The 42,383-nt window shown below is 64.9% G+C and carries 32 protein-coding genes and 1 tRNA gene; 21 read left to right on the forward strand and 12 right to left on the reverse strand.

Annotated elements, in window-relative coordinates:
* Window positions 1-951 precede the first annotated feature (951 nt).
* The 3 genes from RYL44_RS04380 to RYL44_RS04390 form a co-directional block, all read right to left on the reverse strand.
* Complete coding sequence (locus tag RYL44_RS04380) at window positions 952-1,407, reverse strand: GNAT family N-acetyltransferase (RefSeq protein ID WP_314975192.1); 456 nt, start codon at window positions 1,405-1,407, stop codon at window positions 952-954.
* 224 nt (window positions 1,408-1,631) lie between these two features.
* Window positions 1,632-2,795, reverse strand: coding sequence for a class I SAM-dependent methyltransferase (locus RYL44_RS04385; protein ID WP_314975193.1), 1,164 nt, complete (start codon window positions 2,793-2,795; stop codon window positions 1,632-1,634).
* 79 nt (window positions 2,796-2,874) lie between these two features.
* On the reverse strand, window positions 2,875-5,253 hold the full coding sequence (locus RYL44_RS04390) for an alpha-L-fucosidase (protein ID WP_314975194.1): 2,379 nt from the start codon (window positions 5,251-5,253) through the stop codon (window positions 2,875-2,877).
* Window positions 5,254-5,715: 462 nt separating this feature from the next.
* On the opposite strand from RYL44_RS04390, the gene dnaK reads away from it, so the two are divergent.
* From dnaK to RYL44_RS04450, 12 genes are all read left to right on the forward strand, one after another.
* Window positions 5,716-7,551 carry a molecular chaperone DnaK gene (dnaK, locus tag RYL44_RS04395; protein ID WP_314975195.1) on the forward strand — a complete coding sequence of 612 codons (1,836 nt, stop codon included), beginning with the start codon at window positions 5,716-5,718 and terminating at the stop codon, window positions 7,549-7,551.
* A complete protein-coding gene (locus RYL44_RS04400; RefSeq protein ID WP_314975196.1) occupies window positions 7,548-8,204 on the forward strand; it encodes a nucleotide exchange factor GrpE in 657 nt (218 codons plus the stop codon). The genes dnaK and RYL44_RS04400 overlap by 4 nt, the downstream gene beginning before the upstream one ends.
* Window positions 8,205-8,246: 42 nt before the next feature.
* Window positions 8,247-9,293, forward strand: coding sequence for a J domain-containing protein (locus RYL44_RS04405; protein WP_314975197.1), 1,047 nt, complete (start codon window positions 8,247-8,249; stop codon window positions 9,291-9,293).
* A gap of 3 nt (window positions 9,294-9,296) precedes the next feature.
* Window positions 9,297-9,866: a heat shock protein transcriptional repressor HspR gene (locus RYL44_RS04410; protein ID WP_314975198.1), complete on the forward strand. Its 570-nt coding sequence runs from the start codon at window positions 9,297-9,299 to the stop codon at window positions 9,864-9,866.
* A 1,245-nt stretch (window positions 9,867-11,111) separates the two neighbouring features.
* Window positions 11,112-12,422: a Mur ligase family protein gene (locus tag RYL44_RS04415; protein ID WP_200783464.1), complete on the forward strand. Its 1,311-nt coding sequence runs from the start codon at window positions 11,112-11,114 to the stop codon at window positions 12,420-12,422.
* Window positions 12,419-13,159, forward strand: a complete 741-nt coding sequence (locus RYL44_RS04420) for a type 1 glutamine amidotransferase (protein WP_073982918.1) — start codon at window positions 12,419-12,421, stop codon at window positions 13,157-13,159. Before RYL44_RS04415 ends, RYL44_RS04420 begins: the two co-directional genes overlap by 4 nt.
* A 286-nt stretch (window positions 13,160-13,445) precedes the next feature.
* The gene (locus tag RYL44_RS04425) at window positions 13,446-14,171 is read left to right on the forward strand and encodes a hypothetical protein (RefSeq protein WP_314975199.1); all 726 of its coding nucleotides are present in this window, start codon (window positions 13,446-13,448) and stop codon (window positions 14,169-14,171) included.
* A gap of 99 nt (window positions 14,172-14,270) precedes the next feature.
* On the forward strand, window positions 14,271-15,779 hold the full coding sequence (locus RYL44_RS04430) for a DUF418 domain-containing protein (RefSeq protein WP_314975200.1): 1,509 nt from the start codon (window positions 14,271-14,273) through the stop codon (window positions 15,777-15,779).
* Between the two features lie 348 nt (window positions 15,780-16,127).
* Window positions 16,128-16,790, forward strand: a complete 663-nt coding sequence (locus RYL44_RS04435; RefSeq protein ID WP_073982915.1) for a type III secretion system chaperone family protein — start codon at window positions 16,128-16,130, stop codon at window positions 16,788-16,790.
* Window positions 16,791-16,914: 124 nt separating this feature from the next.
* Window positions 16,915-19,527 (forward strand): ATP-dependent chaperone ClpB, encoded by a 2,613-nt coding sequence (gene clpB / locus RYL44_RS04440; RefSeq protein ID WP_073982914.1) that lies wholly within the window; start codon window positions 16,915-16,917, stop codon window positions 19,525-19,527.
* Between the two features lie 75 nt (window positions 19,528-19,602).
* Window positions 19,603-20,385, forward strand: coding sequence for a TetR/AcrR family transcriptional regulator (locus tag RYL44_RS04445; protein WP_073982913.1), 783 nt, complete (start codon window positions 19,603-19,605; stop codon window positions 20,383-20,385).
* Complete coding sequence (locus RYL44_RS04450; RefSeq protein WP_314975201.1) at window positions 20,382-21,185, forward strand: serine hydrolase domain-containing protein; 804 nt, start codon at window positions 20,382-20,384, stop codon at window positions 21,183-21,185. The genes RYL44_RS04445 and RYL44_RS04450 overlap by 4 nt, the downstream gene beginning before the upstream one ends.
* Before the next feature lie 105 nt (window positions 21,186-21,290).
* On the opposite strand, the gene RYL44_RS04455 is transcribed toward RYL44_RS04450, so the two are convergent.
* Complete coding sequence (locus RYL44_RS04455) at window positions 21,291-22,106, reverse strand: exodeoxyribonuclease III (RefSeq protein WP_314975202.1); 816 nt, start codon at window positions 22,104-22,106, stop codon at window positions 21,291-21,293.
* 139 nt (window positions 22,107-22,245) lie between these two features.
* Here RYL44_RS04455 and RYL44_RS04460 point away from each other — a divergent pair, with 139 nt between their 5' ends.
* Together RYL44_RS04460 and RYL44_RS04465 are read left to right on the forward strand one after the other, a co-directional pair.
* Window positions 22,246-25,074 (forward strand): choice-of-anchor M domain-containing protein, encoded by a 2,829-nt coding sequence (locus RYL44_RS04460; protein ID WP_314975203.1) that lies wholly within the window; start codon window positions 22,246-22,248, stop codon window positions 25,072-25,074.
* Between the two features lie 88 nt (window positions 25,075-25,162).
* Window positions 25,163-25,951, forward strand: coding sequence for an SDR family NAD(P)-dependent oxidoreductase (locus RYL44_RS04465; protein WP_314975204.1), 789 nt, complete (start codon window positions 25,163-25,165; stop codon window positions 25,949-25,951).
* Between the two features lie 78 nt (window positions 25,952-26,029).
* On the opposite strand, the gene pyrE is transcribed toward RYL44_RS04465, so the two are convergent.
* On the reverse strand, window positions 26,030-26,599 hold the full coding sequence (pyrE, locus tag RYL44_RS04470; protein ID WP_009648946.1) for an orotate phosphoribosyltransferase: 570 nt from the start codon (window positions 26,597-26,599) through the stop codon (window positions 26,030-26,032).
* A 24-nt stretch (window positions 26,600-26,623) separates the two neighbouring features.
* The gene (locus RYL44_RS04475; RefSeq protein ID WP_390883786.1) at window positions 26,624-27,433 is read right to left on the reverse strand and encodes an HAD-IIA family hydrolase; all 810 of its coding nucleotides are present in this window, start codon (window positions 27,431-27,433) and stop codon (window positions 26,624-26,626) included.
* A 10-nt stretch (window positions 27,434-27,443) separates the two neighbouring features.
* Between RYL44_RS04475 and RYL44_RS04480 the strand changes: the two genes are divergently transcribed.
* Both RYL44_RS04480 and fbaA read left to right on the forward strand, forming a co-directional pair.
* A complete protein-coding gene (locus RYL44_RS04480; protein ID WP_314975206.1) occupies window positions 27,444-28,187 on the forward strand; it encodes a TrmH family RNA methyltransferase in 744 nt (247 codons plus the stop codon).
* Between the two features lie 229 nt (window positions 28,188-28,416).
* Window positions 28,417-29,442 (forward strand): class II fructose-bisphosphate aldolase, encoded by a 1,026-nt coding sequence (gene fbaA / locus RYL44_RS04485; protein ID WP_314975207.1) that lies wholly within the window; start codon window positions 28,417-28,419, stop codon window positions 29,440-29,442.
* Between the two features lie 222 nt (window positions 29,443-29,664).
* Here fbaA and RYL44_RS04490 read toward each other — a convergent pair whose 3' ends face one another.
* The 3 genes from RYL44_RS04490 to RYL44_RS04500 all read right to left on the reverse strand — a co-directional run bounded on the left by RYL44_RS04490 (window position 29,665) and on the right by RYL44_RS04500 (window position 32,152).
* Window positions 29,665-29,850 (reverse strand): hypothetical protein, encoded by a 186-nt coding sequence (locus tag RYL44_RS04490; RefSeq protein ID WP_314975208.1) that lies wholly within the window; start codon window positions 29,848-29,850, stop codon window positions 29,665-29,667.
* 84 nt (window positions 29,851-29,934) lie between these two features.
* Complete coding sequence (locus RYL44_RS04495; RefSeq protein WP_314975209.1) at window positions 29,935-30,084, reverse strand: hypothetical protein; 150 nt, start codon at window positions 30,082-30,084, stop codon at window positions 29,935-29,937.
* Window positions 30,085-30,685: 601 nt separating this feature from the next.
* Window positions 30,686-32,152 (reverse strand): flotillin family protein, encoded by a 1,467-nt coding sequence (locus RYL44_RS04500; RefSeq protein ID WP_314975210.1) that lies wholly within the window; start codon window positions 32,150-32,152, stop codon window positions 30,686-30,688.
* Between the two features lie 254 nt (window positions 32,153-32,406).
* Here RYL44_RS04500 and RYL44_RS04505 point away from each other — a divergent pair, with 254 nt between their 5' ends.
* Both RYL44_RS04505 and RYL44_RS04510 read left to right on the forward strand, forming a co-directional pair.
* Window positions 32,407-33,219, forward strand: a complete 813-nt coding sequence (locus RYL44_RS04505; protein WP_073983008.1) for a hypothetical protein — start codon at window positions 32,407-32,409, stop codon at window positions 33,217-33,219.
* Between the two features lie 103 nt (window positions 33,220-33,322).
* The gene (locus tag RYL44_RS04510; RefSeq protein WP_314975211.1) at window positions 33,323-34,528 is read left to right on the forward strand and encodes a hypothetical protein; all 1,206 of its coding nucleotides are present in this window, start codon (window positions 33,323-33,325) and stop codon (window positions 34,526-34,528) included.
* A gap of 97 nt (window positions 34,529-34,625) precedes the next feature.
* Here the strand turns inward: RYL44_RS04510 and RYL44_RS04515 are convergent, their stop codons facing one another.
* The 3 genes from RYL44_RS04515 to RYL44_RS04525 form a co-directional block, all read right to left on the reverse strand.
* Window positions 34,626-35,369: a glycerophosphoryl diester phosphodiesterase gene (locus tag RYL44_RS04515; protein WP_073982908.1), complete on the reverse strand. Its 744-nt coding sequence runs from the start codon at window positions 35,367-35,369 to the stop codon at window positions 34,626-34,628.
* 40 nt (window positions 35,370-35,409) lie between these two features.
* The gene (locus RYL44_RS04520) at window positions 35,410-36,672 is read right to left on the reverse strand and encodes a DUF4032 domain-containing protein (protein WP_314975212.1); all 1,263 of its coding nucleotides are present in this window, start codon (window positions 36,670-36,672) and stop codon (window positions 35,410-35,412) included.
* 161 nt (window positions 36,673-36,833) lie between these two features.
* Window positions 36,834-37,964, reverse strand: coding sequence for an ABC transporter ATP-binding protein (locus tag RYL44_RS04525; protein ID WP_314803966.1), 1,131 nt, complete (start codon window positions 37,962-37,964; stop codon window positions 36,834-36,836).
* A 271-nt stretch (window positions 37,965-38,235) separates the two neighbouring features.
* Here RYL44_RS04525 and RYL44_RS04530 point away from each other — a divergent pair, with 271 nt between their 5' ends.
* From RYL44_RS04530 to RYL44_RS04540, 3 genes are all read left to right on the forward strand, one after another.
* Window positions 38,236-40,200, forward strand: coding sequence for a serine/threonine-protein kinase (locus RYL44_RS04530; RefSeq protein WP_314975213.1), 1,965 nt, complete (start codon window positions 38,236-38,238; stop codon window positions 40,198-40,200).
* A gap of 60 nt (window positions 40,201-40,260) precedes the next feature.
* Window positions 40,261-41,199, forward strand: coding sequence for a DsbA family protein (locus RYL44_RS04535; protein ID WP_314975214.1), 939 nt, complete (start codon window positions 40,261-40,263; stop codon window positions 41,197-41,199).
* 241 nt (window positions 41,200-41,440) lie between these two features.
* Window positions 41,441-41,516, forward strand: a tRNA-Thr gene (locus RYL44_RS04540).
* The last annotated feature ends 867 nt before the right edge of the window (window positions 41,517-42,383 follow it).

Genomic DNA, 42,383 nt, shown 5'->3' on the forward strand with positions numbered 1-42,383 from the left:
ATGAACTGACGTCGTTGCAATTGCAACGTTTGTGGACGGTCTCCAAAAGTGACCGCAGGAAATTATGTGCGACTTTTGGTCAGTCTTGGCCCTGCTGCCGCCCACCGGCACCGCGGCCAGGACCGTGCCTTGAAGCCCGGCCAGGACCCGTCTCTCCGCATCAATGTCGCACGTAATTCCCTTGCGGTTACTTCAAACCATGAACTGACGTCGTTGCAATTGCAACGTTTGTGGACGGTCTCCAAAAGTGACCGTGTTAAATTACGTGCGAATTTTGGTCAGTCTTGGCCCTGTCGATGCCTGCGGGCGTTGGGAGCGGCTCCTTGGCCCCTGAATTCACGAAAATGCTTGTTGCGGTGTGGCTTGTACCCGACGAGGTTGAACGTTACCGATGGGGTTGATTCCTCCGGCCTCCGGCCCTCCGGCGCCGTCCACGCCGGCGGCGTGGTTGGAATTCGTGATTGAGCTTGTTGCTCGCCGGTCGTGCACTGGTGAGGCAGGCACTGCACTCGTTGAAGAGGCAATGCACCGCTTCGTGGCTCGTGCAATGCTGCGCTCTCTCGTCCATTGCCGTCCGACATAGTCCAGCGGTGTCGATGCGCCCCGCATACGCGGATAGGTTGTTGCTATCTGGATAGGTTATGAGCATCCGGATAGCTTATTAACCTATCCACGTGGCGATAACCTATCCGGATCGCCGTATCCTATCCGGATCGCCGTCACCTATCCGGAACGTCACCAGCCAGGTCAGTGCCGCCCTCGGGTAGGACAGTCCGGCCGCGCACGTGAGGGGGCCTCACCCTACGCGAAGCGCCCGCCCACGCATCATGCGGGGCGGGCGGCGACACGAAGAACGCGTGGAACCCGTGCAGCGCATGCAATCCAAGCAGTGCACGCGCCGAATGCGGTGCCCATGACACGAGGGCCGCAAGCAGCGCACGCGTCGCGCGTTTACTTCTGCTCGAGCGTCACGCGGTACACGTTGGTTTCGCGTAGTTTGAAGCCGGCGCGCTGGTAGAGGCGGTTCGCGGCCTCGCGCGAGGGGCGTGACGTCAGGTCGACGGTGCGCGCGCCGACCTTCTTCGCGTGTTCGATGGCGGCTACCACGAGGGATTGGCCGGCGCCCTGGCCGCGGGCGGCCTCGTCGACGACGACGTCCTCGACCCACGCGCGCACGCCAGTGGGGATCTCGAAGGTGGCCAGCGACAGCATGCCGAGGATCGGGCGGTTGCCCTCCGCGTCAGCGGTGTCGGGGCGGAACACGAAGAGGTGGACGCCGCGCTGGGCGAGGAAGCGCTCAACGTCGGCTTCGCTCATGGGCTTGGCGGAGCGGGACAGCTGGGGGAGGAGGCGCGCCATGGCCTCGTGGAGCTCGGGGGTGGAGGTGGTGATGAGTTCGACGGTCATAATTCTCCTAACGTTAGGTCCAATTGTAACTGTACGGGGCGGTGAGCCCGGGCGCTCGGATGGCTCGTGGAACGGGTGGACGGTGCTCCACGTCGAGGAGTAAAGATGGATCAGACAGGAAGCGCGTGGAGCAACTGCGCCGGGCGCGAGTCGATCCGCTCGCCTGTCGTGAGGTGGCACTCGACGTGGAACGAGGCCGGGGCGGGCCGTCCGATCGGAGCTACCTACGCTGACGCGCGTTCGAGGAGGAGGGCGACCTCGGTGTGGGTCGTGTGGGGGAACATGTCGAAGAGGCGCCCCTCGATGGGGCGCAGCGTGGGCATGGCCGCCAGGTCTGTGGCGAGCGACGCGGGGTTGCACGAGGAGTAGATGACGCGGGGCGCGCCGCACTGGTCCAGGTAGGCGGCCAGGTCGGCTCCGATGCCTCGGCGCGGCGGGTTCACGACGATCACGTCGGGCACGTCCGCCGCGGGCTGGGCGCGCGCCCACGAGGTCGCGTCGTCCGTGATGAAGGACGCAGCCGACCGTGGCAGGCCCGCGTGGCGTGCGGCGCTGATCGCTGAGGAGATCGCCCCGGAGGATACCTCGACGCCGGTGACGCGGGGGAATCCGGCGCGCGCGCAGGCGAGGGCGAAGCCGCCGACGCCGCAGTACAGGTCCCACAGGCTGCTCGGTAGGCGCCCGTCGGCGAAGGGGTGCGACGCCCACAGCGCGGCCTGCTCGTACAGGGCGGAAGCGACGTGCGCGTTCGTCTGCGCGAAGGAACGAGGCCCCAGCTCGAGCCACTCGACGGACAGCGGGAGCGTGCGGGCGCGCGTCAGGATGATCTCGTCGGGCCCCTCCACGATGGCCTCGTGCGTGGGGTGAATGTTCGCGGTGACGACGCGGGCGGCCGGCACGAGGTCGCGCAGCAGCGGCAGCGCGGCGCGGATGTCGGAGACGCGCTCGCGGGTGCGCAGCACGAAGCGGATCATGAGCCGCTCGCCCTCGCCCACGGTGATGAGGATGTTTTTGAGCTCTCCGCGCTTGGTGGGAACGTCGTAGGGGGTGAGGTTCAGGGAGCGGATGAAACGCTTCAGGCCGGGCGTCGCGCGGTTGATCGCCGGGTGCTGGATGGGGCAGCCGGGCAGGTCGACGCCGCGGCGGTTAGGGCCGAGGATCCCCAGGGTTGGGCGGCGACGTGTTCCTCCGACGACGAGTTTGGCGCTCGTGCGGAAGCCCCTTTCGGGGGACGAGGCCGGGGCCAGCCAGGCGATCTCGTCCGCTCCTGAGACGGGGGAGAGGGTGGCTGCGATGGCCTCCGCCTTGCCGGCGAGCTGGCGCGCGTAGGGCTGGGGGAGGAGGGGGCAGGACCGACAGGTACCGGCGTCATAGTGGTCGCAGCGCATCCTTCAAGTGTAAGTGGGGGCGGGGCGTAGCGTCAGCTACGCCCCGCCCCCGTCTGCGGTGGTTCAGCACACGCGGCGGCTATGCCTTGGCTCGGCGCGAGCGTCGAATGAAGGCGGTGCCTGCGCCGGCTGCGACCAGGGCGAACGCCCCGGCGAGCAGCCCGTTAGAACCCGTGCGGGCCAGGCCGCCCTTGCCGCCCTGCTCGGGGGCGGGGGAGGGGGCCGTGGAGGGCTGGGCGCTCGACTCACCGCTCGGGACACCGGATGGCGCTGGCGCGGGGGGCGCGGTGACCGTCAGGGCGGCCGAGGCCTCGGCGAGGGGAGTGGCGGTGGAGGCGACGAGCGTGTGTGCCCCTGCCTCGGTGGTGGCCGGAACGGTCACGGTGGCGGTGAACGCGCCGCTGGCGTCCGCGGTGGCCGCGCCGACCTCGACGGGCTCGGAGTGCAGCGTGAGCGTCACGGTAGTGGAAGGAGCGAAGCCCGTGCCTGTCACGGTGACGGTCTTGCCGGCCTCGACGTTCGACGGCTCGACGGTGACGGTGGGGGTGGAGAGGTGTTCGGCCTTGACGGTGACCGCCTTGACGGTCGTGTCCTTGCCGAAGCCTTTCAGCACGTACGCCGGGTTGTCGTACTCGAGGGTGGCGCGAGCGGTCTGGTTCGGGCCGATCATGAAGGGGCCGACACCCGCCTTCAGGTCAGCGACGGTCAGGCCGCCCTTGACCTGGCCGGCGACGGTGACCTTGTACTTCGCGTAGGAGTCCGTGAAGCCCTCGGTATCGAAGGAGACGGTCACGCCCGAGGCGACCTTGTCGCCCGAGGTGATGGATGCCGTGAAGCTGGTCTCGCCGGTCTTGGGGGTGGGGGCCTTGAACTTTTCGAGGCTGGAGGCGGGGATCGTGGTCGCCTGCTCGCCGATGGTGGTCAGGCCGGTGGGCACGTAGTTGGGCGTGCCGTTCGTGGTGACCGTGACGACGGGGAGGATCTCGTCGGGCTGTGTGGGCAGGGTGATGACGAGGTCGTTGCCTTCGACCTTGTAGGTCAGAGCCGCGTCGGAGCCGTCGAGCTTCACCGAAGAGATGTCGTTGGCGCCGGCGCCGCGCAGCGTCACCGTGCCGTCGGCCGGCCACTTCTCGATGCCCAGGTAGATGTGGGAGTCATCGACCATGGTCTTACCCCAGGTTTCGATGGGGTAGTGGGTCGGGCGCGAGTTGCCCAGGATGCCGGGGTGTGCGCGGTTCCAGTCGCCGACGCCTTTCAGGACCGAGGCGTCCCACGGGTCGTAGGAGCCGTCGAACTTCGGGCCGACGTTGAAGAGGAACTGGCCGCCCAGGGCCACGGTCGAGAACATGTTGCCCACGATCTCGGTGGTTTTCGTCTTGGCTCCGCCCGGGGCCTTGCGCAGTGCAGTCGTGTTGTCGACCTGCTGGATGTGGTCCCATTCTTCCTCGGTGTAGTCCGGGTAGCCGGTGTCCTTGTAGGTGGGGGCTGCGTCGTCCCAGTTGGCGTAGCCCCAGGTCTTGTGGAAGATCGAGACGGCCGACTCCCAGGGCCCCTGGGTTTGCTCGGACTGCATTTCGTTGTCCCAGCCGACCTCGAAGTCCGCGCGGTCGTTACCGACGCGCGAGTTGATCATGATGTTCGGCTGGAGCTCGTGGGCCCATTGACGCAGCTGGTCGGACTGGGCGGGGTTCGGCTTGCCCATGTCGTACCACAGCTCGGCGATTTCGCCATACTTGCCGCCGAGGAGCTCCTTGAGCTGGGCATGGATGTAGTCCATGTAGCCCTCTTCGTCCAGGGTGTTGGCGTTCGACCACGGGTTTTCGGGCTGCTTCTCCCAGTCGATGTTGGAGAAGTAGAGGCCGAACTTGATGCCGACCTTCTGGCAGGCCTGCGACAGCTCGAGGATCGGGTCGCGGTGGGAGGGGGACTGCTTCGTGAAGTTGTAGTCGGTCGTGGCCGTGTCCCACATGGCGAAGCCGTCGTGGTGCTTGGAGGTGATGAGCAGCATCTTCATGCCGCTGTTCTTGGCCTGCTGACACCACGCGGTCGCGTCGAAGTTGGGGGCCTCGAAGGTCTGGGCGGTGGCCAGGTACTCCTCGCGGGGGATGCCCTGCAGCGGGATGCGGGAGTCCCAGGTCTGCTGGTGGCCCCACGCCTTGATCTGCTCGGGGTAGCCCACTTCCTGCTTCTGGCCCTTGTACCAGCCTGCGTAGGAGGAGTAGACGCCCCAGTGGATGAACATGGCGTACTTCATGTCCTGCCACTGCGCGACCTTCGCCTCGCTGGAGGCGGGTACGGCTGCGGGGATCGCGTAGCGTGCGTCGTAGGTTTCCTGGGGGGCAGGGGCGGCGGACTGGGCGCCGCCGGCTTCGGGAGTGTCTGCCAAGGCGGGACCTGCCGTTCCAAGTGCTAGTAGGCCAGCGAGGAGGCTGCCAGCCAGTCGGTTTGTGATGCGCATCAAGTCTCCATTGATTGACGTGGCTCTCGAACGGTGAGAGTGCCTCTAGTCTGCCAGAGTGTCGGTGCGGTGTGCCACCACGAGGCTTTGCATTTTCTAACGTAAAGGTTTCGCTTTACTTACGAAGTGATTTCGTATGATCGTGATGGGTTAGTTAGGGCCGGGCCTGGTCTGGTTTCGGTGCGGATGGAATAAAACCATGAATTGAAAATTGAGTACATAAGACTCAAGTTGTGAGCGGCTCAACCTCTCGAGGGGCTTTGATGGGGAATAAAACCCAAGCCTTCAAAGTTGAGTACATCAGACTCAAGTTAAAGAGCTACGGGTTGCGGAATAAAGACCCCGCTCCTAAAGTTGAGTACATCAGACTCAATGATGTGCCGGAAACCCCGGCACCACACAGACCAACGCGAGCCGCCCACCGAAAACGCGGTCGGCCTCGTGAACGAAAGGACAACAACCATGGCACGTGCAGTCGGCATCGACCTCGGTACCACCAACTCCGCTATCGCCGTCCTCGAAGGCGGCGAACCCACCATCATCCCTAACGCTGAAGGCGCCCGCACGACCCCCTCGGTCGTCGCCTTCTCCAAGACCGGCGAGGTCCTGGTCGGCGAGATCGCCAAGCGTCAGGCCGTCACCAACGTTGACCGCACCATCTCCTCCGTCAAGCGCCACATGGGCACCGACTGGACCACGGAGATCGACGGCAAGAAGTACACCGCGCAGGAAATCTCCGCGCGCATCCTCCAGAAGCTGAAGAGGGACGCCGAGGCCTACCTGGGTGAGCCCGTCACCGAGGCCGTCATTACGGTTCCCGCCTACTTCAACGACGCGCAGCGTCAGGCCACCAAGGACGCCGGACAGATCGCCGGCCTGAAGGTCGAGCGCATCGTCAACGAGCCCACCGCCGCGGCCCTGGCCTACGGCCTCGAAAAGGGCAAGGAAGACGAACTCATCCTGGTCTTCGACCTCGGTGGCGGCACGTTCGACGTGTCCCTCCTCGAAGTGGGCAAGGACGACGACGGCTTCTCCACCATTCAGGTGCGCGCCACCTCCGGCGACAACCACCTGGGCGGCGACGACTGGGATCAGCGCATCGTCAACTGGCTGATCGACCAGGTCAAGGCCAAGACCGGCGCCGACCTGTCCAAGGACGCGGTCGCCCTCCAGCGCCTCAAGGAAGCCGCCGAGCAGGCGAAGAAGGAGCTGTCCTCCGCGACCTCCACGAACATCTCGCTGCAGTACCTGTCCATGACCGCCGACGGCCCCATCCACCTGGATGAGACCCTCACGCGCGCCAAGTTCGAGGAACTGACCGCCGACCTGCTCGAGCGCACCAAGAAGCCCTTCCGTGACGTCATGGCCGAGGCCGGCGTGACCGTCTCCGAGATCGACCACGTCGTTCTCGTCGGTGGTTCCACCCGTATGCCCGCCGTCACCGAGGTCGTCAAGGAGCTCACCGGCGGCCGCGAGCCCAACAAGGGCGTCAACCCCGATGAGGTCGTCGCCGTGGGCGCCGCCCTGCAGGCCGGCGTCATCCAGGGCGACCGCAAGGACGTCCTGCTCATCGACGTGACCCCCCTGTCGCTCGGCATCGAGACCAAGGGCGGCGTCATGACCAAGCTCATCGACCGCAACACCGCGATCCCGACCAAGGCCTCGGAAATCTTCTCCACCGCCGAGGACGGCCAGCCCTCCGTGCTCATCCAGGTCTACCAGGGCGAGCGCGAGTTCGCCCGCGACAACAAGCTGCTCGGCACCTTCGAACTGTCCGGCATCGCCCCCGCCCCGCGTGGCGTGCCGCAGATCGAGGTCACCTTCGACATCGACGCGAACGGCATCGTCCACGTCTCCGCGAAGGACCGCGGCACCGGCAAGGAGCAGTCGGTGACCATCACCGGCGGTTCCTCCCTGCCCAAGGAGGACATCGACCGCATGGTGCGCGAGGCCGAGGAGCACGCCGCCGAGGACAAGAAGCGCCGCGAAGAGGCCGACACCCGCAACCAGGCTGAGCAGGCCGTCTACTCGACGGAGAAGCTGCTCAAGGACGAGGCCGACAAGATCTCCGAGGAGACCCGCGAGGCCGTCCAGAAGGATGTCGACGCCGTCAAGGAAGCCCTCAAGGGTGACGACATCGAGGCCGTGAAGACCGCGATGGCCGCCCTGTCCGAGTCCGGCATGAAGATTGGCCAGGAGATCTACGCCAAGCAGCAGGCCGACGAGGCCGCAGCCCAGTCCGCGCCCGCGCAGGACGACGTCGTGGACGCCGAGATCGTTGACGAGGACAACAAGTGAGCACCGAAGAAACCAACGGTTTCTCGGCGCCCAACGAAGACGCCAACGTCGCCGGGGCCGACTCCACCGAGTCGGCCCCGGCCGGCCAGGTGCCCGAGAACAACGACACCGCGCCCGGCACAGATAACGCAGCCCAGGCCTCGTCCGAGGCTTCGGCCGACGACATGAGTGCCTTCGAGGAACAGGTCGAGGACTCCGACCTCGCCAAGGCCCTCGAGCGCATCGCGGCCGTCGAAGACCAGCTGGCCCGCGCCAACGCGGAGCTGTACAACCAGGGCCAGGAGTACGCCAACTACGTGCGCCGCTCCAAGGAGGCCATCCCCGGCCACAAGACCGCCGGCCAGGACGAGGTCATCGAGTCGCTCATCAGCGTCCTCGACGACATCGCTGCCGCCCGCGCGCACGGCGACCTGCAGGACGGGCCCTTCGCGTCGATCGCCACGAAGCTCGAGGAGACGCTCAAGACGCGCTTCGAGCTGGAGCGCTACGGCGCCGAGGGCGACGACTTCGACCCCACCCTGCACGACGCCCTCATGGCGACAACCAGCTCCGACGTCGACCATCCCGTCGTCGGGCAGGTCCTCACGAGCGGCTACCGCCGCGGAGACCGCGTGGTGCGCGCCGCGAAGGTGCTGGTGAACAACCCTGAATAACAGCAACAACACGCTCGTAACTGAAAGAGAGGTGACACGCGCGTGAGCGAACAAGAGTGGTTCTCCAAGGACTTCTACAAGGTCCTCGGAGTCGACAAGACAGCGGACAAGAAGGCCATCACGAAGGCCTACCGTAAGCTGGCTCGCAAGTGGCACCCGGATCAGAACCCGGGCGACAAGGCGGCCGAAGCCAAGTTCAAGGAAATCGGCGAAGCCTACGCGGTCCTGTCCAATGACGAGGATCGCAAGCGCTACGACGCGATTCGCGCGATGGCTGGCGGGGGCGCACGCTTCGCCGCCGGATCGGGCGGGACGGGTGGCTTCGAAGACCTCTTCGGAGCCTTCGGTGGCGGCGGCGGCTTTGGTGGCGGCGCACGAAACGTGCGCTTCCAAACTTCCGGCATGCCCGGCGGCGGAGCCGGCTTCGAGGACATCCTCTCCGGTCTCTTTAACGGCTCCAGCAGCGCTCACTTCGGTGGTGATGCCTACGCCTCGTCCTTCGGTGGCGGCGGTCAAGCTCCGCGCAGTGCGCCGACGCCTAAGAAGGGCGCCAACGTGCGCGCGAAGCTCGCGATTTCCTTCGTTCAAGCCCTCAACGGTGCGACCCTGACCATTAAGGTTGGCGGCTCTCCCATTAAGGTCCGCATCCCGGCGGGCATTAAGGATGGTCAAAAGGTCCGCGTCAAGGGCCATGGGAAGCCGGGTACGCATGGCGGCCCCACCGGCGACCTCGAGGTCTCAGTCACCGTCAAGCCTCACCCCGTGTACTCGTGGGAAGGCAACGACCTGGTGCTCACCTTACCCGTCACCGTGTCGGAGGCCATCCTCGGATGCGTAGTCGACGTGCCCATGGTAGACGGCAACACGGCCACCGTTAAGGTGCCCGCGGGTTCCTCCTCGGGCGCGGAGATCCGCGTGCGCGGCGGGGGAGTCAAGACCTCGAAGGTGACGGGCGACCTGATTGCTCGCGTGTCCATCCAGGTACCCGACAAGCCGGGCCGCGAGCTGAAGAAGCTCGCGAAGGAGCTGGCGCAGACCGAGGGCGACCTCGACGTGCGCGCCGGCCTGGCTCAGGGCGCCGAGGAGTAAGCCGTGGCAACGACTGGGGACCTGGCGGCCACCTTCGTCATATCGGTTGCGGCCGAGCTGGCGGGGATGCATCCCCAGACCCTGCGTCAATACGACCGCTTGGGCCTGGTCATCCCCGCCCGCACGAAGGGCCGAGGTCGGCGCTACACGAAACGCGACGTCCAACGCCTACGTGACGTCCAACGCATGAGCCAGGAGGAGGGCATCAACCTGGCGGGGATCCGTCGCATTCTTGAACTTGAACGCCGCGTCGAGGCTCTCGAATCCGAGCGGGATACCCTGCGCGAGTCCGTCGCAGCGTCCGAAGCTCGCCGCAACCGCGTGTTCGCAGCCTCTTCTGACGGGCAGGTCATGCCGTTGCGTCGAGGCCAACGCCCGTGGGAACGTCCTGCTTCGTCCTCCGGCGGACCGCTCACCGTGTGGGACCCGATCCGTGCCCGCGCGGCGATGCTCGCGGTCGGGCCATTCGACCGCCCGGAGCTGCCCGGGCCTGCCGGACGATCGAAGCAGCCTGGGCCTGCCGGGCGCGCAAGCGCTCGCGCCGTTATCGAGGGGACGATCATCTCCCGGTGAGAGGCTCGACGCAATGCCGGTGTCCTGAGTGCTGAACCGCCGCCCCGACGCGCCCGCGTCGGGGCGGCGCTGCCGCAGTGGGTGCGGGCGGTGGCGTGCCCACCTCGTCGACAGGGGCGCCCTGGTTGAGAAAATCAAGTCCGATCGGGAGGACTGCACCTCATCGGCCACAAGCGTCGCCTGGGAGCTGGCCGCGCGTGCAGCAGGGTCCTGTCGGCGACGTCCTTCCAGTGTTTATCGGCGCCCCGTCGGGCAGTCCTGCACCAGTGAGGGAGCATGACGCCAGGGGTAGTGGTGGGGGTTTTGCAGCATTAGGAGCCTCCCGTCGGCGTGTCGTCGGCGTGTCGCGCCTCTAATGGTGCAATTCCCCCCGTTTGGTGGCGATGTCATCGGCAGGCAAGTCACGCACGGGTCCTCGTGCAGCGCAATTCCCCCCATTTGATGGTGGTGAGGTCGCGCCTCGGGGCGGCGCCGCCCACGCGCGGATTAGAGGGCCCACGTGCGAGGTGTCGAACCCACGTGCATGTCATCGGACCCACGCGCGGATTGAGTGGGCACGGATGCTGGCGCACGGAGATTGGCGCACCGAGATGGAGGTGGCGTGAGATGGACGCGGGGGAACCCTACGGATATGCTCGCAGTCGCAGTCGCAGTCGCAGTGGAAGCTGTGACGGCGTCTCGACAGTGAGGTAACAAGGAGCTGCGGGACCCATCCACCGGATGAGTCCCGCAGCGTAATTCGATCAGGGATCCGGGGGCACACTGGATCCTTGATCGAAGCCTGGAACAGGCGACAGGCTCTCGCCTGCTACGACAGTTTTACCAGGTCACGGCTGGTTTCGATAGTCGATAATGTGCTCGATTGGGGTGTTGAACGAATGTGCACCCCACCTGAAAATAGTGTGCGTCTCGTTGACGACATTTTTCACGAAATGGCCGCTGACCTGCGGCTTTGGCTAGTAAGTGCATTTTTCCTTGAAAAAACGCAGAATTTGAAGGGAAGCGCTCTCGGGCGTCTGCGGCGCCGGCGTCAGTATTGACCGTTGAGACATATCGATGTCATCACAGTGACATGGCGTGGGTAACGCCAATATGCAATGCAGCACTATTAGTGCAGGTCATCCCGCATTCGGCGTGTCGGGGCGATCATCGCGTCGCCCACTCTCACGTGCGCATCATCTCAGGGCAAGGAGTGGGCACCTTCCGAAGGCGCAGACACGTCCGCGCACGCGCTAACCTTGATGCATGACGACATCATCGCATCACCTCTCGGTGCGCTCCCGTGTGGCCAACGCGGCTGGTGGCGCCGCCCGCTTTGCCTCCCGCGCCCTCGGACGAGGCTCCGGCGGCATGATCGGCGGGGAGGTCGCGCTGCGCATCTCCCCGCGCTTCCTCGCTGAGCTGGCAGCTCCCTTCTCATCCGTTATCGTCACCGGCACGAACGGCAAGTCCACGACGACGCGCATGGTGCGTGCCGCTTTGGAGAGTGCTGGTCCTGTTGCCTCCAATATCAACGGCGACAACATGACATCAGGCGTCATCACTGCGCTCATGCGGGGAAAGGATGCCTCTCGCGCTGCCCTCGAGGTCGACGAAATGCATGTGCCGACGGTCGCCGCTGATGTAAAGCCCGACGTTTTCGTCTACCTGAATCTCTCGCGCGACCAGCTTGATCGCGTCGGTGAGATCGGCTCGGTGGAAAAGCGCCTTCGTGAGGGTTCGTCGGCCCATCCGGACGCCGTCGTCGTCGCTAACTGCGATGACCCGCTCATCGTCTCCGCAGCCGCGGATAACCCCCGCGTCGTGTGGGTCGCCGCCGGCGCGGGGTGGGGTGGTGACTCGGCGGCCTACCCGCGCGGAGGGCGCGTCGTGCGCAACGGTGAGGACTGGCACCTGATCCCTGCCTTCGCCGATGAAGAGCTTCCCGCATTGAAGAGTCGGCCCCAGCCCCACTGGTGGCTTACCGACGTTGACCTGGCCCCCGACGGCCCGCGAGCAACTTTGCACGGACCGGGCGGAGTGAACGTCCCCCTCAACCTGTTGCTTCCCGGTCGAGCGAATCTCGGCAACGCGGCGCAGGCAGTCGCTGCTGCGGTCGCAATGGGTATCGACCCCGCGGTGGCCGCGCAGGCCGTCAGTCGTGTTACCGAGGTCGCGGGCCGCTATTCGGTTCACGACGTGAATGGTCGGAGCGCCCGTTTGATGCTCGCGAAAAATCCCGCGGGCTGGCAGGAAGCGATGACCATGATTGATCCGAGGGTCGCCCAGGTCGTCATTGGCGTCAACGGGCAGGTGCCCGATGGGCAGGACCTGTCCTGGCTGTGGGACGTTGACTTCTCCGGTGTCAACCGGCCCGGTCGCCGCGTCATCGCCTGTGGCGAGCGCGGGGCCGACTTGGCCGTCCGCCTCGAGTACGCGGGCATTCACTGCGACCTCGTGGACCTACCGATGGATGCTCTGGCGCGCTGTGAGCCGGGGCGCGTCGAAGTCCTCCTCAACTACACGGCAATGCGCGACTTTAAGGTCCTGCTCGACCGAAAGGAAGGCAAGCGGTGAGCGCATCCACGCTGCACATTGGTGTCCTCATGCCCGAGGTGTTGGGCACCTACGGGGACACGGGCAACGCCCTGATCTTGGCCGAACGTGCCCGCAGGAGGGGCATTGACGCTGAAGTCGTCCACGTCAGCTTGACCGAAGAAATCCCTGATAGCCTCGACATCTACACGCTGGGTGGCGGCGAAGATACTGCCCAGGCGCTTGCAGCCGACAAATTCCGGGGTACTTCGGGCCTGGCTCGTGCTCTCGATGCCGGGCGTCCGCTTCTGGCGATTTGCGCGTCGCTGCAGGTCCTCGGCCACTGGTACGAGGATGCGCGCGGCGTTCGCGTGCCTGGCATGGGAGTTCTGGACATTACGACCCAGCCGCAAGGCCATCGCGCCATTGGTGAACTTGTGACCCTACCGCTTGTTGATGGACTCACCCAGCCGCTGAGCGGCTTCGAGAACCACGGCGGTGGAACCGTTCTTGGTCCCGACGCGGCTCCCCTCGGGCGTGTCGTCGCGGGCGTGGGTAATGGGACGCCGCAGGGATGCGAACCCGCTGAGGTCGCTTACGACGGAGCCGTTCAGGGGTCTATCATTGCTACCTACATGCACGGCCCGGCGCTGGCACGCAACCCCGAGCTGGCGGACCTGCTGCTCGAGCGGGCGACAGGCGTAGCGCTGGAACCCCTTGAGGTTCCCGGCGTGGCCCAGCTGCGTGCGCAGCGCCTAAGTGGTGTTCAGTTGTCCTAGCTTACGAATGTGCGCTACTCGGAGTGCGTCCCTACTGCATATGCGTGAGGCTGCTCCCTCGACCATGGACACACCGGTGCGTGGCAGTAGCAGGCAATTACGATAGGCGCGTGCCGCGTTCGCGGCGAGTTCGAACCCGGTGACGAGGACGTACCCGGAACGTTTCTCCGGCCTCGACCGTTGCTTTGACGTGTGGAGGTCGGCGCTTCGTTCGTCGCAACACGTTATTCGGGGCGCTCGTTGCGTTGTTATGCTTGAAACAAATTCTCACGAGGAAGGCACTGACATGTCGAATCCGTCCTCCTATGGATCGTCGGGTGGAGCGAACACGCCGTGGCCCCAGTACGGCGAAAATGTCGATGTTCCCCAGGACTACCCGGGCGCAGCCGACCAGGGCTACCCGGGCGCAGCCGACCAGGGCTACGCCGGTTCCCCTGGCGCAGGCTACGGGTCACCCATTGTGGAACTTCCCCCTATGCCCAGCCGTGCCCCCGGTATTACCACGTTGGTTATTGGCATTGTTGCAATGCTTGTCATCGCACCGATCACCTTGGTGGTCACGCTGATCGCGGGTCTCGGTTCAACCTTTGACCAGCTCGCCGGCAGTGACGGCGGACTGCGTAACGGCGATACTGTGTCCGTCTCGGAGGGAGGTAACTTTACGGTCTTGATCACAGATGGTCTGGCCAATTCGTGCTCCCTCACCGACGCGAACGGTGCTGGTTATGTGATGAATGCCTATCAGGGCGATAGCAGTATTTTCTCGATTACGGGTATTTCGCCTGGAAACTATCACCTCTCGTGTGATGGTCTGTCGTCCGGTGCGCAGGTCGTGGGACTCGGTATGTCGCCTGATGAGGCGGGTATGGCCTTTATCGTGCCTTTCGTGTGGGCGACCGTCGTTGGTGTGATTGGTCTGATTGTGATGATCGTCGGAATTGTTCTCCTGGTACGGGTGAACCGGAAGCGGCGTGAACTCACCCAGCAGGCGATGATGTCTGTCTACCGCTGAGCGAGTGACTCGTGGAGGGGGCGTGTCCCGGAAACTGCTCCGGCCTCGCCCCTTTTTCGCCCCCTGACGCTCCGGGTTTGCACCGTGAAAGGAGTCTGTTTGTCTTCCCTGTCCTTCACTGGCCAGCGCCAGGTACGCTACCCCGCCCCCGACGTTGCGCGCGGTTTCATGCTGGCTCTTATTGCATTGGCGAACGTGCCGTTCTGGGTGCGTTTCTTCCCTGACCATCCCGAGGCGGGGCGGGCGGCGCTTGCTGCCATGACGGATGTTGATCAGTGGTGGTTCCTGCTGCGTTCCATGTTCGTCGACCGCCGTGCCTATCCGCTCTTTTCGATACTCTTCGGCTTCGGTATGGCGATCATGGCTAAGCGCACGATCGAACGCGAGCGGCGCGTCGCCTTGGGCGCGCTGCCCGCCGAGTTGAGCGCCGGCTGGAATCCCGCGCAGTGGCAGTTTTTTGGCGAGGCCGTGGAGCGTCGCGCTCGATGTGCGGCGTCGCGTTTAATTCGGAGACGCGGCTGGTGGATGCTGGCTATTGGTGGAGTGCATTCTCTCGTTTTTCAGGGTGACATTATTGGAACGTATGGCCTCGTCGCGGTGGTTTTCGCGGAGGTCATCGTCATGACGCGCGTGTGGCCGCGCGTGGTGGTCGCAGTATCGTTTGCGGCGTTGAGTTTGTTATCCATGGCTTCGATCGGGTACGGGGCGGGGGGCCGGCCCATGTCGCTCGAGTATCACAGTCCGATGTCTGTGGGTGCGACTTATCCTGCGATGTCGTTCGGTGTGTGGCTGTTTGCGACGCCGTTCGCTGCCTTTACTGCTCTTGTCATCCCGTGTGTCATGATCGGTGTTGCCCTTCAACGGTGGGGAGCCTTACAGGATCCTCATCGCCATGGATGCGCGCTTGGGATCTTCGCGTGTGGTGGCTTGGCTGTTGGCGCGTTGGGAGCTGTGCCGTACGCGCTTGGTGAGCTCGATTGGGCTCATGTGGGTGGTGCTGGCTGGACGTTCCCGCTCTTTCATGCCTGCGGTGTTGCTGGAGCCTGTGGGTGGCTGGCCCTTCTGGCGCTTTTGGGCGGTGGTCCGCGCGTGGACTGTGGTTTGTCGATGATGTCGGGCAGCTCGCCAGCTGAGGAGCTGGGCGTCGTTCGTTCTTTTTTGAGTGCCATTGGCCGCCGTTCCATGACCGCCTACCTTGCTCAGACGTTGCTCTTCGTCGCTGTCTTTGCGTGCCTGGGTTTGGCGGGTGTGCGATCGGTGGGTGTGGTGGTCTCAGCGCTCATTGCGTTGGCCGTGTGGGCCGTCATTGGTGTTGGCTGCGTGGTATCCGACGGTATGGGTCACACGCGGGGACCCGCTGAGCGGCTCCTACGATGGCTGGTCGCACGCAGTGCGGCGGTGCTGCCGCTTCCCCCTGTGCCGATGGCGCCGTGGGGACCGGTGGTGCCTGGGGTGGTGCCTGGCGGCCTGGTTCCTCGGGTGGTGCCTGGGGTGGTGCCTGGCGGCCTGGTTCCTCCGTCCGGGAGAGTTCCGTTGAATGGTGTTGGGGGTGCCCGTGGGGTGCGTGGTTACTACGGCCCACCGGAGAATGATCGGCGGTCTAAATAGCCCAAAAGTATGCGGCGTGCAAGAGGTGCAACAAAATGTGATGCACTAGACAACTATTTGAGAATGTCTCTGTGTCATAGCGGTGAGCTGCGGCGATAGTTGTGGGGTGCTCCTGGGGGATAAGGGTAGCGATGCATGTGAGACTGCGTGGCCATTGGTATTTCGCGGATTCTGCGCTACTGTGAGGGTGTGGCGATACACACGCTGGTGGCATGATGTGGCGAGCGAGGAGGCGGCCGATGGATGTGCGTATAAAGCTCACGTGTCGGGACGGTCGACGCGCTCACGTCTCCGAAGTTGTGATGCAGTGGCGCGTCAAGGATGAGAGAGACGAGTAGGTGAGTCATCATGGGCTGGCTATGGCGGGCGGATGCCGACGGTGGAGCCGACGGCGAGGAGTCGCCTCGCCGCGCCGAACCGACGGACGGTGTGCCTTCCGATGTGGAACAATGGGAGGATAGCAACGCAGCGACGGTGGAAGGAATCGCAACGGGTAATTCGGAGTTCGAAGCCAATCGCTTCGATATGGTTCGTCCCATCACGCAAGAGCGTCTGGGGTTGCTTTTCGACTCTGAAGGTTGGGCATGGCGCATTGACAATGACGGCGACTTGTGCGGCCTGTGGGAGGGGCACCTGTTCTGCTTCCGTTTCCTCGGTGATTCGCGTGAGGTTTTGTCGATTGTTGCGTTCATGAAGCAGCTTATCCCTCTGGAGTATGGGGATGATTTGCGCGATTTCCTCCAGGCGTGGCACGGGGAATTCCTGTGGCCCAAGGCTTACGTGGCAGAGCAGCTTGAGGGTGATCGCGTGGTTGCTGAGGTCAATGGTGATTACGAGTATGGGGCGACGGATGCGCAGCTGGTGCAGCAGGTGATGTGTGCGCTGGCGACGACGTTGCAACTTTTCCGTGCGCTCGCGGAGCGTTATGGGGTTGAGGATGGGCAGGATTCGGGTCCGTCGGGTGGGCATCAGCGCGGTTTTGATGGTCCTGCGTGGCTTCCTGAGAACTGAGTCGCGGCGTCGTTTCTCATCTTGAAGTTGAGTGGAATAGACTCAACTTTGGGTTCGTTATGTCCCTTAGAAGCGTCGGGAATCGTCGACGCGACAATTGCGAACCATTTGGAGGAATGATCTCATGGCACATGAGATGACAACGAAAGCGCACGAAGCCGTTGCTTCGGCGCTCCAGGCCGCGTCGGCGGCCGGTAATCCGCAGGTTGAACCCATTCACCTGCTTGAGGCTCTCATTGAGCAGCGCGAGGGCATTGCTCTGTCCTTGCTCGAGGCCGTGGGTGCGGATGCGCGCATGATTGGCGCGCGCACACGAAATGCCCTGGTAGCCCTTCCGAGTACCCAGGGGGTATCCGCTGGCTCCGCCCAGGCCTCGCGTGCGTTGCTCAGCGCTGTCCAGGAAGCCGAACAGCTTGCGGATAAGGGGGGTGACCAGTACGTCTCGACTGAGCACCTGCTCATCGCTCTGGCCGCCTCGGACACCGAGGCTGGTCGAATCCTGACCCAGGGTGGCGCGTCGGCCGATGCGCTCACGCAGGCGCTCGCCCAGCTGCGTCCTGACCCGATTACCTCGGCTGATCCCGAGGGTTCGTTCGAGGCCTTGGCGAAGTATGGCCGCGACCTGACCGAGGTGGCGCGCGAGGGCAAGCTCGACCCGGTCATCGGTCGAGACAACGAGATTCGACGCGTCGTCCAGGTCTTGTCGAGGCGCACGAAGAATAACCCGGTCCTCATCGGCGAACCCGGTGTCGGTAAGACCGCCGTCGTCGAAGGGCTGGCACAGCGTATCGTCGCGGGCGATGTCCCCGAATCCCTGCGTGATAAGCGTCTGATCTCCCTGGATGTGTCCTCGATGGTCGCCGGAGCCAAGTATCGCGGCGAGTTCGAGGAGCGCCTGAAGGCGGTCCTCGCTGAGATTGCGCGTTCGGATGGGCAGGTCATTACCTTCATCGATGAGCTGCACACGGTCGTTGGTGCGGGCGGTGGTTCCGAGGGTGCCATGGATGCGGGCAATATGCTCAAGCCTATGCTTGCGCGCGGCGAGCTGCGCATGGTGGGTGCGACCACGCTCGACGAATATCGCGAGAATATCGAGAAGGATCCGGCGCTGGAGCGCCGCTTCCAGCAGGTTTTCGTCGGTGAGCCCTCGGTCGAGGATACGGTCGCCATCCTCCGTGGCATCGCCCCCAAGTATGAGGCCCACCACAAGGTGACCATTTCCGATGGTGCGCTCGTGGCTGCCGCGACCCTGTCGAATCGTTACATCACGGGTCGTCAGCTGCCCGACAAGGCCATCGACCTGATTGACGAGGCCGCCTCGCGTCTGCGCATGGAGCTCGACTCCTCCCCGGTGGAGATCGACGAGCTGCGCCGCAGCGTGGATCGCCTGCGCATGGAGGAGTCCTACCTGACTGAGTCCGACCCGGAGAGCCTCGACGAGGCGACCCAGGATCGCTTGAGCAAGCTGCGCGCGGACCTGGCGGACCGCGAGGAGCAGCTGCGTGCCCTTACTGCCCGGTGGGAGGCCGAGAAGGCAGGCCATAACCGTGTGGGTGATCTGCGTGTCCAGCTCGATACGCTGCGCACTCAGCTCGAACTCGCCGTGCGCGAGGGGCGCTGGGAGGAAGCCGGTCGCCTGCAGAACGGCGAGATTCCTGCCGTCGAGCGCCAGATTGCGCAGGAGGAGGCTCGGGTCGCATCGCAGGAGGCGGTCTCCACTGATGAGCCGATGATCGCTGAGAAGGTTGGCCCCACCGAGATCGCCGAGGTGATCGAAGCGTGGACGGGAATCCCGACGGGTAAGCTGCTCCAGACCGAGACGGAGAAGCTCTTGCACATGGAGAGTGAACTGGGTAAGCGGCTCATTGGGCAAAAAGATGCCGTGCGAGCAGTGTCTGATGCCGTGCGTCGCTCGCGTGCGGGCCTGTCTGATCCGAATCGTCCCACCGGTTCCTTCCTGTTCCTGGGTCCTACGGGCGTGGGTAAGACGGAGCTGGCCAAGTCTCTCGCAGAGTTTCTCTTTGATGATGAGCGCGCTATGGTGCGTATCGACATGTCTGAGTACTCGGAGAAGCATTCGGTTGCGCGCCTGGTCGGAGCTCCTCCGGGATACGTGGGTTACGAGCAGGGTGGTCAGCTGACTGAAGCCGTGCGTCGCCGTCCTTATTCCGTGGTTCTGCTGGATGAGGTGGAGAAAGCTGACCCTGAGATTTTCGACATCCTCCTGCAAGTCCTCGATGATGGGCGTCTCACTGATGGGCAGGGGCGAACGGTCGACTTCCGCAACACGATTCTGATTTTGACGTCTAATCTTGGTTCGCAATATCTTGCGGACCCTGATTTGACGGCGGAGGGGAAGAAAGATGCGGTCATGTCGGTCGTGCGGGCCAGTTTCCGACCCGAGTTCCTCAATAGGTTGGATGAGACCGTCATGTTTGACGCCCTGACCCGCGAAAATCTTGGAGAGATCGTTGACCTGCTGGTTGCTTCGCTCCAAAAGCGTCTTACCGATCGTCGAATTAACTTGACAGTTAGTGAACCTGCTCGCGGCTGGCTAGCGCGTGTGGGCTATGATCCGGCCTTCGGTGCGCGACCGCTTCGCCGCTTGATTCAGCGTGAGATCGGCGATCGTCTGGCCGTTCTTCTGCTGGGTGGGCATGTCCAGGATGGGCAGAATGTGACAGTTGACATTAACGACACGATTGATGGCCTTGTCATGAATGTTGGTAAACCCTGACATTGCGCGCTACACTAAATACCAGTGTGTATTTCGGACTCTCGGTATGTGAGGCCCGCAACAGCAGGAGATGATATGACAACCCAGAGGAAGGCCCGTGGAGCCTATTCTGTCGGACAGGCAACGCGTGAATCCATCCTCTCGGCAGCGATGGTCCTGATCGCAGAGCGAGGCTATAACGGCTTCTCTCTGCGTGACCTCGGTCGTCGAGTCGGTATTTCGCACCCCGCCGTCGTCTATCACTTCCCGTCGAAGGAAGCGATCCTGCGTAGCGCGATTCAGCGCCACGAGGAAATGAACGCGCTCTTTGACGTGACCATTAACGACGAAGTAGAGGGCGGATTCGACGAAGGCGGCATCACCGCTGGTTCGTTCGTCGACTGGGCTGTAGGCGAGATGCGTTTCGCCATGAAGCCTGGCGCGGACGCGGCCATCGCCCTGGACTGCGTGCTGTGGGCGGAGTCCTCGTCGGAGGCCCATCCTGCGCATATCCACTACAAGTTCCGGACTCAGCAGATGGAGGAAGCTCTGACCGTCATGATCCAGAGCTTCGTCGACGAGGAGGGTGCCGACATCGGTACTACCCCCCGTACGCTCGCAAAGATCCTGATCCGCTACTGGTATGGCTCGGTCGTGTCGGCTCGCTACAACGACGAGCCCATCGACGCCCGCGAGTTTGTTGCGGACTTCTTAGCCGTGTGCGTTCAGCTTCTGCACCTGCCCGCGCACTACGTGCTGCAGCTCGGCGCATCCGTTCCCGAGGAAGTCGCTGAAGTCTACGCGCGCACGCTGCGTAAGATCAGCGAGAAGACGACGGCGGCAGCAGAATCCGCGCCCGCTCCGGTGGCCACCGCGTGATTGGCCCTCTACCGTCATTCGACGTCGCCCTCGTCCTTCGTGTCGAGGGCGGCGTTCTCTATTCTCACGGCGACGTTGATCGTGTCTTTCCTCTCGCCTCTGTCACTAAACCGATCGTCGCGTGGTCTGCCCTCGTCGCCGTTGAGCGGGGACTCATCGGCCTTGATGATCCGGCCGGTCCCGAAGGAGCAACCATTCGTCACCTGCTCGCCCATGCCTCGGGCTTGCCCTTCGAGGGGCGTCGCCCCGTTGCAGCGCCGGGCAAACGCCGGATCTATTCCAACGAGGGTTTCGACGTCCTCGGCGAGGTCCTGGCCGGGGCGACCGGCATGGGTGTCGCGCAGTGGGTGCGGCGCAGCGTCTTCGAGCCGCTCGGCATGACGACGGCAGATATTCCGGGCAGTCCCGCGCACGCTGGTGTCGCGTCGGCGGGCGACCTGAGTCTTTTCGGCGCGGAGCTGGCGCGCCCGACCCTGGTGAGCGCTCCGCTGGCTGCTCTCGCCGGGCTTTCCCAGTTTCCTGCCCTCGCGGGCGTCGTTCCTGGCTACGGGCGCTTCGCTCCGTGCCCGTGGGGCTTGGGATTGGAGATTCGCGGGGAGAAGTCGCCGCACTGGACCGCTCCCGATGCCTCGGAGCGAACGATCGGGCATTTCGGACAGTCAGGGTCTTTTGTGTGGGCGGACCCGGACCTAGGCGCGAGTGCGGTCTTCGTCGGCGCGCAACCTTTCGGCCCGTGGCATCACGACAACTGGGCCAGCCTCAACGCCTCTCTGTTGGCTTTTGCGCGCGAACGATCCTGAGTGTTGTGGTGACGCGCGTAAGCGGGTCTTACTTAGTTGCGTTCCAGCACCGCGGCCCTGACCCTTGCCTGCGTGCGAGAGTGAGTTCCGGCCTCGTCGCCTCTCTTAGTCGACGTCGATGATGACGGGCACGTGGTCGGAGGCGCCCTTGCCCTTGCGTTCGTCGCGGTCGATCGCGGCGCCGCTCACGCGAGCCGCGAGGGCGGGTGAACAGTAGACGAAGTCGATGCGCATCCCCTGGTTTTTCGGGAAGCGCAGCTTCTGGTAGTCCCAGTAGGTGTAGTTCGTGACGCGCTCTCGCGTGACCTCGACCCAGCCGTCCGCGGCGAAGGCGGCGAAGGCCTCGCGCTCGGGGGCGGAGACGTGGGTGGAGCCTTCGAAGACGCTCATGTCCCACACGTCCTCGTCCAGGGGAGCGACGTTCCAGTCGCCGACCAGGGCGATGCGCGCGTCGGGGTCGGCGAGCCAGCCGCGGCCCTGCTTCGCGAGGTTGGCCAGCCACTGGAGCTTGTAGGCGTAGTGCGCGTGGGTGAGCTCGCGGCCGTTGGGCACGTACAGGCTCCAGATCGTCATCGACGAGGCCTGGCTGTCCTGGGAGGGGAGGGCGTCGGTCGTGTCGATGGTGACGCCGAGTGCGCGCGCCTCGACGACCGGCGGTTCGCCGAAGGCGGGCTGGGTGGGGAAGTGGTCCTGAATGGTAAGGATCGGCAGGCGCGAGGCCACGGCGACGCCGTTCCACTGGTTGATGCCGTGGATGGCGACGTGGTAGCCCGCCTCCTCGAAAGGTTCGGTGGGGAACTGGTCGGGGCGGCACTTGATCTCCTGCATGGCCAGCACGTCTGTGCCTGAGCGCTCAAGAAAGGCGATGACGCGGTCGACGCGCGTGCGGATGGAGTTGACGTTCCAGGTCGCGAATCTCATGGGTGTGAGCCTATCGGTGGGTCGGGGGAGTGGCTGCGTGAAACATGCGTGAAACATGCCTGAGTGGTGTGAGTTGTGCGCGCACTTGTTTAGAGTGATAATGGTTCTCACTTGCAACATAGCTAGAAAAGGCACCCGAATGTCATACCTGCGACGCATCAGTACAGCGGCGCTCGCTCTCTTCCTGGCCCTGACCCCCGCCGCCGCGTGGGCCGGCCCGGACCAGGACAAGGAATGGATCGTCACCGGACAACACGTCGATGCGCCCATCCCCGTCTGGCACGACGACACCAACAGCTTCTCGCTCAACACCATCAACATGCCGATGGAGAAAACCGCCCTGTGGATCCCCAAGGCGTGGACCGGCACCGGCGACAAAGACGAGGCCAAGTCACAGCTCGTCGTCCCCGCCGGCCGGCCCGACCTGTCCTTCCTCGGCGCCGAGGGCACCGTCCTCAGCGCCGCTCCCCAGAACCCCGGCCCCGGCAACACGCCCATCTGGGCGGGCCTGGGCGCCGGCGAGATCGGCGACACCGACAAGTTCGAGGGCGAGACCTACACCCTCGACCTGATCAGCGTCGAGGGGCCCGGACGCATGGAGATGTTCATCGACAACGGAGACAGCGTCAACCGCTTCCTCTCCAGCCATGACACCGCCTACCGCAGCGTCTACAACCCCCGCCACACGCACCTGTACACGACCTTCACGCAGCCGGGTCGCTACGTCGCGAACTACAAGATGACCGCTCGCAGCGCCGACGGCACCGCTATCTACTCCTCGCCGATCACCCCGCTGGTCTGGCAGGTCGGCGGCGCGAACCCCGCCGACGGCACCATTAAGGACATCGAGGCCGCCTACAACTCCGCCCGCGCCGAGCGCGCGGACGGCAACGCCGCCGCCCCGACGCTCACCCTGTCTCACCACGCGGAGCGCGCCCACCCCGGCGACAACCACCTCACCGACATCACGATCGACACGGGCGTCGCCACCGATAGCGGGCGCGCATGGATCACCGTCAACGGCTACTTCCTGACCGAGGCCGTCGTCGAAGGCGGCCGCGCGACCGTCTCCGAGCTCCTGGGCGCCGACGCAGCCGCGGTCCAGGCGATCTACATCCCCGGAGACTCCGCCTCGGCACGCTGGATCTCCCAGCCCGCCCAGTACTCTCAAAAGGACACCGAGCCCGTGACGGTTGGCGGAGGCGACACGATCCTAGGCCCCTCCAACCCGGATCCTGCGCCCGTGTGGAACCCCGACCACCTGCCCGTCTCCTCGCGGCGCGTCGACGTCTCCTACGACCTCGTTCCCGGCACGACCGACCAGTACACGGCCACCGTGCGCGCGGCAGACCCGACCCTGCGCGCCACCTACAAGATCGAATTCCTCGAGTCCAAGTACGACTTCAGCCCCTGGTGCTCCATGGAAGGCACCCTCGGAGCGGGCGGAATAGATACGAAGCCGCAGGACCTCGGCGTGTGCCAGTCCGACCCCATGTACATGCGCGTCACCCTGCGCCCCCACCCGCTCTCCGACGCCATCATGACCGTCGCCGACGCCTCCGACGTCACCGTCGGCGACCACGTCGGCCTCACCGCCATGCTCAACCTGCGCGACGGAGCCGCCGCCCCCGAGGAGCCCGAACCGGCGCCCACGCCCGATCCCAGCCCCGTGCCCGGCCACGGGGACGAGGAAGCCCCGGCCCCGGCCTCGTCCCTGCTCTCCGACCCCGTCCAGATCGCGCGAGGCCACCTGGACGTGCGCCTAACCCAGGCGACCGGTGAGAACGGAACCACCTACGGGCTCGCCGTCAAGGACGACTCCCTGACGGCCGCGCGAACCTCCGTGCTGCGCACCCTGGGATCGACCACCCTCGCTGTCGCCCCCAACGCGCGCTTCGTGCGCCCCGCGTCCCTGTCGGACGCGAGCTACGACGTGCTCGGACCGGTGGGTGCCGCCACCTACGTGCTGCCCGAGACGCAAAACAGCGACATCGTGTGGCCCGGCCTGTCCACTGAGGGCATCGACTACGCGGCCCTGCCCGAGGGCGCCGACCTGACCCTGCACCTCGCGCAGGCCCCCGCCGGCGCGCGCGTCGCATTCTTCCAGGGCGGCACCTTCGGCGCGGGCGCAACCGTCCACTTCGACTCCACCAAGGGTGACGGCGTGGTCCACACGACCGAGGCCACCCACATGCACGGCAACTGGGTATTCTCCGCGCCCGGCACCTACCGCATCGAGGTGGGGGGCCGCAGCGGCGAACGCGTCCTGGCCGAGCCGCAGGCATTCACCGTGATCGTGCGCGGCGGACACCACGAGCAGCCCGACCCCGCCCCCGGAGATAACCCGGCGCCCGCGCCCTCACCGGGGCCCACGCCCACGCCCGGGCCCTCACCGGGGCCCACGCCCACGCCCGGGCCCTCACCGGGGCCCACGCCCACGCCGGAACCCGCGCCCAGCCCGGAGCCCTCCCCGGACCCCGCGCCGAGCGTTGACCCCGCGCCCGCGTCGAGCGATGACCCCGCGCCCGGCGCACGCACGACCCCGGGTGCCTCACCCGCGCCGAACGGTGCGCAGGGCAAGACCCTGAGCAGGCTTGCTCCCACTGGTACGACTGGCGGCGGCGTCGTTCGCTCCGCGGGAGGGACCGCGACGACGTCCGGCTCCGGCTCCGCGCCGACAGCGTCGTCGGGAGGCAGCCCGGTGAGCGCCCCCAAGGCCGCGCCGGCGGCCACGCCCAGCCTCTCTGCGGTTGCGGGCAGCGGCGCCCAAAGCGGTGAGAACCCCCAGAGCGCTGCACCCGAGGCCACCGCCTACGGCTCGAACGACTCGGCCGCCGCGGCGCTGCCCGTCGCCACATCGGCCGAGTCCGGCCGATCGGCAGGATGGAGCCCCTACTGGCTGCTTCTCCTCGTCATCCCGGCCGCGCTCGCCGGAGGCGGAGCCGGATTCCTGATCCGAACCCGTTGACACGATGAGCCGGGGCGCACTCGCGAGACACCGCGTGAGCGCGCCCCGGCCTTGTGCTGCCCGAACCACGCGGCGCTACACTTCCCCCATGGGAACAGCGCTGGTCACCGGAGCGACCTCCGGCATTGGTGAAGAATTCTGTTGGCAGCTGGCCGCCGCAGGCCACGACCTGGTCCTCGTTGCGCGCCGCGAAGACGCCCTGCGCGCGCTCGCGGACTCGCTCACGAACGTCGCCGGCGTGCGCGCCGAGGTCATCGCCGCCGACCTGTCCACCGAGGATGGGTGCGCCCGCGTCGCCGCCCGCCTCGACGTGGGAGGCCCCGCCGACCGCGACAAGCCGGACCTGGCGCCCGTCGACCTCCTCGTCAACAACGCCGGATTCGGGTTGGGAACCGCGTTCCTGGACAACAGCCTCGAGAGCGAAATCAACGGCCTGAACGTCATGGTCCGCGCCGTCATGACGTTGGCCCACCACGCTGGTATCTCCATGCGATCGCGCGGGCGCGGCGCCATACTCAACGTCGGCTCAGTCGCCTCGCGCACGGGTGCGGGCACCTACTCCGCCCACAAGGCCTGGGTCGTCGCCTTCACCGAGGGCCTCGCCGCCGAGCTGACAGGCTCCGGCATCACCGCCACCGTCGTGTGCCCAGGCCCCGTGCGCACGCCCTTCTTCGAGCGCGCCGGAGTCGACATGTCCTCAACACCTTCGTGGCTGATGGCCAACCCCGAACAGGTTGTCACCGAAGCCCTGGGCGCCGTGCGCGCGGGCCGCGTCCAGGTCACCCCGACCCTTCCCTACAAGGTCGCCATGGGCGCCATGAAGCTCGCCCCACGCTGGGTGACCGCGCGCGCCATGCGCGCCGTCCCACACATGTGAGGGCGCACAAGCACAGACGAGGCCGAGGCCAGGTCCTCGCAGAACCCAGCCCCGGCCTCGTCAATCCGTAGGGGACAATCAGGCCAAGCCAATATCCTCCAGGCCCAGCGCGTAGAAGTACGGGAAGCCCTCGGCCTCGATGCGTTCCTTCGCCCCAGTCGCGCGGTCCACGATCACGGCCACAGCCACCACGTTCGCGCCCGCCTCACGCAGGGCGAGCGCCGCCTCCAGCGGGGAACCGCCGGTCGTGGACGTGTCCTCCAGGACGACGACGTTCTTGCCCACGACGTCCGGACCCTCGATGCGACGCTTCATGCCGTGATCCTTCGCCGCCTTACGCACGACGAAGGCGTCCAGGTCCAGGCCTCGCGAGGCGGCGGCATGCAGCATCGCGGTGGCCACCGGGTCCGCGCCCATCGTCAGGCCGCCCACGGCCACGTACTCCTCGCCCACCGCGAAGCCAGCCTCTTCCAGGAGGTCCAGCATGACGTGGCCAATGAGGGGAGCCGCCTCGTGGTGCAGCGTCGAGCGGCGCATGTCGACGTAGAAGTCGGACTCGCGGCCCGACGCCAGGGTGACCTTCTCGTGGATGACGGACAGCTCCTGGACGAGCGCCGCCAGGCGCGCCTTGTGGGAATCGTTGGTCATGATGTTTCCTTTACGTGACGGGGGTCAGCGGGCCGCCTCGACGAACTCAACGAGATCGCCGATACCCTCGTGAATACCGAAGGGGCGGAACGGGTAGTTGCTAACGTCCTCGCGGGCCGTGGAACCCGACAGGACCAGGTGCGTGCGCAGACCCGCCTCGACGCCGGCGCGCACGTCCGTGTCCATGCGGTCGCCGACCATCGCGGCCCGCTCCGAATGGGCGCCGATCTTGTTCAAGCCGGCGCGGATCATGACCGGGTTCGGCTTGCCAACGAAATAAGGCTGCTTGCCGGTGGCCGCCGTGATCATCGCGGCGATCGCGCCGCACGCGGGCAGGGTTCCCTCGTCGGAGGGGCCGGACACGTCCGGGTTCGTCGCAATGAACTTCGCGCCACCCTCAATGAGACGAATCGCGTGAGTCAAGGCATGAAAATCGTAGTAGCGAACCTCGCCGAGCACCACGAACTCCGGGTCCGTTTCCGTCATCACGTACCCGGCGGAGTGGATCGCGGTGGTCAGGCCCGCCTCGCCGATCACATAGGCCGTCGAGCCTGGAGACTGCTGCTGGAGGAACGCGGCCGTGGCGTTCGCGGACGTCCAAATGTTTTCCTCGGGGATGTCCAAGCCCGAGTTCGCCAGGCGGGCGGACAGGTCGCGGTTGGTGAACACCGAGTTATTGGTGAGGACCAGGAAGGGGATGTTGTTGGCACGCAGGGCTGCCAGGAATTCATTCGCGCCGGGCAGAGCGCGGTTTTCCTTGACCAGGACACCGTCCATGTCGGAGAGCCATGCGCTCACCGGCGGCAGTTCGCTCAATGCTGTTTCTTCGTTCATCAGCGGATTCATGCCACCATTCTACGTTCCCGCTAGGGTGGGATTCGTGAACGACTTCGAAAACGGGTGTGACATCGCGCGTCAGGGCGCCCCCGTCGGCGCAGCGCCGGCGGACGAGGCCGGGACCCCCTCCCGCGGGCAGGTGGGGGTCGGGCCGTGGCCCGGAGGCGAGGCCGCCTGGCCGGTGGGGGAGCGCTACGACCCCGAGCTCCTGCGGATGGGGGATCGGCGCAACGTCGAAGACCGGTACCGCTATTGGACGATGGAGGCGATCCGCGCGGATGTGGCCGCCCGTTCCCTGCCCTTCGAGGTCGCCGTGGAAAACCTGGACCACGACTTCAACATCGGATCCATCGTGCGCACGGCGAACGCGCTGGGCGCTCGGCGCGTGCACGTCGTGGGGCGTCGGCGCTGGAACCGCCGCGGCGCAATGGTCACCGACCGCTACCTGCCGGTGGATCACCGTGGTGAAGTGAGCGAACTCGTCGAGCACTGTGCGCGGGAGGGCCTCACCCTCGTCGGCGTCGACAACGTCGAGGGTTCCATAGCCCTGGAAACCGCGGTCCTGCCCGAGCGCGCGTGCCTCGTCTTCGGCTCCGAGGCCTCGGGCCTGAGCATGGACATGCGTGCCGCGTGCGATGTCGTCGTGGCCATCACTCAGCGCGGCTCGACGCGCTCCATGAACGTCGGCCACGCCGCCGCCATCGTCATGTGGGCGCACGCTTCGCGCCTCGCCGCTCCTTCCCACGCTTAAACCAGCCACCCGCCTGGCGGCCCGCTCCCGGAGGCGCGGCCCACGCCTCGTCAAACGAGCACACGACCGTCCGGGGAGCGCGCGAGAGTTCGGCCCGGCGATACGCCTACCACACGCTACCGTGGGAAGAAAAGCCCCTGTCCGAACGGGACTTCCATCCCCTTCCCACTCTTGCAAAATGTGAGACAATCAATCTCGACAAAACTGTCGCTCGATTAGGAGGCTCCAAGTGCCTATCGCAACCCCTGAGGTCTACGCAGAGATGCTGAATCGCGCACGGGATGGCAAGTTCGCCTACCCCGCGATTAACGTGACCTCGTCCCAGACCATCACCGCCGCCCTCCAGGGCTTCGCCGAGGCCGAGTCCGACGGCATCATCCAGATCTCCGTCGGCGGCGCCGAGTACGGCTCCGGCTCCACCATCAAGAACCGCGTCACCGGCTCGCTGGCCCTCGCTGCCTACGCCTACGAGGTTGCAAAGAACTACGGCATCACCGTGGCCCTGCACACTGACCACTGCGCCAAGCAGAACCTCGACTCCTGGGTCCGTCCCCTCCTCGAGATCGAGGCCGGCCAGGTCGCCGAAGGCAAGCTCCCCACCTTCCAGTCCCACATGTGGGACGGCTCCGCGATTCCGCTCGACGAGAACCTGGAGATCGCGAAGGAACTGCTGGCCAAGTCCGTCAAGGCCAACACCATCCTCGAGATCGAGGTCGGCGCGGTCGGCGGCGAGGAAGACGGCGTCGTTGGCGAGATCAACGAGAAGCTCTACACCTCCACCGCAGACGGCATCAAGACCGTTGAGGCCCTGGGCCTGGGTGAGAACGGCCGCTACATCACCGCTCTGACCTTCGGCAACGTGCACGGCGCCTACAAGCCCGGCCACGTGAAGCTGCGTCCCGAGCTGCTCGGCACCATCCAGAAGGAGGTCGCTGAGCACTTCGGTCTCGACCACCGTCCCTTCGACCTGGTCATGCACGGCGGCTCCGGCTCCACCGCCGAGGAGATCGCCACCGCTGTCGCCAACGGCGTCATCAAGATGAACGTCGACACCGACACGCAGTACGCGTTCACCCGCCCGGTCGTTGACCACATGATGCGCAACTACGACGGTGTCCTTAAGATCGACGGCGAGGTCGGCGTGAAGAAGCAGTACGACCCGCGTACGTGGGGCAAGTCGGCCGAGGCCGGCATGGCCGCGCGCGTCGTCGAGGCCTGCGAGCGCCTGGGCGCCACTGGCACCCAGATGCGCTGAACCCTTCGCTGATGGTCGCCTAGCGGCCTGACGTGTGAGCCGCCCGGTCCCTGTGGGGCCGGGCGGCTTCGTGTTGTTCGTTGCCCCGACAGATCTCCGGCCGCCGCGTGGCCTGCCTTGTTGGGCCTGGCCTCTGTGTGTGCCGGTGGGCGGCGTCCCGCCCGCGAGATCGCCACACGCGAGCTTCGCTCGGAGTGGTCGATCTCGAAGCCCGACCTGGCCCTATGAGGATTTCGCGGCGCGTGCGCCGAGCGTGAGGAGGCGCGCGATTGTTGCCGACAGGATGAGAGTGCCGACACACACGTACATGAAGGGGCCGGGAGCCTCTCCGATGAGGAGTCCCTCAAGTAGCCAGGTGAGCAGGAAGAGCCCGAAGAAGCCCCACATGCATCTCGCTGCGCTCGCCATCAGCCGGTGTAGTGACAGCGTGTGGCGCACTGTGACAAGACCGAAGAAGAATGCGAGCGGGAGTGGGATGAGCGCGCCGAGGACTTAAAAAATAGCGCGATACGCGAGCTGCGGATACATGTCGTACACGTCGGCGACCAATAGGTACGCCAGTCCTGATACGCCGAGAATGACAAGGGTGCTCAGGGCAGCGCCAACCCTCACGAGGAGGGAGCCTTTCGCTATGCGTTCCATACTTAAGTATAAGTAGGTGGCTACGTCGTGTGGAGGGTTTTGGTGGCTTTTTTGCTCTAGGTTCTCGCTAGGTTCGGCTGGATTCTAGTCGTGCTTGTAATGCCGGGAAGCCAGATCGCGACACATGATGGTTTCCCACCAATGTCGCACGTAATTCCCCCGCGGCTACTTAAAAGTATGAAATAGCATCGTTGGAATTGCAACGTTTTCTAGCTATCTCAAAAAGTGACCAGATTAAATTACGTGCGACTTTTGTGGGGGAGGCGGGTGTAACAGTGCCGTGGGGAGCCGATAGCGGGGTGGGTCACCGACGGCGGGAAAGCTGGGCATAGCAACGGGGCGGGATCCCGTAGGATCCCGCCCCGTATCACGAGCCGCCCCGTATCACGAGCCGCCCCGTATCACGAGCCGCCCCATATCACGAGCCGCCCCGTATCACGAGCCCGCCTCACGCGTGGTCGCACCTCACGCTCGGGCGCGCTTCGCGCGCACGCCTCACAGGTGGCTACCCGCGTTGGGCACGCGCCTCACCCCCGCGCAGGCTTCGGGGAGGCGGCGTCGCGCACGCCTCACAGGTGGCCGCCCGCGTCGAGCATGAGCCTCACTGCTGCGCAGGCTTCGGGGAGGCCGCGTCGCGCACGCCCTCCTCGACCGCCTCGGAGATCGTGGGGGACACGAGCTTGGCGCCCAGGAGAGCCGAGAACAGCTGCTGCAGGTCCAGACCCAGCGAATCGCCCAGGCCCGCGTTGATCTGGCTGATCGACTTCGTAATATCGCCGACCATCTGCGCGTTGTTGCCCTCGCCGTACATGGTGATGGTGTCGACCTTGGACAGCGGCTCGGCCACGGCGCGCGCCACCTCGGGCAGCGCACGGAAGTACATCTCCAGGACGGCCGCCTGGTTCATCTTCGTCATGGCCTCGGCCTTCTTTTCGAGGCCCTCGGCCTCGGCCGTCAGCTTCGCGCCGATCGCGGAGGCCTCGGCGCGGCCTCGAGCCTCGATACCCTGCGCCTCGGCGAGCATGGCCTGCTTGTCGGCATCGGCCTTCTTGGTGCGCTCGAACGCCTCGGCCTCGGCCTGGCGCTGACGCGCGTACAGGGCCGCGTCGGCCTTCTTCTCGGCGGCGTAGCGCTCGGCGTCGGCCTTCGCGTTCACCTCGGCCTGCAGGGCCTGCTTGGTGACGACGACTTCCTTCTCCTTGATGACGGCCTGCTGCTCCTGCTTGACGATGTCGGCCTGCGCGGTCTCACGCTCGATGTCGCGGCGCTGAATCTGCGACTGAATCTCGTAGGCGGCGTCTGCCTTCGCCTTCTCGGTGTCGGCCTCGACCTTCAGGGCGGCCTGGCGCTTGGCGAGGTCCGTCTGCTTCTGGGCGATCTCCAGTTGGGAGGCGACCTGCGCGTCGTTGGCTTCCTTCTGAGCGACGGCGGTCGCCTGCGCGACCTCCTTCTGCGCGTTCGCCTTAGCGATGGCCGCGGTCTTGCGGATCTGCTCGGTGTTGTCGATACCGAGGTTGTCGATGACGCCGTTCTGGTCGGTGACGTTCTGGATGTTGAATGCGACGATCAGGAGGCCCATCTCCTCCAGGTCCTGCTTCGCGTTCTCCTGGACGCGCTCGGAGAAGGCCGCGCGGTCGGTGATGATGTCGGTCAGTCGCATCTGGCCGATGATGGCGCGCAGGTGGCCCTCCAGGGTGTCGCGCACCTCCTCGGAGATTTCTGAGGTCGTCTTGTAGAGGAAGTTACGAGTCGCCGCGCGGAACAGCGTCTGGTCTTCGGTCGCGATACGGACCTTGACGGCCGCGTCGACGCGCACGTTGATGTAGTCGTTCGTGGGGACGAAATCCGTGGTCTGGGCGTCCACGGAAATCATCGAGGCGGTCATCGTGTCCACGCGCTCCAGCAGGGGGACCTTCCAACCCGTCTTACCGTGGAGCACGCGCTGGCCTCGGGGGCCGGAGATCACCTTAATCTCGCCTGGAGACGCGGAGACGAAGCTCGCCCACAGAAACAGGACGACAAAGACAGTGGCAGCGACGGCGATGGCTGCGATGCTGAGGAGAGGCATGATAGCTGCTTTCAGGTGAGGGGTGCGGCTCCCCTTGCGTCCGTGGAGCCGCGTAACCGGCCAGGATAGCAGCGTCCTGCCTGCGACTCATTCATCGTCTCATTTCGAGGAGGCAAGGACGAGTCCAGATACCTCTGGAGGGTTAGGTCGTTGAAAGCGCGGAAAGGGAGCGCTTATGATGGGGTTACGCGAAGCGGTTGTCGTGCGTGAGTGAGCGCCCGATGCTCGACCGCCAAGAAAAGGACATAGGAGTCATGAGGAAAACGATTATTGCCATCGTATCGGTCCTCGTCGCAGCCGCTGTTGGCACTGTCGTGCTCATGTTCGGAGTACTTCCCGCCTTCCAGGATGAGTGCTCGGGGGACAAATGCTCGCCGATGGGTAACCCCACACTCGGTCCCTCCCCGATTCCGACGTCTTCACCCGCGCCAACGCATAGCGTCGCCCCTCATCCCTCGCCGACTTCTACAGAGGGTTACGTTTACAAGCCGGTCTTGTATCTGTATCCGCAGGAGGAGCGACAGCTGACGGTGACGTTGGATGTCGCGGGCGAGCTGGAGACGGTCTACCCGGCTCCGGGCAGCCAGGTGCAGACAGACAAAGGGGTCCAGGCCTCGTGGACAGTGGACGCCGCGCCCGACGGCACGCTGACTGACGCGAGCGGCCGCACCTACCCGTCCTTGTTCTGGGATGGGCCTGTGTGGCAGGAAGCGCCCGAGCAGGGCTTCGTCGTCGCGCGTGAGGATGCGGTGCCGTTCCTGGAGGAGAAACTGGGACAGCTGGGCCTCAACGATCAAGAAGCAGCCGACTTCATCACGTTCTGGGCACCGCAAATCCGCGCGAACGAGTACACGTTCATCTCCTTCGACGCCTCCTCCTACACGCAGCAGGTGACCTATTCGTTCGCGGACGAGGCCGGCAATCAGGTTGCGCCCGACACCTTCATTCGGGTGTTTATGACGATCCGTGCGGCGCAAGCGGACGAGGCGGTCACGCCGCAGGAATTCGCTTCGACGCCGATGCGCAACGGCTTCACCGTCGTTGAATGGGGAGGCACACAACTGTAAAAGGCGCTGACGCGCCGTCGCGGGCGAGCAGAATGGCGAGCCACGCGTCACAATGGAACAAAGTGTGGTGAGACAACATCACCACCGACAGGAAGGTAGTGACATGGCCCAGGACTGGACCCGCATTGAAGGCATGATCATCGGCCACGACTTGGATCCCGCCGTCGTCGCCGGAGAACTCAAAGAACGCGCAATCCTTGCTCAGCTCGAATGGTTCCCCTCGTCGCCGCAAATGCTCGGCCTCAATGTCGCGGTTGCGAACGATCACATCGCTACCGTCCCCGCAGGTGGGAGCGATGTCTTCCCCGGACCGACCCCCGCTGAACTGGCCGATGATCTCGCCGTCCTTTTTGACGCTGAGGTGCGCATCGGTAACGCCAGTGCCGACCACCTACCCGAAGGCGGTTCGCCACTGGGCGCAGTGTGGCCATCGGACGATGCCAGCGACGAGGCCGCTGAGTCCACGTCCACCCGCATCGTCGAGATCGGTCGCACCCCGGCCTCGTCCGTTCCGCTCCTCGCGGCCCTGGAAGGCATCGATCTGGGTGATCTTGAGCTGGCCGACGACCATCGCGCGCTGCTCGCGGAACTACCCGCCGAAAAGGAAGGGTGGAACTTTGGCGACCTGCCGCTGGTCACCCTGTCCGTCACGGATGGCGAATTCCAGGTGTTCTTGGTGACCGACGATCATCTTGAGCACATCGTGTCGCACAACTGGGGCATGGACGCAGCCATTGTTCCTGGCGGCCACGACAAGGCCATCGATCTGCCCGGCGACGTCATCGACCTGGTGGGCGACCGCCTCGACCTGCTGTCCATCGCCCAGGCAGTGCCCGGAGCCGACGCCGACGCGCTGTGGGCATCCGTGGCAACGACGGGCGAAGAATCCGTGTGGAAGGTCGTGCGCGCCCTGGGTCTTCCCGGCGCCGTCGCCGGCTTCCTGCTGGGAACCACGGACATCGAGGACGTTGAAGGCATCACCGTACACCTAGCGCGCGGCATCTCCAACGCGATCGGGCGCAGCGTCGACATCATGATGGGCCAGCCGCAGTCGATGGTCAAGCCCCTATGGAACTCCTACGAATCCGTCGCCGTTGAACGCCCCTGGATCATCCACGCGGCTGTCGCGGCCGAGGCCGTCGTCGGAGTCGCCATGCTAGTGTCCGCAGTACGCGCCCCCGCCCCCCGCTCTGGCTGGATGCGCTTCGCGGGCATCGTCGGCGGCCTCATGGTGGTAGATTCCATCGCGGAACTGTCGCTGGCCAAGCACGTCTCGAAGCGTTTTGCGCGCCGTGCAGGCGAAGCATAAGCGAGGAATCTAACGCAAAACGAGAGACGGTCGGGGTCGCGCACGCGACCCCGACCGTTCGTCTGAGGGGATTAACGCGTTGCCGCGCCCACTGCCTCTAGCGCGCCAACGCCCAGGCGGGGAAATCCTGGGGACGATCCGTGAAAATCCCGGTGACGCCCCACGAGGCGAGCTCGCGGGCCTGTTCGACGTCGTTGACGGTCCACACGTTGACCTCGAAGCCGCTCTCACGCATGGCGCGCACGTCGCCTTCAGTGAGTCCCTCAACGCCCGGATGGATCGCTGTTGCGCCCAAGGCGACCGCCCCAACACGCCACTCGTCGTGGGCGCGTTCGATCAGCCACCCGAGCGCGACACTCGGGCAGGCCTCGTGGAAGGCGGCGAGCAGTTCATGGTCGAATGAGGAAACAATCAGGCGCGAGGGGACCTTCTCGCCGCGCATCGTCACCGCTAAAGCCTCGATGAGGCGTTCACGCAGGCGCTTCCCGCCGCCGCAGGGCTTGATTTCCAAGTTCGCGCCCATCTGCTGGGCGTGGGCAAAAGCGAGGGCGTCGGCGGCCTCGGGAATACGTTCAAAACGGTAGGTGTCGGAGAACCAGCGGCCGGCATCCAGGCGACGAATATCGGAGTAACCCAACTGATAGTACGACCCGCAACCGGTGGTCGTGCGGTCCAGTGTGTCGTCATGAATGACAATCAGGGAGCCGTCGCCCGTGATGTCCACGTCGAACTCAAACCAGCGGGCGCCAACTTCCATGGCTTTAGAGAACGCGGCAATCGTGTTCTCTGGTGCCAACGAAGAAGCGCCACGGTGGGCAATAATGCGGGGGAAATCAGACATGGATGCTCCTAGCGTGAACGATGCGGGGTCTGCCACCCCATCACCATAGGTCCGGGTGTGTCGCCGCGCTGAACAGAGACGAACGCCCCGGCCCGGGTTCGAGCAAGACGGCCTCGTCGCGTTTCGACTGCAGGATGTTGGTGATGTAGGAGGCGAGGGCCTCCTCGCGCGGGATGTCGTGGCCCGCCTGCTGCGCCATGTACCACCGATGTTCGAGATATTCGTGATAGAGCTGCGCGGGTTCGAGCTTGCCAGCCAGCTCGCTGGGAATGGCTCGGACCACGGGCGTGAACACGTCGGTGAGCCACTTGTGGGCGGCCGTCTCCAAGGGCTCGTCCTGCATGTCGTGGGTGGCGCGCCACACGTCGATGTCGGCGAGGAGTCGGCGTGCCTGGTGCTCGCCCACATCCATGCCCGTTAGACGCATGAGCTTGCGGTTATGGTGACCGGCGTCGACCACCTTCGGTTGAATCACCAAGTGCTCGCCGGTGTCATCCGAAGCCATGTGCAGTTCCGCCACGTCGAAACCCAGGTCATTGAGGCTCCGAATGCGCTCATTGACGAGGTACTGGCGTTGGTCGTTGGGCAGGTACTCCGCGGCCGTGACCTCGTTCCACAGGAGGTCGTATTGGGTGCGGATACGGTCGCCCACGTCAATGGGGTCAGATTCCATGGGAAAGTAACCGCCGACTTGGAGGTCCATGAGTTCGCCGATGATGTTCGTGCGCGCTAAGTCAACGTCGTATTCGCGTTGACCGGGCGTCAGATTCGGGTGGAGTTCGCCGGTTTCAGCGTCCACTAGATAGGCTGCGAATGCGCCCGCATCGCGGCGGAAAAGCGTGTTTGACAAAGAGACATCGCCCCAGTAGAAGCCGATGAGGTGCAGGCGGACGAGGAGCAACGCGAGCGCGTCGATCAGACGGGTCGCAGTGTCAGCGCGCATCGACAGGGAAAACAGGGAGCGGTAGGGCAACGAAAACTGTAGGTGCTCGGTAATGAGCACCGCGTTGAGTTCCTCGCCGTCTCGTCCCACGCGGCCCGTGATGACCGCCACGGGATCGACGGAGGGTGCGTCTAAGCGCGAGAGGTCACGAAGGATGTCGTACTCGTGGTGGGCGACGGTCTCGCCGATCTCCTTGACCGCCAGGACACGGCCCGACAGGTTCACGAAGCGCACAACGTGGCGGGAAATGCCGCGAGGCAACGCGGCGAGAAGGGATGACGGCCACGCCTCCAACGGTGTATCCCAGGGGAGGTCGAGGAGCGCGGGTTCGACCGCGGCAGCCGTAATATCCAAAGCCATGCCCTCATTGTCTCATCTCCCCGGCCTCGTGCCTAACTCGATGGGGAAGAGGCAGGTTGTTCGCGGCGTAGACGACGTGCGCTCACACACGAACCCCGGCCTCGTCCGGGAGATGAACGGACGAGGCCGGGGTTGGTCAGAGGCGAGCGCTCAGTTGCGCGTCACTCGGGCAGGCGAACGCCCGTGGAGGCCGAGAAGTTGTGCTGCTGGCCCTCGCGGATGCGAACGTGCAGAACGCCGCCGCGGGCGGGGGCGGTACGCGGGGGGACACGCACGATCAGCTGCTTGGCGGTGCCTTCAGCGCCGGAACCCAAGCCTTCACCATTCTCGTCGCCAACCAGGTGGCCGTACACGTAGGCGTCAGAGCCGAGTTCCTCAACGAAATCAACCTCGACGGGGATGGTGCCCTCGACGGTCGCGTCGACGACATCCAGGCCTTCGGGGCGGAAACCGATCTTGATCTTGCCGTCGTCCTCGGGGATTAGCGCGTTGCGGGTAGCAGCCGAGAGGCGCACGCGGGCGGGGCCGATCTTCGCCCATTCGCCGTCCACCGTGAAGGTCCCCAGGTTCATGGCGGGGGAGCCGATAAAGCCGGCGACGAACTCGTTGGCGGGGCGTTCGTACATTTCCTGGGGGGTGCCGACCTGCTGGAGGAGGCCGCCGGCCAGGACCGCGATTCGGTCGCCCATGGTCAGGGCTTCGGTTTGGTCGTGGGTGACGTACACGGTGGTGACGCCGAGCTCGCGTTGCAGGGAGGCGATCTGTGTACGTGTCTGCACACGCAGCTTCGCGTCCAGGTTGGACAGCGGCTCGTCCATGAGGAACACCTGGGGCTTACGGACGATCGCGCGACCCATAGCGACACGCTGACGCTGGCCACCGGACAGGGCCTTGGGCTTACGGTCCAGGTAGGGTTCCAGGTCGAGGATCTTTGCGGCTTCTTCAACGCGTGCGTTGATCTCGTCCTTGTGTACGCCCGCGATTTTCAGGGCGAAGCCCATGTTTTCGCGAACCGACATGTGCGGGTAGAGCGCGTAGTTCTGGAAGACCATCGCGATGTCGCGGTTCTTCGGGGGAACATTCGTGACATCCTTATCGCCGATGAGGATGCGACCGCCGTTGACGTCCTCCAGGCCCGCGAGCATGCGCAGAGAGGTGGACTTACCGCAGCCGGAGGGGCCGACCAGGACGAGGAACTCGCCGTCAGCGATGTCGAGGCACAGCTGGTCAACAGCAGGCTTGTCAGCGCCTGGGTACACGCGAGTCGCGTGATCAAATGTAACGGTTGCCATGTTTAATTCCTTCCCACCGGCAGGTACGTGCCGGACGATCCGTTGTGGGGCGACCGTGGAGCGTCTTCGCCCACGGAGTGCGAACGAGAATCCTTCTGCGTGCGCAACTAGGTGTGAAAGTACCACGCTTGGCTGTGGCTGTACAGCCTGGGTCGAATCGTGGATTGTTGCGGCTGCGACATGCTGTGGTGAACATCTCGTTTTGTCGGCGAGGCCTGGGCGCTTCGCGCGGGTAGGTACAGATGAACGTGGGGGACGGTAGGCTGGGGGCGTGGAAGAAGGCGAGGAACTGGGCGGCTATCGGCTCATCCGCCGACTCGGAACGGGCGGCGCGGGCACAGTGTGGCTTGCAGAAGACGGGGGCGGCACACGCGTCGCCCTGAAAGCCATGCACCCGGCGTTGGCGGCCTCCGAGGAATCCAGGACCCGCCTCGAACGTGAGACGCGCACGGTCAACTCCGTTCGCTCGCCCTTCGTTGCCCATATCGTTGACGCTGAGACCGAAGCCAGTCAGCCCTTCGTTGTCTCCGAATACGTGGACGGGCCGACGTTAGCGGAAATCCTCGTCTCCGGGCCGATCCCGCTGCGTGGCGTTGCTGCCATGTCCTATCACCTTGCGTCAACGATCGCTGCCGTCCACCACGCCAACATCATCCACCGCGACATCAAACCCTCGAACATCATTTGTTCGCCGCGCGGGCCAGTCCTTATCGACTTCGGAATCGCTATGGCCGTGGAGGACCAACACCTGACGCGCACCGGCCTCGTATCCGGCACGGCCGGATACACCGCGCCCGAGCTCCTTCAAGGTGGCCACGCCACCAAAGAATCCGACTGGTGGGCCTGGTGCGCGACGCTCCTGTCGTGCGCGACCGGTCGCCCCCCGTTCGGAAAGGGTGACGTGACCGCCACAATGCTGCGCGTCATTGAGGGTGATCCCGACCTGGCGGGCTTGCATCCGATGGTCGCCGGTGCGCTCGCCGGGGGGCTGGCTCCCGACCCGGACAATCGTCCCTCGCCCTCTCTTATTGTTGCTGAACTCATGAGTGCGGTCGGCTGGGCACCCGGCGAACTCGACTATGTCACCGTCAACTGGGCGCAACTGCTCGACACAGGTGTGCGCACCCAGTCGATCAATTCCGACCCCCAGGAAATCGCTGCGCCGCCCGAATGGGACGAAGCGGCTTCACGTCCCGACGCGTCCGGCGCGCGAGCCGTGGCCTACCCTGTTCACGCGCGCCGCGACGCTTCAGAATTTACTGCCGCCAACGACCATACCGAACAGGTCGACACGGCATCCGTCGCACGGGATGAGCACGAATGGGACGACGACCCCAACGACGTCGCCTGGCATGATGATGCCGCCGACACCTGGCAGGCGGTCGATGACGCGGATCCGACCGAGGTCATTCCCCCCTATGACCGCCCCTCGCCCCCTGCCCCCCAGAGTGGCTATCCCGGCCCCCAAGGGGGCTACCCAGGCCCCCAAGGGGGCTACCCTGACCCCCGCGGCGGGTATGCTCCCGGTGGCGCTCGCCAGATGCCCGCGGCGCCCCTGGCCCAGCCCTGCCCCGCGTGGGCGCCCGGTGCTGGCGAGCCGGGCTCCTTCCCCTCGGGGCAGGCGGCCATGGCCTCGTCCTGGAGTCGCGGCGCGTGGCTCTCCGGCGCGGCCCTGCTCGCCGTGCTTGCTGCACTGCCCCTCATCGCTGGAGTGGCCGGCACAATGACCGTCGGCGTCGCGTTGACAGCCTTCGGTCTGGTTGGTGCGATGAAAAGGTGGCTTGAGCGCCGCCACTTGCTGCGTGGCCCCAAATCCAGTGACGGCGCAGCCGTTGTTGCACTGTCCCCAATCCTGCTCGTGAAGTCCGTCCTGACCAGCTCTCTCGCTCTCGCCGTCGCCAGCCTCATCCCATACAGCGCATGGATTCTCCTGTCCTACTTCCATGACGGGTCTGCCCAGTGGACGTGGCCTACCGACGTGGCAGGCGCCCCCAGCCTGTCACGCGACGACTACTGGCTCAGTGATCCGACTGGGATCGTGGTCGTGTGGGGGCTTGTCACAACCCTCCTCTACGTCACCTGGCTCATGCCTTTTGCAGCCGATCTGCGCGTCGGGATCGCCACGTCAATACGCTTCGTCGTGCGCCCGCTCTGGGGTCGCGGCCTTCTCGCGGTAGGCTGTGTCGGGTTCCTGGTCGGCACGTGGTTCATCATCACGGGAGGCCCGCCGCACTAGGCGTGCATCGTCCCCGCCCGATACTATTGCAACATTCAACTAAGTCTGGAAGGTGAGTTCATGGCTCAAAAGAAGAAGCCGGCAACCGTCGATCCTGTCCGCGCCAAAGCGGCCAAGATGCGCCTGGCACAGGAGCGAGCCGACCGCCGCACTCGCATCATCGTAATCTCCTCCGTCGCCGCCATCGTGCTGGCCGTCGTCGGGGCCGTCGGCGGCGTCATCTGGAAACAACAGGCTGACATCAACGCGGCGCGCAACGTCGACGCTTCCACGATTCTCGGCGTCTTCGCCGACGGTCGCCCGATCGTCGTCAACGGCAACGGTGTTTCTGCCCAAGCCGATCCTAACCTGCCCACGCTCACCGAGTACTTCGACTACTCCTGCCACGCCTGCGCCGATCTGGACGCATACATCGGCAACGATCTCACCACGTGGGCCTCACAGGGGCACTACAACCTCGAACTTCAACCCGTCATCACCGTTGACATGGAGTATCTCAAGCCGGCCACCGGCGCCTCACTGGTCGTCGCCCAAAAGGCCCCCGACAAGTGGATCGAGTTCCATCACGCTCTCATGGCCTACTTCCGTAGCCAGTTCAACGCACAGAGCGGGGCCGTAATCAACAACCTCGATTCGTCCTGGAAGCAGGTCAAACAGATCGCCACCGAGGTCGGTGTCCCCTCCGACGTCATCGCCACGTTCCCAGTCAATGCCGTCGACTCCTACCTCCAAGCGTCCTCCACTGCGTGGAAGGAAGCGTCCGTCGATGGGCGTGATCCCAACAAGCTCGGTACACCCGAGCTGGTCAAGGACCACTCCACCCTCATCTCGCGCTCGGGTGATCTCGCAGCCTTACGCTCCACCATCATGGAACTCTACGGCTTCTCCGAGTCCGCTTCGCCGGAGACTGGCACTCCAGTCACGCCCGAAGTGACCGAACCCTCCAACGGTAGCGCCGACGAGACGCAGAGTTCAGAGACGACTGACAGCTCTTCGTGACCCGTCGCTTGGTGTGGGGCGGAACCGATTTGCCGGTTCCGCCCCACAGCCGTCTTGGTCGCCACTATGCGCTCTGTCCGTGCCGCGCGTGGCAGTGGTGAAGCGATCTCTTGTGCCCACCCCAGCACAGGGCCTGTCACTATGATCAGCCCACGAGCCGCATCGCTGGACGCCCCAGGCGAGCGGCGCGTCGGCCCGCTCGTGCGCACAGGGGCCAACCTGTGGCACACTAGTGTGCGCCGCCGGCTTAGCTCAGTTGGTAGAGCAGCTGTCTTGTAAACAGCAGGTCATCGGTTCGAGTCCGATAGCCGGCTCCAATATTCATTTCACACGGATACGGCCCGTTGTGTGGCTGACATCGGCTGGGTGGCCTGTTTTCCCCTGTTCTTGCGGGAAAGTGGGTGCCCGGCTTATTCGCACCTGTTGGTTGGTAGCGGCTGCGCGGGCACCGTGCGGGTTAATGGGGGCCTGCTGGCGCGAGGCTCATCCAGTTTGGTGTGTGTCCCTGAGACAAATCAAAGGCACGCGGCAACGAAGGAACTCATCACGGTCCACTAGTCGTTCTTCGTGGCGGCGCTTGGCCGCGCGCGGCCCGGCCTACACCGGGGTCGCCACCTGGATCGAAGACTTCTACAACCACCGCCGCATCCACACCAGCCTCGGCGGCAAATCCCCCATCGAATACGAACTACACCCAGCGGACTGGACAAAAGCCGCACAAACAAACCGTCAACAACTTGCGCACAACCCCAACCGCATGGGTGGGAATGTCCGCCCCTTGATGTGCGCATTAACCCGATGGATGGCAGTGTGGGCGGCCTGCCCGTACTGCCACCAGTAGGGTTTAGCTGCGCATCGAGGGGTTAAGGCAGCCAGTTATAGGGCCCAGCTGCCGTTCGGCCTGGACAAAAGCCGCATAAACAAACCGTCAACAACTTGCGCACAACCCCAGTCGGTGTTGAAGGCGGCGGGCCACGACGTGGATGATCGACACAGTGCGTTGGTTGGGTAGCGCGTGTTCGGCTTGCTGGTGCGTGAAAGTCGCTGTGGAAGGCGATGGGAGCCAATGTGGAGGATGAACAAAACGTGTTGCTAGCAAGGCGACTTTTCGGCTTTGTCGCGCGGTAAAGTGGCTCTTCCGAGTTGAGTGTGGGTGACCGGGTGTTGGTCGGGGGTTGCGGGTA

The organism is Actinomyces bouchesdurhonensis (assembly GCF_963540955.1).
GTDB classification, from domain to species: Bacteria; Actinomycetota; Actinomycetes; order Actinomycetales; family Actinomycetaceae; genus Pauljensenia; species Pauljensenia bouchesdurhonensis.

Coding starts and splice junctions, on each gene's coding strand:
- RYL44_RS04380 (WP_314975192.1), bottom strand. CDS start 1,407: ATGACCGTCGAACTCATCACCACCTCCACCCCCGAGCTCCACGAGGCC.
- RYL44_RS04385 (WP_314975193.1), bottom strand. CDS start 2,795: ATGCGCTGCGACCACTATGACGCCGGTACCTGTCGGTCCTGCCCCCTC.
- RYL44_RS04390 (WP_314975194.1), bottom strand. CDS start 5,253: ATGCGCATCACAAACCGACTGGCTGGCAGCCTCCTCGCTGGCCTACTA.
- dnaK (WP_314975195.1), top strand. CDS start 5,716: ATGGCACGTGCAGTCGGCATCGACCTCGGTACCACCAACTCCGCTATC.
- RYL44_RS04415 (WP_200783464.1), top strand. CDS start 11,112: ATGACGACATCATCGCATCACCTCTCGGTGCGCTCCCGTGTGGCCAAC.
- RYL44_RS04425 (WP_314975199.1), top strand. CDS start 13,446: ATGTCGAATCCGTCCTCCTATGGATCGTCGGGTGGAGCGAACACGCCG.
- RYL44_RS04435 (WP_073982915.1), top strand. CDS start 16,128: ATGGGCTGGCTATGGCGGGCGGATGCCGACGGTGGAGCCGACGGCGAG.
- clpB (WP_073982914.1), top strand. CDS start 16,915: ATGGCACATGAGATGACAACGAAAGCGCACGAAGCCGTTGCTTCGGCG.
- RYL44_RS04445 (WP_073982913.1), top strand. CDS start 19,603: ATGACAACCCAGAGGAAGGCCCGTGGAGCCTATTCTGTCGGACAGGCA.
- RYL44_RS04455 (WP_314975202.1), bottom strand. CDS start 22,106: ATGAGATTCGCGACCTGGAACGTCAACTCCATCCGCACGCGCGTCGAC.
- RYL44_RS04460 (WP_314975203.1), top strand. CDS start 22,246: ATGTCATACCTGCGACGCATCAGTACAGCGGCGCTCGCTCTCTTCCTG.
- RYL44_RS04465 (WP_314975204.1), top strand. CDS start 25,163: ATGGGAACAGCGCTGGTCACCGGAGCGACCTCCGGCATTGGTGAAGAA.
- pyrE (WP_009648946.1), bottom strand. CDS start 26,599: ATGACCAACGATTCCCACAAGGCGCGCCTGGCGGCGCTCGTCCAGGAG.
- RYL44_RS04475 (WP_390883786.1), bottom strand. CDS start 27,433: ATGAACGAAGAAACAGCATTGAGCGAACTGCCGCCGGTGAGCGCATGG.
- RYL44_RS04480 (WP_314975206.1), top strand. CDS start 27,444: ATGCCACCATTCTACGTTCCCGCTAGGGTGGGATTCGTGAACGACTTC.
- RYL44_RS04490 (WP_314975208.1), bottom strand. CDS start 29,850: ATGGCGAGCGCAGCGAGATGCATGTGGGGCTTCTTCGGGCTCTTCCTG.
- RYL44_RS04495 (WP_314975209.1), bottom strand. CDS start 30,084: ATGGAACGCATAGCGAAAGGCTCCCTCCTCGTGAGGGTTGGCGCTGCC.
- RYL44_RS04500 (WP_314975210.1), bottom strand. CDS start 32,152: ATGCCTCTCCTCAGCATCGCAGCCATCGCCGTCGCTGCCACTGTCTTT.
- RYL44_RS04505 (WP_073983008.1), top strand. CDS start 32,407: ATGAGGAAAACGATTATTGCCATCGTATCGGTCCTCGTCGCAGCCGCT.
- RYL44_RS04510 (WP_314975211.1), top strand. CDS start 33,323: ATGGCCCAGGACTGGACCCGCATTGAAGGCATGATCATCGGCCACGAC.
- RYL44_RS04515 (WP_073982908.1), bottom strand. CDS start 35,369: ATGTCTGATTTCCCCCGCATTATTGCCCACCGTGGCGCTTCTTCGTTG.
- RYL44_RS04520 (WP_314975212.1), bottom strand. CDS start 36,672: ATGGCTTTGGATATTACGGCTGCCGCGGTCGAACCCGCGCTCCTCGAC.
- RYL44_RS04525 (WP_314803966.1), bottom strand. CDS start 37,964: ATGGCAACCGTTACATTTGATCACGCGACTCGCGTGTACCCAGGCGCT.
- RYL44_RS04535 (WP_314975214.1), top strand. CDS start 40,261: ATGGCTCAAAAGAAGAAGCCGGCAACCGTCGATCCTGTCCGCGCCAAA.